The 57,671-nt window shown below is 58.6% G+C and carries 48 protein-coding genes and 12 pseudogenes (2 of these 60 only partly in view); 12 read left to right on the top strand and 48 right to left on the bottom strand.

Annotation, left to right across the window (positions count from 1 at the left end; all coding sequences use genetic code 11):
• A pseudogene (locus LJU32_03875) lies at window positions 1–800 on the top strand (HDOD domain-containing protein); it begins 600 nt to the left of the window's first position.
• Between the two features lie 97 nt (window positions 801–897).
• Here LJU32_03875 and LJU32_03880 read toward each other — a convergent pair.
• Complete coding sequence (locus LJU32_03880) at window positions 898–1,281, bottom strand: helicase (GenBank protein WKV89541.1); 384 nt, start codon at window positions 1,279–1,281, stop codon at window positions 898–900.
• A gap of 440 nt (window positions 1,282–1,721) precedes the next feature.
• Between LJU32_03880 and LJU32_03885 the strand changes: the two genes are divergently transcribed.
• Window positions 1,722–2,075 carry a DUF6124 family protein gene (locus LJU32_03885; protein WKV91036.1) on the top strand — a complete coding sequence of 118 codons (354 nt, stop codon included), beginning with the start codon at window positions 1,722–1,724 and terminating at the stop codon, window positions 2,073–2,075.
• Window positions 2,076–2,133: 58 nt separating this feature from the next.
• Here the strand turns inward: LJU32_03885 and LJU32_03890 are convergent, their stop codons facing one another.
• The 41 genes and pseudogenes from LJU32_03890 to tssA all read right to left on the bottom strand — a co-directional run bounded on the left by LJU32_03890 (window position 2,134) and on the right by tssA (window position 40,827).
• Entirely contained in the window at window positions 2,134–2,562 is a 429-nt protein-coding gene (locus LJU32_03890) for a hypothetical protein (GenBank protein ID WKV89542.1), read from the bottom strand.
• Window positions 2,563–2,635: 73 nt separating this feature from the next.
• Window positions 2,636–3,286, bottom strand: coding sequence for a tetratricopeptide repeat protein (locus LJU32_03895; protein WKV89543.1), 651 nt, complete (start codon window positions 3,284–3,286; stop codon window positions 2,636–2,638).
• A 38-nt stretch (window positions 3,287–3,324) separates the two neighbouring features.
• Window positions 3,325–3,714 (bottom strand): hypothetical protein, encoded by a 390-nt coding sequence (locus tag LJU32_03900; protein WKV89544.1) that lies wholly within the window; start codon window positions 3,712–3,714, stop codon window positions 3,325–3,327.
• A complete protein-coding gene (locus tag LJU32_03905) occupies window positions 3,711–3,947 on the bottom strand; it encodes a hypothetical protein (GenBank protein WKV89545.1) in 237 nt (78 codons plus the stop codon). Before LJU32_03905 ends, LJU32_03900 begins: the two co-directional genes overlap by 4 nt.
• 70 nt (window positions 3,948–4,017) lie before the next feature.
• A complete protein-coding gene (locus LJU32_03910; protein WKV89546.1) occupies window positions 4,018–4,557 on the bottom strand; it encodes a hypothetical protein in 540 nt (179 codons plus the stop codon).
• Complete coding sequence (locus tag LJU32_03915) at window positions 4,544–5,089, bottom strand: hypothetical protein (protein WKV89547.1); 546 nt, start codon at window positions 5,087–5,089, stop codon at window positions 4,544–4,546. The genes LJU32_03910 and LJU32_03915 overlap by 14 nt, the downstream gene beginning before the upstream one ends.
• Before the next feature lie 4 nt (window positions 5,090–5,093).
• On the bottom strand, window positions 5,094–5,345 hold the full coding sequence (locus tag LJU32_03920) for a hypothetical protein (GenBank protein ID WKV89548.1): 252 nt from the start codon (window positions 5,343–5,345) through the stop codon (window positions 5,094–5,096).
• Between the two features lie 360 nt (window positions 5,346–5,705).
• On the bottom strand, window positions 5,706–6,140 hold the full coding sequence (locus LJU32_03925; GenBank protein ID WKV89549.1) for a hypothetical protein: 435 nt from the start codon (window positions 6,138–6,140) through the stop codon (window positions 5,706–5,708).
• A pseudogene (locus LJU32_03930) lies at window positions 6,137–8,586 on the bottom strand (alpha/beta hydrolase). The gene LJU32_03925 and the pseudogene LJU32_03930 overlap by 4 nt, the downstream one beginning before the upstream one ends.
• Before the next feature lie 9 nt (window positions 8,587–8,595).
• Window positions 8,596–9,927 carry a TIGR01777 family oxidoreductase gene (locus LJU32_03935; protein ID WKV89550.1) on the bottom strand — a complete coding sequence of 444 codons (1,332 nt, stop codon included), beginning with the start codon at window positions 9,925–9,927 and terminating at the stop codon, window positions 8,596–8,598.
• Between the two features lie 165 nt (window positions 9,928–10,092).
• Window positions 10,093–10,755 (bottom strand): hypothetical protein, encoded by a 663-nt coding sequence (locus LJU32_03940; protein ID WKV89551.1) that lies wholly within the window; start codon window positions 10,753–10,755, stop codon window positions 10,093–10,095.
• Window positions 10,756–10,778: 23 nt separating this feature from the next.
• Complete coding sequence (locus LJU32_03945; protein ID WKV89552.1) at window positions 10,779–11,264, bottom strand: hypothetical protein; 486 nt, start codon at window positions 11,262–11,264, stop codon at window positions 10,779–10,781.
• A 417-nt stretch (window positions 11,265–11,681) separates the two neighbouring features.
• Window positions 11,682–11,963: a hypothetical protein gene (locus LJU32_03950; GenBank protein ID WKV89553.1), complete on the bottom strand. Its 282-nt coding sequence runs from the start codon at window positions 11,961–11,963 to the stop codon at window positions 11,682–11,684.
• A gap of 395 nt (window positions 11,964–12,358) precedes the next feature.
• A complete protein-coding gene (locus LJU32_03955) occupies window positions 12,359–12,754 on the bottom strand; it encodes a DUF1311 domain-containing protein (protein ID WKV89554.1) in 396 nt (131 codons plus the stop codon).
• Window positions 12,755–12,762: 8 nt separating this feature from the next.
• A complete protein-coding gene (locus LJU32_03960) occupies window positions 12,763–13,377 on the bottom strand; it encodes a hypothetical protein (GenBank protein ID WKV89555.1) in 615 nt (204 codons plus the stop codon).
• Window positions 13,374–13,640, bottom strand: coding sequence for a hypothetical protein (locus LJU32_03965; protein WKV89556.1), 267 nt, complete (start codon window positions 13,638–13,640; stop codon window positions 13,374–13,376). Before LJU32_03965 ends, LJU32_03960 begins: the two co-directional genes overlap by 4 nt.
• On the bottom strand, window positions 13,637–14,089 hold the full coding sequence (locus LJU32_03970) for a hypothetical protein (protein WKV89557.1): 453 nt from the start codon (window positions 14,087–14,089) through the stop codon (window positions 13,637–13,639). Before LJU32_03970 ends, LJU32_03965 begins: the two co-directional genes overlap by 4 nt.
• Entirely contained in the window at window positions 14,073–15,065 is a 993-nt protein-coding gene (locus tag LJU32_03975; protein WKV89558.1) for a hypothetical protein, read from the bottom strand. The genes LJU32_03970 and LJU32_03975 overlap by 17 nt, the downstream gene beginning before the upstream one ends.
• A complete protein-coding gene (locus LJU32_03980; protein WKV89559.1) occupies window positions 15,037–15,441 on the bottom strand; it encodes a M23 family metallopeptidase in 405 nt (134 codons plus the stop codon). The genes LJU32_03975 and LJU32_03980 overlap by 29 nt, the downstream gene beginning before the upstream one ends.
• Window positions 15,442–15,464: 23 nt before the next feature.
• On the bottom strand, window positions 15,465–15,902 hold the full coding sequence (locus LJU32_03985; protein WKV89560.1) for a hypothetical protein: 438 nt from the start codon (window positions 15,900–15,902) through the stop codon (window positions 15,465–15,467).
• Between the two features lie 28 nt (window positions 15,903–15,930).
• Entirely contained in the window at window positions 15,931–17,967 is a 2,037-nt protein-coding gene (locus LJU32_03990) for a type VI secretion system tip protein VgrG (GenBank protein ID WKV89561.1), read from the bottom strand.
• A 28-nt stretch (window positions 17,968–17,995) separates the two neighbouring features.
• Window positions 17,996–18,996, bottom strand: a pseudogene (locus LJU32_03995) (serine/threonine protein kinase).
• Window positions 18,993–19,721, bottom strand: coding sequence for a serine/threonine-protein phosphatase (locus LJU32_04000; protein ID WKV89562.1), 729 nt, complete (start codon window positions 19,719–19,721; stop codon window positions 18,993–18,995). Before LJU32_04000 ends, LJU32_03995 begins: the two are co-directional and overlap by 4 nt.
• On the bottom strand, window positions 19,721–23,260 hold the full coding sequence (gene tssM / locus LJU32_04005) for a type VI secretion system membrane subunit TssM (GenBank protein ID WKV89563.1): 3,540 nt from the start codon (window positions 23,258–23,260) through the stop codon (window positions 19,721–19,723). Before tssM ends, LJU32_04000 begins: the two co-directional genes overlap by 1 nt.
• 14 nt (window positions 23,261–23,274) lie before the next feature.
• Window positions 23,275–24,151 (bottom strand): annotated as a pseudogene (icmH, locus tag LJU32_04010) (type IVB secretion system protein IcmH/DotU).
• A gap of 5 nt (window positions 24,152–24,156) precedes the next feature.
• The gene (gene tssK, locus LJU32_04015) at window positions 24,157–25,488 is read right to left on the bottom strand and encodes a type VI secretion system baseplate subunit TssK (GenBank protein WKV89564.1); all 1,332 of its coding nucleotides are present in this window, start codon (window positions 25,486–25,488) and stop codon (window positions 24,157–24,159) included.
• 2 nt (window positions 25,489–25,490) lie between these two features.
• Window positions 25,491–25,958 (bottom strand): type VI secretion system lipoprotein TssJ, encoded by a 468-nt coding sequence (tssJ, locus tag LJU32_04020; GenBank protein ID WKV91037.1) that lies wholly within the window; start codon window positions 25,956–25,958, stop codon window positions 25,491–25,493.
• 37 nt (window positions 25,959–25,995) lie between these two features.
• On the bottom strand, window positions 25,996–27,192 hold the full coding sequence (gene tagH / locus LJU32_04025) for a type VI secretion system-associated FHA domain protein TagH (GenBank protein ID WKV89565.1): 1,197 nt from the start codon (window positions 27,190–27,192) through the stop codon (window positions 25,996–25,998).
• An 18-nt stretch (window positions 27,193–27,210) separates the two neighbouring features.
• Window positions 27,211–27,351, bottom strand: a complete 141-nt coding sequence (locus LJU32_04030; protein WKV89566.1) for a type VI secretion protein — start codon at window positions 27,349–27,351, stop codon at window positions 27,211–27,213.
• A 297-nt stretch (window positions 27,352–27,648) separates the two neighbouring features.
• Window positions 27,649–29,169: a sigma 54-interacting transcriptional regulator gene (locus LJU32_04035; protein WKV89567.1), complete on the bottom strand. Its 1,521-nt coding sequence runs from the start codon at window positions 29,167–29,169 to the stop codon at window positions 27,649–27,651.
• 10 nt (window positions 29,170–29,179) lie between these two features.
• Window positions 29,180–31,836 (bottom strand): annotated as a pseudogene (tssH, locus tag LJU32_04040) (type VI secretion system ATPase TssH).
• An 11-nt stretch (window positions 31,837–31,847) separates the two neighbouring features.
• Window positions 31,848–32,855, bottom strand: coding sequence for a type VI secretion system baseplate subunit TssG (gene tssG, locus LJU32_04045; GenBank protein WKV89568.1), 1,008 nt, complete (start codon window positions 32,853–32,855; stop codon window positions 31,848–31,850).
• Window positions 32,819–34,605: pseudogene (tssF, locus tag LJU32_04050) on the bottom strand (type VI secretion system baseplate subunit TssF). Before tssF ends, tssG begins: the two are co-directional and overlap by 37 nt.
• A 93-nt stretch (window positions 34,606–34,698) precedes the next feature.
• On the bottom strand, window positions 34,699–35,076 hold the full coding sequence (locus tag LJU32_04055) for a hypothetical protein (protein ID WKV89569.1): 378 nt from the start codon (window positions 35,074–35,076) through the stop codon (window positions 34,699–34,701).
• Between the two features lie 48 nt (window positions 35,077–35,124).
• Window positions 35,125–35,397: a hypothetical protein gene (locus tag LJU32_04060; protein ID WKV89570.1), complete on the bottom strand. Its 273-nt coding sequence runs from the start codon at window positions 35,395–35,397 to the stop codon at window positions 35,125–35,127.
• Window positions 35,398–35,457: 60 nt separating this feature from the next.
• A complete protein-coding gene (locus LJU32_04065; protein ID WKV89571.1) occupies window positions 35,458–36,282 on the bottom strand; it encodes a hypothetical protein in 825 nt (274 codons plus the stop codon).
• A 14-nt stretch (window positions 36,283–36,296) separates the two neighbouring features.
• Window positions 36,297–36,797: a PAAR domain-containing protein gene (locus LJU32_04070; protein WKV89572.1), complete on the bottom strand. Its 501-nt coding sequence runs from the start codon at window positions 36,795–36,797 to the stop codon at window positions 36,297–36,299.
• 11 nt (window positions 36,798–36,808) lie between these two features.
• Complete coding sequence (gene tssE, locus LJU32_04075; GenBank protein ID WKV89573.1) at window positions 36,809–37,216, bottom strand: type VI secretion system baseplate subunit TssE; 408 nt, start codon at window positions 37,214–37,216, stop codon at window positions 36,809–36,811.
• A 9-nt stretch (window positions 37,217–37,225) separates the two neighbouring features.
• Window positions 37,226–38,701 (bottom strand): type VI secretion system contractile sheath large subunit, encoded by a 1,476-nt coding sequence (gene tssC / locus LJU32_04080; protein ID WKV89574.1) that lies wholly within the window; start codon window positions 38,699–38,701, stop codon window positions 37,226–37,228.
• A gap of 28 nt (window positions 38,702–38,729) precedes the next feature.
• Window positions 38,730–39,233: a type VI secretion system contractile sheath small subunit gene (gene tssB, locus LJU32_04085; GenBank protein WKV89575.1), complete on the bottom strand. Its 504-nt coding sequence runs from the start codon at window positions 39,231–39,233 to the stop codon at window positions 38,730–38,732.
• A gap of 32 nt (window positions 39,234–39,265) precedes the next feature.
• Window positions 39,266–40,827 (bottom strand): annotated as a pseudogene (gene tssA, locus LJU32_04090) (type VI secretion system protein TssA).
• A gap of 699 nt (window positions 40,828–41,526) precedes the next feature.
• Between tssA and vgrG the strand changes: the two are divergent.
• The 5 genes and pseudogenes from vgrG to LJU32_04115 all read left to right on the top strand — a co-directional run bounded on the left by vgrG (window position 41,527) and on the right by LJU32_04115 (window position 47,941).
• A pseudogene (gene vgrG / locus LJU32_04095) lies at window positions 41,527–43,550 on the top strand (type VI secretion system tip protein VgrG).
• Entirely contained in the window at window positions 43,547–44,395 is an 849-nt protein-coding gene (locus LJU32_04100; protein WKV89576.1) for a DUF4123 domain-containing protein, read from the top strand. Before vgrG ends, LJU32_04100 begins: the two are co-directional and overlap by 4 nt.
• Window positions 44,392–45,182, top strand: a pseudogene (locus tag LJU32_04105) (hypothetical protein). Before LJU32_04100 ends, LJU32_04105 begins: the two are co-directional and overlap by 4 nt.
• Window positions 45,179–47,501, top strand: a pseudogene (locus LJU32_04110) (lipase family protein). The pseudogenes LJU32_04105 and LJU32_04110 overlap by 4 nt, the downstream one beginning before the upstream one ends.
• Before the next feature lie 83 nt (window positions 47,502–47,584).
• Complete coding sequence (locus tag LJU32_04115) at window positions 47,585–47,941, top strand: hypothetical protein (GenBank protein ID WKV89577.1); 357 nt, start codon at window positions 47,585–47,587, stop codon at window positions 47,939–47,941.
• Window positions 47,942–48,038: 97 nt separating this feature from the next.
• Here the strand turns inward: LJU32_04115 and LJU32_04120 are convergent, their stop codons facing one another.
• The 3 genes from LJU32_04120 to LJU32_04130 all read right to left on the bottom strand — a co-directional run bounded on the left by LJU32_04120 (window position 48,039) and on the right by LJU32_04130 (window position 49,841).
• A complete protein-coding gene (locus tag LJU32_04120) occupies window positions 48,039–48,314 on the bottom strand; it encodes an HU family DNA-binding protein (GenBank protein ID WKV89578.1) in 276 nt (91 codons plus the stop codon).
• A 190-nt stretch (window positions 48,315–48,504) separates the two neighbouring features.
• The gene (locus LJU32_04125) at window positions 48,505–49,653 is read right to left on the bottom strand and encodes an FAD-dependent oxidoreductase (protein WKV89579.1); all 1,149 of its coding nucleotides are present in this window, start codon (window positions 49,651–49,653) and stop codon (window positions 48,505–48,507) included.
• A gap of 20 nt (window positions 49,654–49,673) precedes the next feature.
• Window positions 49,674–49,841: a rubredoxin gene (locus tag LJU32_04130; protein WKV89580.1), complete on the bottom strand. Its 168-nt coding sequence runs from the start codon at window positions 49,839–49,841 to the stop codon at window positions 49,674–49,676.
• A gap of 201 nt (window positions 49,842–50,042) precedes the next feature.
• On the opposite strand from LJU32_04130, the gene LJU32_04135 reads away from it, so the two are divergent.
• A complete protein-coding gene (locus tag LJU32_04135) occupies window positions 50,043–50,603 on the top strand; it encodes a chorismate lyase (GenBank protein WKV89581.1) in 561 nt (186 codons plus the stop codon).
• Window positions 50,603–51,493, top strand: coding sequence for a 4-hydroxybenzoate octaprenyltransferase (gene ubiA / locus LJU32_04140; protein ID WKV89582.1), 891 nt, complete (start codon window positions 50,603–50,605; stop codon window positions 51,491–51,493). Before LJU32_04135 ends, ubiA begins: the two co-directional genes overlap by 1 nt.
• A gap of 101 nt (window positions 51,494–51,594) precedes the next feature.
• On the opposite strand, the gene LJU32_04145 is transcribed toward ubiA, so the two are convergent.
• Window positions 51,595–51,978, bottom strand: coding sequence for a hypothetical protein (locus tag LJU32_04145; protein ID WKV89583.1), 384 nt, complete (start codon window positions 51,976–51,978; stop codon window positions 51,595–51,597).
• A 151-nt stretch (window positions 51,979–52,129) separates the two neighbouring features.
• Here LJU32_04145 and phoB point away from each other — a divergent pair, with 151 nt between their 5' ends.
• The 3 genes and pseudogenes from phoB (at window position 52,130) to LJU32_04160 (ending at window position 55,708) form a co-directional block, all read left to right on the top strand.
• Entirely contained in the window at window positions 52,130–52,819 is a 690-nt protein-coding gene (gene phoB / locus LJU32_04150) for a phosphate regulon transcriptional regulator PhoB (protein WKV89584.1), read from the top strand.
• A gap of 103 nt (window positions 52,820–52,922) precedes the next feature.
• On the top strand, window positions 52,923–54,245 hold the full coding sequence (gene phoR / locus LJU32_04155) for a phosphate regulon sensor histidine kinase PhoR (GenBank protein ID WKV89585.1): 1,323 nt from the start codon (window positions 52,923–52,925) through the stop codon (window positions 54,243–54,245).
• A gap of 123 nt (window positions 54,246–54,368) precedes the next feature.
• Window positions 54,369–55,708 (top strand): annotated as a pseudogene (locus LJU32_04160) (hemolysin family protein).
• 168 nt (window positions 55,709–55,876) lie between these two features.
• Here the strand turns inward: LJU32_04160 and LJU32_04165 are convergent.
• Window positions 55,877–56,773: a M23 family metallopeptidase gene (locus tag LJU32_04165; protein ID WKV89586.1), complete on the bottom strand. Its 897-nt coding sequence runs from the start codon at window positions 56,771–56,773 to the stop codon at window positions 55,877–55,879.
• A 206-nt stretch (window positions 56,774–56,979) separates the two neighbouring features.
• Window positions 56,980–57,671, bottom strand: a pseudogene (locus LJU32_04170) (response regulator) (it continues 249 nt past the right edge of the window).

Here is a 57,671-nt window from a genome sequence, read left to right on the forward strand (position 1 = left end):
GCGCAAAAATCATCAAGCTGCGCGTCGACCCCAACGCCACCATCGACGACATCACCGGCGTGGTCGAAACCGATCCGGCGCTGGCTGCACAAGTGGTGAGCTGGGCCGCATCGCCGTACTACGCCTCGCCGGGCAAGATCCGTTCGGTGGAAGACGCGATCGTTCGCGTGCTCGGCTTCGACCTGGTGATCAACCTTGCGCTGGGCCTGGCCCTCGGCAAGACCCTGAGTCTGCCGAAAGACCACCCGCAACACACCACGCCGTACTGGCAGCAGTCGATCTACACCGCCGCCGTCATCGAAGGCCTGACCCGCGCCATGCCCCGCGCCCAGCGCCCGGAAGCCGGCCTGACGTATCTGGCCGGTCTGCTGCACAACTTCGGTTACCTGCTGCTGGCCCACGTGTTCCCGCCGCACTTCTCGCTGATCTGCCGCCACCTGGAAGTCAACCCGCACCTGTGCCACAGCTACATCGAGCAGCACCTGCTGGGGATCAGCCGCGAACAGATCGGCTCGTGGCTGATGCGCTACTGGGACATGCCGGATGAACTGGCCACCGCCCTGCGCTTTCAGCATGACCCAAGCTACGACGGCGCCTACGCCGAATACCCGAACCTCGTCTGCCTGGCCGTGCGCCTGCTGCGCAGCCGCGGGATCGGCTCCGGGCCGGATGAAGACATTCCGGATGCACTGCTCGAACGCGTCGGCCTTAGCCGTGACAAAGCCAACGATGTGGTCAGCAAAGTGCTTGAGGCTGAAGTGCTGCTGCGGGAACTGGCTTCGCAGTTCAGCCAAGGCTAAACGCAATCGCGAGCAAGCCACACTCCCACAAGATCAACACGACCCCTGTGGGAGCGGGCTTGCCCGCGATGAATCCACCACGGTCCAACTGACCGCATCAAGCTTTCGACTTGGCCTTCCTCGGCTTCAAATACTTCATCAACCCCTGAAACCACATCACCAGCGCCGGATTACCCTTGAGCTGGATCGACTTGTCCTGAATGCCCTGCATAAACGCCAACTGCTTGTTCTTCGCCTGCATCGTCGCAAAGCCATAACCCGCATCTTTAAACGCAATCGCAAACGCCGGCTCCGCCACCACGCCAGACTTGCTGGTGATGCGCTGATCCCTGACCACGAAATGCCGCGCCACTTTCCCGTCCAGCGTCTGCAGCTGAAACACCAGATCCTTGTCACCCAACTGCTGCTGGAACGCAGGATTGGTCCGGCTGGCCTTGGCCATCAACAAACCCATCATCCACAGGAGAAAACGAAATTTCATGCGCACAGCCTCAAAAGGAAAATGAACGGCCGGGGCAGTGTAAGGGATTCGGACGATAACGCCAGTATCTGCCGCTGTTGGAAGAGGATGCAGACTATTTCCTGCACGATGACCACCAAGTCACGATTCAGCGCTCGCCCACTGATCGTTCCCCGCTCCGCGTGGGAATGCATCCCGAGACGCTCCGCGTCTCACCACTCACCTTTCCTACACCTGTTGAAACACATCCCTGTAGGAGTCGGCGAAGCCTGCGATCTTTTGATCTTCCGGCCCGCGAATCTATGGGAAATTTCCTGCGAAGTGCGGGGCTGTCCATGAACTAGGCGAGCTTGAAGATCACCGATAGGCTTCCTGCGTCATCGGCTATTCGGTGACCGGATGTGCAAGTCCGAATTCGGGAGCAATTTCTTCTTACTCCAAGGGATTTACACCGATGACCAATTCAAGACCAACACCGAGGACACCTCCCCTACGAATCCTTCGATTCAAGAAAACTACATGAAGCCGCCGAACGCGCCCTCGATCACCATTTGGGCAACCCCGGCCATCCACCGGTCCCACGCCGCGAAGGCTTGTTCAGCCTGAACCCGGACATCGACGCCGAAGCCCTCCTGGCCAACGCCTCGGAAGACCTGCTATCCATCAGCATCATCGCTGCGGATCTTGCGGACGACATAGATGGCTCCCGCCGCTCAGTTGCACTGGCCCTGAGCAGAATGGCGGACGGGGTGCGATTGATGGTGGAAGGGACGCTTGACCATATTGAAGTGCGGAACCTGGCTGCCAAATCGTAGCGAGATTCGCAGATGAAAAAGTGGGGGCGTTGAGTCCCCTTTCTCGATGATCCCTGTCTTACCACCGACAGCCTGTCTCTGGAGATGCATCCATGGTGATGTCTTGTTCAAATGAATACTTCTTTCCGGATTTGTAGTTCGTGTAAGTCATCCCGTAAATTCGAGCACCTTGGCTGACCATTTCATATTCGCCTGTCAGCGAGTCTTCGGACACCTCCACCCAGGTTGTCGTGAACTGAGAGGGCCGCCCCTCTGCCATGACTTCCTCTTCGACGCTCCGATAGACAAGGGGAATGACCTTTCGGGACTTCGTGTACTTGACCCCTGCTCCGCTCCAACGTGAGACGGTGTCGTAATAGGATCGAAACTCGAAATTGATGTTCTTGCCTTCCAACGAACGGAAGCAGGAAACCTCGGTGGTAACCTCACCTAGGGCAGTCAGCGGTATTAGCAGAAACGCAGAAATAAACGCAAACGACGATTTCAAACCGATCATTCCTTAGCGACTTATGGGCAATTGAAAGTGCATTTCTGCGAACTTTACGGGAATAGGGACCGAATCATTTCTTGGAGACTCCAGCACTGCGCTCACCCACCCTCGCCGGGATCTTCGAAGCCTTCCCCGCTTCAGATATTCGCGATGAGTATTGCTTGTATGCCGCCATCGCCCGCTCTTTATCGTTCACGGCCCAATAACTGTCAGCGAGATTCAGGTAAGCAACCGTCCTGTTTGGGTGGTTGGCAATCACTGCATTGAGCAACTCAATCGACTCAGCGTAGTAACCCGCCTCGCCGAGCAGAAAACCGAGGTCATTGGACCAGCCGGGACGCTGCGGGTAGTAGTACTTTGCGACGATATAGCTATCTGGGGGACAAGTGTCATGCGAGCCACCGCCCATCAACGCGTAGCTCATCGTATCCTTGAAGGAAGAGTCATCACCCTTTCGGTAGGCTGCCAGCGCCATATCCAGCAAATCAGCCGAATCGACGGTCATCAATTTCTTTCTAACGCCCTCAATACTGCCAGTACGAGCAACCTGCAGCTTCTGCAGCGCTTCACGCCCATCGAAAGAAGCGAGAGTGATGGGGCCCAATGTCTGCACCGGCAACTCCACTACGCTGACAAGCGACCGGTCACAGGAGTCGCTGTTCGCCACTTGCAGCAGAGCTTTCAGCTCAAACTGCTTCGAACCTCTGTTGAAGGCGAACAACAGGTTGAAGTTGTAAACCGCGTTATCTTCTTCGCTGGTTACCAGCGCGATGTAATCCCTGCCTCAACGAACGGCTGCTTGACCACAGCTTCCTCAGCCTGCGGATCAATGACAGTCATGACGCCAGGGCGACCTTTGAGTACATGGACGCTGAATTCACCCTGAAGCGCAGACGAGTAATGACTTTTGATCAGAGGCAGCGCCTTCGACGTATCGAGCAAGATGTCCTCGTCACGCGCTTGTTCCGGCGCAATCAACAATCGGTTAGAAACTTCGTCCGCATCGCCCGCCAGCACAAACACCTTTTGCCGTGATGCATCACCCAGCAAGCTAGCCGGAATTTCCTTCAGGACTTGTGGGGCAGCGAGTGCGCATGAAGTGGTTAGCAGCCCAAGGCTCAACACGATAAAGCGGAAGAACATATTCACTGTCTCAGTCCCTGAATTTCAGATCGCTCAACGACTCGTTGCGGAATCTTCTGCGCTTTACCAGCAGCAGTCATCGCTTCGCCGTACTCGCGGTAATAACGCTGCGCTTCTTCTTGCCGATCAAGTCGCCACAGCGAATCAGCCATGTTCAGCATCAGCACCGTGCGTTTGCCGACTGCTTCAACGCCTCGATAAAACTTCAGCGCCAACTCATCGTTGCCGCCCTCGGCCAAGTAGAAACCGAGGTCGTTGTAAGCCTGAACACTTTGCGCCGGGGATGACACGCCATGTAGGATTCCGGGCTTAAAAGCTCAGGCTCCATTCGATGGACTCTGCTCGGGACTGTACCGGCTCGATACTCGAAGCATATTTCAGCAGGTCCTCGGGTGACTTAGTCTCCAAGACAGGATTGAGCACCCCGCCCTCTTCGGAAACCCATTGCTCGCCTACCCATTTTCCCTCACAAAACCGCTCGTAATTCTCAGCAAGCACGCAACCGGTTTCCATCGAGATCACATCGCAATGCCCTTGTGATGTCGCTATTTCCTCACCGTTCTCACCTATGACTACGCCGTACTCCACCGCAGTCGCCAGTAGAAATTTTTTGTCAGGGCTGAGCCATTCAGGATAAGCCCAGCCACCAATGCCGGCATGGAACAAGGGAAACGTTTGTCCATTCGCGGTGAACCAGGCAGTGGTAGATTCCACGACGGGTGATGTCCATTTTTTTGCCTGGAACGTCACTGTGTTTCCGACGGCTCCCACTATTGGTGGATCCACAGCAAAGACATTGGCAGCGAAGAAGAAACTGCCGATCATCGACACCCATTTAAGGCTGGCCATAAATGATCCTCCTCACTGCCGGGCTTTCTGACATTAGCTGTCGCTTCGAAACGCCATAGGCCTTGATCAGGTCTTCCCGAGATCCCTTCGAGCCAAAAGAGCGTTGGTTATTATCGAAGCTGTATTGCTCCAATCGCCCTGCTGTCGAGTAATACCCATGCCACTCCGCACAGGCACCGCAACCGCCATATCCGCCTATCGAAACAAGGCTGCCCTGGGTGCCTTCCACGCAATCCATCGCCACAACAACATTGCTCAACATTTTCGTCTTCGCACCGTCGGAAGTGAGTTGTGAAACTTTGCTGATATCACGCCGAAGCACCTTGCCGCCGATATTGATGGTCTGGTCGGAGCAGACCGGGATGACGTGGGTTTCCGCATCATCCACTGTCACGGATCGACAGGACGAAACCAACACCACTTCAACACCGCCGCACTGCATGACATCGCGCTGGGTAAAGGCGTCCGAAGGCGCGGCGAAGGCTGGCAGAGAGAGCAGCAGCGAAAGGCTGCCCGCGAGAAGACGATGCATCCACTCACTCCTCATCCATCGGCGACGACTCCACGTCGGTCATGCTCAGCAATCGAAATTCATTGTTCACAAACTCGTAGTAACGATCCCGGTTACCACTTTCCAACGCATTCCCCTGCGCATCTTCTTCGCCGTCGAGCGTGATGCCGGAGACGATGACCACACGACTATCGGGCTGGTAAACCATGCCAAACGTGCTGCCGTCGTAAGCATTGGGCAGACCTCCAACCACTTCACCGGTCTGGGCGTCCAGCACTTCGCCGCAAATGGCGCTGCCGCCACAACCGAGCCTGTGCAGGATGTAATGGCCGGCGAAGTTGACCTTGCCTTTCAGGGCTTACCCGTGCTTGGTCCATCATTGGGCTGCTGTTTTCTTGCGGCACCAGTTTATGGTTGGGGCCGGTGAAAACTGGCGTGACGGTGTGATCCTTGAAGGCTGGATCGGCAGCGAATGCCATGGATGCGGCAGCCAATATCAAGCTGCCGAGAAGAACCGAAAATCCTTTCACGCTGTAACTCCGTAGATGCAGCGGGACCGTCGGCTTACTCAGCCTGCCCTTCGTAACGCTGTGTCTGCGGGTCGAATTGCCACAGATGTGGCCGGGTCATGGCCTTTTCACCCTTGTAGCGAATACGCCCGCGCTTGTCCCTGATGTAGGAGTAGATCTCGATGTTCTTGAACTCCCCTCCCCTTGGGTGGGCCGTCCAGAACTTTGACCCCGGCGAAGTAATCGCCGCCCGAATACCTCAAATAACCACGGCACTGGATCAGGAAGGCGAATGTGCTATCCATTGATGAGCCAATGCCGACGCGGGAATTGAAGATGAAGTCTTCGATGCCATCGCCATTTAGATCGCCGCGAAAAACCACGTGGCCCGGATCGATAGAAAATTCTTTTCCATCGAGACTGGAAAGTATGTCTTCCGGATGTCCACTGCCCTGCGACCATTGCGATAAGAAATATTTTGAGTCAGCTTCCTGATTGCAAACATCTGCCGCCATAACCGCTATCGGCAACCAGCTCACACATAACACCAGCAATCGTTTCACTTCGCATCCTTCGAATTGATCAATTCCAACTCACCATCGCGATATAACACCTCACACCCCACCCACGCCGGATCCACCTGCGGCATCACCGCCGACGGCTTGCGCAACTCCCGCAACAACGTCGAGCCATGCGACAACCGCCCACCCATCCGCGCAATCACCGCCCGCGCTGTTTGATAGTGCGCATGTCGCCCCGGATCAAGGGTGTCTTCGAGCAGGATGTCGGCGCCGAGGATGCCCTGCACCTGCCCGGGATAAATCATGAACCCGGTCGCCTGCTCCGCACCTTCGCGACCGTCCTGCCAGAAGCTGCCATCGCGAGTGCGCACATACGGATGCGGTGCGAACCAGTGCTCGCGATCCGCCAGCGGCATGGCGTGGTGCAGGCGGAAGAAGATGCGCATCAGGTTGTCGCGGTACCATTCGCGCACTTGCAGGTAGTAGCCGCGCAGGCCCGGCAGGCCGGTGGAATGGGCGAGGCGAATCAGAGCTGGCCATTGCGGGAATACCTGTAACGGCAACTCAGTCGCCCTAGGCCGAGGCGTAGCGGGATCGGTTTCCCACGGCAATCGATGAGGACTGTTTTCCAGATTGTCGTACGCGGTCGGCGGGCGGCCCAGCCAATCACCACCGCTGCTGGCCAGTGCAGTGGCAATGCACAAATTGCCTTGCACCACGAACACGTAGAACCGGGTGAACCAGTCCGCGAGTTGCTGGCCATCGGCACTCTGGGCGACGAGTTCGGCCAGCTCCCGATCGAAGCGCTGCAAACCATTTTCAAGATTCAGCAAATGCCCGCGAGCCTTGCGTTGCATACGCAAAAACAGCGGTAACGAACGCAGCATCTTCAGCGGTTGCCACGGCAGATGCGGCGTCGCACCACCAACTTCACCGGCGTAGTTATCGGCGCTGATGCCCCAGTCGGCCAACCGGGCAAGAAACAGGTCATTGTTGATGTAGGACGCGCCGCCGAACACAGCAGTGAACGGCTCGTTGTCCTGCAACACCCGCGCATCCCAACGCGCCATGATTGCCGGAATACTCGCAGCGGCGCGGCGCTGGGCGTACTCGACCAGCACGCTCGGTTGCGGCGGCAGAATCTCGGCGATGTTCGCGGCGGTGAGGTGCCGGCGCCAGCCGTAATCGCTGATCGGCCGGTATTGCAGCAGCCAGAGTTGCGAACCGTCCCAGGCCCATTCGACGTCGCCGGGCACGTAGTGGAACACGCGCAACACCTCTTGCAGAAAGCGCCACAGCAGGTCTTCGGTCAAACCGTGGGAAGGCGTGAACGTGCCGCTTCGCCACGCATCGCCCAGTCGCGAAAGCGTTGCTCGTGAGGGGCTGACGTGACCGTCGGCCAGCGATTCGAGATGACCTTCAACCCATTCGAGTTCTACCGAGAGATGTCGCACGAACGCGATCCCGGACAATACCGGGGTGATGAAGCGCTGGACCACCACTTCCTCGACGCCTTCGGCAGTCAGTTCGGCGATGCGTTTCGACACATTGGCGGTCGGCTCGCGCAGATAGGTTGTGCTCAAACCGGCATTTGCCGAATCGGCCTGATCCTCGCCATAACTGGAGGAGCGCACCGCCCAGGTCACGTCGGGTTGGGCAGCGAGAAATGCTGGCAGACGCGGATCATTGCAATCGTTGAGCGTCAGCGCCGCCGGCACCGCTTGCCGCGCCAGTTCAGCCAGGCGCAAACGCCCGCCCTTGGTGTGCGCAACAAACCCGCGCTCGCCCGACTCCAGCCACTGTGTGAACTGCGCGGGCGAGTCGATCCATGGGTAATGACCCCAAACGGGTTTGAGGCTGATAGTCAGATCAGCGCGAGCGAGAATCGCCGACCACGCCGCCGCTTGCTCGATGCCGAGCACCGCGTCCTGATCGCCCCAAACCAGCTCGACCGGATCGGTGATCCACTCCAGCAGTGGCAGCGCGGTGTCGGCGCGAATCAGATCCCAGTGCGGCACGAACGCACGACAGCGCGCATAGCCGGCGCCCATGCGTTGGTACTGCGCGAGGGTCCAGGTCTGATTGGAGAACTTGCGCGCGAACAGCGTGGGTCTGTTCGACAGCAGCCAATGAATGGACTTGCGGATTGGCAGCGGTGACATCAGCGCCGGCAATCGGCGCTGCCACAAAAGGCGCCCACCGGCGCCAGCAACACACTGCGAGAAAAGTGCCCGGGCCGACGTTGCAGCGCATGCAGCACCAGCAACGCATTGACCCCAACCGCCATGATCGCGCTGCCCTGCTGTGTCATCGCCAGCAAGATCTGCGCGTAGTCCGCCAGATCCTCACAGGGCGGCTGCGGATTGGCGCCGAAACCCGGCAACTCCAGCGGCACCACGTCGTAGCGGCGGAAGTGCGGCAGCGCGTCATCCCACCAATCGGCAGCGCTACCGTTGCCGGCCAGCAGGTACATCAACGGCTTGCTCATGAGCGATCCTCAGGTCAGATCGCGCAGAGCGGCGTCGAGGGTTGGAAAGCGGAATGTGTAGCCCGCCTCGGTCAAACGCTGCGGCACCACGCGCTGACCGTCGAAGAACAGCTCCGCCATTTCCCCTGCCAATGCGCGCACTGGCGCGGCGGGAATGTGCAACCACACCGGGCGCTTGAGGACCTTGCCAGCCTGCTCGGCGAACGCCGCCTGACTGACCGTTTCGGGCGCGACCATGTTGTAGGTGCCGCGCAGAGTGTCGTCGTTGAAAGCCCGCGCGATCACCTGAAGCACATCGTCGCGATGCACCCAGCTCATGATCTGCTGACCGTCCCCCATGCGCCCGCCGAAACCCAAGCGGAACGGCAGCAGCAGTGGCGTCAACGCACCGCCCGGACCGAACACCACGCCGAGTCGCAGCACCACCTGACGCACGCCAAATTCCGTGGCCGGTTGCGCGGCGGCTTCCCAACGCGCACAGAGTTCGGCCATGAAACCCTCGCCCTTGCTGGCATGTTCGTCGAGGCTTTCGCTGGCATCGCGCACGCCGTAGAAACCGATGGCCGAGGCTTGAATCCACAGCGTTGGTTTTTGCTTGGCGTTCTTCAACCAGGTCATCAACGCTTCGGTGGTGCCGACTCGGCTGGCGAGCAGTTGCGCCTGACGCTTGGGAGTCCAGCGTGGGCCGGCGACGGGTGCGCCTGCGAGGTTGATCACTACGTCGAAGGCTTCGTCGTGGCTGAGTTCGCCGAGCGAATGCATACAGCGGACGCGGCCGTTGAACAAGGTGGCGGCGCTCAACGGGTCACGCGTTAGAACGCTAATTGAATGACCGGCGTCGAGTAACTGGTGGACTAAAGCTTCACCTATAAACCCTGTTCCGCCGGTGATCAGTACGCGTTTGAAAGCGCTGCCAACAAACGGGCTGGATGTGCTCGGAGTCTTTACTGAAGGGGATTTTCGGCGGTCATGGCGATATAGCCAAACCAGCGGTGGCAACAACACCAGCAACGCAAAACCGTCGAGCCACAGGTGCGACCAGACCTGCCGTTGCGCTGAAAGCCACATGTCCTGCGGCGCCCATAACAGGATGCCCGCGATCAACCAACCCCAGACTGCCGGGGCTTTCAAGCGATTGCCCAAGTGCACCAGAGCGAGCATGTACAGCGAATAGCTTTGCAGCGTCGCGCCGAAAAGCGCGAGCCACCAGACTTGTTGTTCGTGGCCGGCCGCAGGCACCGCATCGGCGCCCCAGAATGCGAGTTCGAGGGTATGCAAATAGCCGTCGAGTAAACCGGAGTGACCGGCCCAAGTCAGGGTGAGGCTGGCGAGAATGTGCACGATTGCAGCGGCGTATAACCAGAGTACTAACGCGGGGCGAAGGGAGATCGAGGGGCTGGCATTCCGTGTCCTGAGCGCATTCCTTGGGGGTGGGGAGTTTAATGGAAAATGGTGGCACCAGAAAAAAATCCTAACAACTTTCTAAGGTATGTTTTTAAGTCGTACTTATTCTTCAAGTGAGATAGCCATTTTCAGAGTAGATCCATTCAGATAAACGATCGCTTCGCGCCCGTTAACATCGATAGGCGTAGGATTCTGAATCATTCCTTCATCACTGGCCTTCGCAATTTTCGTCAGCGTCTTATCCGCAACATTGGCACGCCAAACAGTTTCATCGCCATTCTTGAAATAAAAAATCGGCCTTGATTTGCTCCAGATTGGATTATAAATATTCCAACTAGCATCCGGCCCACCAACCGGCGCTATCGTTTCATACCCTGGGGTATGCGAATAATACGCTTGCAACTTTCCATACTCTCCACCCCAGCCGAATGTCAAACCACTTACAGCATTTTCATCAGTATTTGGCCACTGCTGAAACAATAAACTACTTTCAACCGGCGGCAGCTTGGAGCCGAGTTTATAAACCATCCCCCGCAACTGATTTTTCGATAGCTGCTGTCGATAGTAAAACGACCCGTCCAGAATTCCCGCAAACCTTTTGCCTTCGTCGTTCGACCCCAGACTCAGAGCACCATCAAAGCCGATATCTTTCGCAATGGTGTGCAGTACTTGCCTGTCATTGCGATCAACGTACTCATAAAGATTGCCCCTGTACGCAATCATCGCTGGATCAAAATGCCCTTCAAATACGATGACATACAACATGCCTGAGATTGTTTCGGCGGAGATTACAAATCGTTCGACAACCCCTTTTCATTGGGAAGCCATGCTAAATCAACGACCTTCCATGAGCGCTCAAACTGCGTATATGGCTTATCCCCCAGCATCAACTTAATGTCTTTCTGGATCGGCCTAGGCGCAATAGGGATCGGCGACAGAAACTGTATCTGCTGAGCATAAGCATCCTCTAAACACTCAACTGACTCACAAGAATTACGCTCCGACTCCAGCCAATCGCTTTCGATTATTTGAAAAGCCCGTCGAATCTTTAACGGCTTGAAAAATTCACTCAACTTTTCATCCATTATGGACAAAGATGGAGAATTACAAATTTTCTTTTCTACGTCCGTTGAAGCCTTGCCGCAATCAAAACTCGCGGAATGCGCAACCGTACTAAAAAGCAAAAAGGCTAACGATAAAATTCCAGGAACTGGAAATATGTTTCTCATTGATTCAGCCATTAATGAAGTCTCAACGGGTGATACAAATTTCAAATGTTAAACCTTTCGGAGCGCGACAAGTAAGCCCTTCCCATCGCATTTCGTCGGGCGACGCTAGCATTGACTATAAAGAATCAAGGCGTGGAATATAGCTAGACAAGGGGCCGGATTGAGCCAAACAAAATCCGCTCCCTTTTATTGCCAAGATTATCTTTAATTATTTAGAGCTAATCACTTTAGCAATATAGGTCTTTATCAACCCTGCATTAACGTAAGGAAAATGTTGCTCATCACCTTCTTGATACCCTTCCATCCCACTCAAGTTCTTATCAAACCTGACAAGCTTATTCACAACCAATTTATTACCCGCACTTTTTTCATACCCATGAACTTGATAAAGGGTACCGTACGTGCCAATTCCTCTACTCGTGATTTCCCAAGAAACCAAAACAAGTACATTTTTCTTACCTTTTACTGGATAAAAGAAAATCGACTCGATTTTTGGGTCCGAGCCTGCGACATCATATTTATCGACAAGGCTTCTATTTTTTTATTATCGACACCAACAACATCCAAAACTAAAGAAACCGGAAACTCTGCGTTCCCTGTCTGCAAGAAGGAGAGTTCCCCTCCCTTTACAACATTAGTTTTAAACGGGCCCTGTAGCACTCGCCCCTGAAGGTAATCTACATCTTGCGCACTGCTGAATTTTGCGATAAGAAGAACGAAAGCAAACATAAAAAAACGGAGCATAGCAAATGACCTCTTAGTTGATATTCATTTGCGCAGCAAGGGCTTGGAATCTGTTATTCCTGCAAGCATGCCAAACTAATAAATCCGTACCGTTACCCCCGCTACGCCACTTCCCACGCCTATCAAGCCGAATGCACCAGAAATATTACGCTCTAGGGCTAGCGCTGCGTTCGCAACAACTTCGAGGCATAAACAACTGCGGCTCATTCGTGCAGTCACCTCCCAGATTTCCAGATAGTTCGCATGGAGGCCCAGACAAAGTGCAAAAATTGGGTAACATCTATTAAAAATCTCTCGTCGAGCAAAAAAACAGCCTCCTTTTTTGAACCCCTTTCATTATCCCTCTTACTCAAAAAACAAGGGGGGACAGATAAAATATAGATTCCCCCTCTTTACTACAAATCAGGCAAAGTTTTATCTAAATAAACAGAGCGATCCAGACTCATTCGCGCGACGCAGTTATTCACAGTAGTTACATAAGCTGGCTGCCCAACTTCTACTTCAAATGCCTCAAGAGCACAATTCGTATCACGTAGTTTCAGCCACGCACGCTGAGACTCTTTCAGCTTTTTCATGAATTCGTCGTGAAGATTAGCGTCAGCTTGATATTGAGATCCAACCCTTTTTATTAAATCCTTATAACTGCTATTAAGCTTCGCATCTGCAGATTCTTTCGCATGCTTTGCGCAGACATCTACTTGTTGACTGGTAGAAATATTAGCACAGTCCGGTTGTGCCGCAGCAACTGACAAGGGGATCAAGAGAGCAGAAAAAATTAATAAATTTCTCATATATTTTCCTAACGATTTTTTCTCAGATAAGCAGCACGTTTTCGACCTTCTTCGTACTGTCTAATTGTAGGATTGTTCTCAATATAGCTTATTAACTGATCAACATCATCCTTCATCCCTGCCTTCATTGGATTTGCCCCTTTTGTGAACCCCTGGTATACAAAATCTACCAGAATATCTTTAACGATCTGGCTTAATGCATCCCACTCCAGACGCTCTGAGAAAGGAGTTGTCCAGTGATTATAGTTTGCAATTGCCTTAGCAACATACCCCGGATAAATCAAATCAAATAGAGCTTCTTGCTGCTCAAGCGTTATCGTTCCTATATCGGCGCGATTCTGAGCCACGAAGTTTCTTGCATTAGTCCCCTTATACTGCCGAGCTTTAGATATCTTCGTAGCTTGAGCATCATCTACCCCAGCAGCGATCATATGATTGTATATTTCCGTTTCGGATCTAAACCCCATATCATATCCACGCCCTAAGGTAACCCCTGACAAGTCATTTCCCGGCCAGTGAATATGGCGGCTGAAAAACGGTGAACCCGGGATGTCATTGCCTTCAGCATCATAGGTAATTTGACCAGCCTTTGACGCTTCCTTTGCTAAGAAATTTCCGATCATTGCGATCGGATGAAAATGCCAAATAACTCCATCACCAAGACCCTTTTCTTGAATAACTGGGTCATCCCAAAAACCAGCTTATCAATGCGTTCCTTTTCTAACTTAAGAATCGCCGGAGATCCTTCGAGCAGCTGGTTTAGACGACTCCATTTTGCAGATTCTGATTTTTCCTTCCACTCAGTGGGATGGTATGCGACCAACTTAGACCAGTGCTCTCGAAACTCTGCATTTTTCATTGCTTCAGGAAAATCTTCTGGCGTCACCTTGTCATCGTGATTGCCAAATTTATCCAGATCATCATATAGCTCTTGGAAAAAAGGTGGCATTTCATCAGGATCCAAAAACCGTCAGAATTCGAATTGCTTTCCTTTACAACACGAAAGCCCAGCTTTTCCCAGTCATGTTGAGTTACGAGCTTTGCTTCTGCCTTCTTTATTAACCCTTTAATATCTTGACCGTTTTCCTTAACAGATATTTCGTACCATTCAGTAGGGTCTTTAAATATCGGAGACTTGCTCAACTCAACACAATGATCCACTTCCAGCGTCACACTTCCTACCTCTGGAGTTTTTTTGGTCAAAACAGTACCAGAGGGTAGGTGAATATATCGTTTTCCCTTTTCTATTCCAGCCGTATTTTTCAGAAAATCGTCGACTTTTGGATCAAGTGTAAAAATCTCTAAATGAACTTGATGCTTACGGGCTACCCCCATTAGGCCCAGCCAAGACCTCATTCAAGCCAAGGTATCCAATCGTGTCTCCCGCTTTAATTTTCATATTCATTGGTACAACTGCATCAAAACTCGCCGGCGTTAACTCCTGCCATTCGACAACACGATTTGGACTTACATCCTCTACGCACGCCCAAAAGCTTGACGGCACAACTGTACTTTGATTTTTTAGTCCGGTGGGTGGATTCGAGGAGCTCGGAATAAATACACACTCGGCCATCCTAAGCAGTTTTCCATTAAGCTTAAGATTGAGGATTTTCGAACTATCGAATTCGATAATACTATTAGTGCTCAAAACCATGGAGCTGCCTTTTTTCGCTCCGGCGTTGGCTCCATCAGTCAATGTAGCAGGTGCATTCCGTAAGACTAGACCACTACCAGTGACTTTTGCACGAACTTTACCTTGCCAATACCCAGGTTTCGAACGAGCAATAGTTCCTCCACCCTGTTCTAGCGGGTAATGCTGAAATGGCAGCAAATGCATGTACAAGCTGTAGAACGTCAGCGTGTTATTCGTACTAGGTGTAACCTCAGTATTTGGCGGAGATTTGTAATCATGCCGCACTAAGCAAAAGGAGCTTGAGTACTTAAGCTCACCCTCACCCTCGAATTCTGATTTCTCGTAATCTTTATTCAGCCGGTAGGCGACAACCACTCCATCAGCCATACAGCGAATAGGCTCATCACTAATGCATTGAGGAGCGCTGGAACTACTTATATGAATCCCCCCATGCCAAAATTTGTGACTACCTAGAAGGTAATTGCCTGAAGTTTCACCTTGGATTGCAGAAAAAATCTCTTCCGCATCTTTATACCGTCCGCCACCGGGTTTTCGGAACGGAAACTGAAAATTAAGAAGGCTAAACACAGTTGATTCAGGTGTTGCTGAGCTCGGAGCAACAGTCTGTTGCCCCCACCAGACCTCTGGACTAATAAGGTTGCCGTTCGGATCCTTCATTTGATAGTGAACATGGCGTGGATACTGAGTTACGCCATTCGGCCCTTTCCCCCATAGTGCCAATTTCATCACCCGCCGCAACGGTAGATCCCTGACTTACAACGTGGCTGCTCGTATGCAGAATCTCGTGGCTATTGCCATCCGCATCTTTGATTTTTATCGTCCCGTAATTCCCACCGGTAAATGTTACGGTACCGGCTATTGGCGCATAGACTTTGGGGTTCTCCAGATTTATCCCGTTTTGGCCACCAATATAATTAAAATCGGTCCCTCCGTGAGGGCCACTCGCACGCTGCTCGCCATAAACTCCTGTAATATGAGGTTGGTGACCATCAACTGGCGGCAGAACGCGGAGCATCACTTCATTGAAAGACATACAATTTCCTTATTAAACTTCTATCAAAGTGAATAGTCTTGAATTTCGTCCAAAAACCAACACCCTTCCAACTTAAACACATAAAAAACCTGGTAATCGGTATCCGGCTTCTCTATTTTTATTTTAGCAACACCGTTGAAATTCTCTAAGACTGTCACTCCAACACCGGCGGCAACTCGTTTCTCTTTTCCGAAAATCACTGGAAACACTACCTGATTCTTATCCAGCAGGACTGTTTTTTGCTCAGGTTCAGGCTCAGCATCTACAGTAATTATTTTTTTTAACGGAATATGGGTAAATTTCTGTTGAACGGAAAGATTTTCCAGATAAACAGAGAGAAACTCTGAGAACGTCGTCGATGGACAAGATTTTAAATCAGCTCCACTTGCCATTGCGCAGTTTGAAAGAAATGCAAACATTGACATTATCAATGCAATAAAAAATTTACGTTGGCAGTTCATGTATCAACCCCTTTAGACAAATGAGTGATCACTCAGAAAACACAAAAAAAGCCTTCGGCTTAACCTTCTCAGGCACCGCATTCCCCAACGCCTGATCCATCAAACTCCCAGCCTTATCCTTATCCGCCGCCCCCGGCAGCACCGGCGGTTTAATCCCGATCCCGGTGCCGCTCCCCGGCGAGCCACCCGCATTAATCTTCACCACCGGCCCAACCACCGTAACCCCACCGCCATCAAGCTTGATAAAGCTCCCACCCCCAAGAATGGTCAGCTCCGTCCCCGCCTCAATAACAATCTTGTCCCCAGCCTTGAGATGAATCTCTTTCCCCACGCTGGTCAGCTGTGCAGTCCCCAACTTCACATGCTGGTTCTGCCCAATCGTCAAATGATCATCGAGCTTCGCCTCAACCTTGCGGTCGGAGATGGTGGTGCGGTGTTCTTCAGCCTTCAGCTCGGTGTAGGAGTTCTTAACCACCGTGTCATGACGTTCATTGCCGACCCGAATCTTCTGGTCATGCTCAACGTTCTCATCCCAATCGCGCTGGGCATGAATGTAGATCTGCTCGGCGCCTTTCTTGTCTTCAATGCGCAGTTCGTTGTACCCACCACCACCCGGCGAGCTAAGCGTTTTGAACACGCTGCGAGTCTTGTTCGCCGGCAGTGCGTACGGCACCGGGTTTTCCTTGTGGTACAGGCAACCGGTCACCAGCGGTTGGTCGGGGTCGCCTTCGAGGAAGGTGACGAGGACTTCCATGCCGATGCGCGGAATGCTGATGGCGCCGTAGCGGTCGCCGGCCCAGGAGCTGGAGACGCGCAGCCAGCAGCTGGTTTTGTCGTCGGCGAGGCCTTCGCGGTCCCAGTGGAATTGCACTTTGATGCGGCCGTATTGGTCGCAGTGGATTTCTTCGCCTTTGGGGCCGGTGACCATGGCGGTCTGGCTGCCGAGTACGCGCGGTTTCGGGTGTTCGAGGGCCGGGCGGTAGAACACGTCCCACGGGGTGGCGAGGAAGGTGTTGCGGTAGCCCTGGTGGAAGTCGTCTTTGTTGTCGGTGGTGTCGCTGGTCACGCCTTCTTCGAGGACTTGCGGTTGTTTGCCTTCGTGGAAAATTTCCGTGAGCAGCCAGAGGTCGTTCCACTCGCTGCGCGGGTGGTCGGACATTTCCAGGAAGTGGCCGCTGACCAGTCTGGTCTGGTCGCCGCGACCTTCGGCCTGACGGTAGTCGGCGCGGTGGCGTTCGAGGGCGCGCTGGCTGAGGAACTTGCCGCGCGCGCGGTCGATGAAGCGGCCGGGGTAGTCGTAGTCTTCGAGATCCGGTTCAGTGCTGTCGCCGTCCGGTTTGTACGCCGCTTCCATTCGCAGGCGCGGTTTTTCGAAGTCGTAGTCGCGGCGCGTGGTGCGGGTGGTGCGGGTTTCCAGACGCAGTTTGAAGGCTTTGATCACCGGCTCGTCGGCGACCATGCCGCTGCCCTGCACATAAGCAGTTGGCTGCCCAAGGTTCTGGAACACGGTCTGGTCGTCGCCGAACACCAGCAGGTGCGCTTTTTCGCTGTGCTGAAAGTGGTAGTGAATGCCTTCCTCTTCGCACAGGCGCTGGACGAAATGCAGGTCGGTTTCGTCGTACTGCACGCAATAGTCGCGATCCGGGCACGGCTGGCTGAGCTGGAAGCTGTAGGCGTTGCTCTTGATGCCGTGTTCGTCAAGGATCAGCGCGATGATTTTCGGCGCTGACATCTGCTGATAGATGCGCTGGTTGGTGCGGTGATGCAGGTATTGCAGTTGCGGCACGATGGAGACTTTGTAGCGGGTCAGGCGCTTGCCGGCATCGCCCTGGGCGACGCGGTAGATCTGCCCGTGAATGCCCGAGCCCTGTGGGTCGAATGCAAGAAACGCCTGCTTGTGCAGCAGCTGTTCGAGGTCCAGATCCGGGTTTTCGCTGACCAGTTCGAGGTCGAAGCGATACGGCTGGCTGATGCCTTCGGTGCCGGTGAACGACAGCACTTGCAGGTCGCCGACGTAGTCTTCGACCTTGAGGCTGAAGTGGGTTTCGTTAGCTGAGTTGAACATCGTGTGCTCCCTGTTCGAATGTCATCCGTTACGCCCGAAGTCGCAGACGTTGCAGCCAGGACGAAGTGGCGCCCAAGGCGTCACGCAATTGTTGGGCAGTGATGGTGCGTTCTGCCGGGTTGAAGCTCAGCGCGGTTCGCAGCGCGTGCCAGCCGTGCTGGGGTAGATTCGCTGGGGCGCGCAGCTCGCGCTCCAGATGCTCATCGCGGGCCTGGGTCGAGGGCAAGCGGCGGAACGGGTGTTTGCCGCCCGCCAGTTCATAGATCACGCAGGCCACGCCGTACACGTCCGCGCTGGCCGACAACGGTTGGCCCTCAAGCAGTTCGGGGCGGCGTAGCCCGGGGTCCAGGCGTTGAAGCGCTCGCGGCTCAGGTGCGGCAGGCCGGGCAAGGTGCCCTCTTCTGCCTGCCCCAGACCAAAGTCGAACAGGCGCAGGCCGTCTTCGCTGAGCATGACGTTGCTCGGTTTCAGATCACCGTGCAGCACGCCACGACGGTGGGCGTAGGCCAGCGTGTCGAGCAGCGGCAGGACGATGTCGCGCAGTTCATGCCACGGCAGGCCGAGGGGCCGCTCGCAAAGCAATTTGTCCAGGGTCAGGCCACGCATGTATTCCATGATGATGAAGGCCCGCTGGCAATCGGTGTCGACTTCAAAGGTGTGCGCACGCACGACGTTGTCGTGGCGCAGGCGTCGGGTCAGGGCGAACTCGCTGTAGAGCAAGGCACTGGCGTCCGGCGATTCGGCAAATTCTTCGCTGAGGATTTTCAGCGCAATGTAAGGGTCGGGATCGCCGAACTGCTCGTGCAGCAGATCCCGCGCCCGGTAAACGGCGCCCATGCCACCGGCCCCGAGCAGACGCTCGAGGTGGTAGCGACCGGCGAGTACATCCGGCAGCGCACCGATGCTGGCCTTGGTAGGCGCCAGCAACGGTTCGGCCTTGTTGCCCTTGGCGAAGGCGAAGTAGGTCAGGTTGCTGGCCTGTTCCTCGCTGATCAGCAAGTCCTCGATGGGCGATTCGATATTGGTCATTGGCGGATCACCACGGCAGTCAGGTTGTCGCGCGCGGCGCCCCGTAGAGCGCCGTCGAACAAACGTTCCAGCGCCACGTGCGGCGCGCTGAGGCTGAGGGCGTTGCCGAGGGCATCGCTGCTCAAGCCCTGATACAAACCATCGCTGCAGAGCAAAAACACATCGCCCGGATAAACCTCAAGCTCGAGTACATCCAGGGTCAGTGTGTCGGCGGCGCCGACGGCTCGGGTGAGTGCCTGAGCCGCCGGGTGCGCTGCCGCCTGTTCGACGCTCATTTGCTGCTCGTCGATCAGTTGCTGTTGCAGCGAGTGGTCCTTGGACAGCTGATACAACCGCTGCCCGCGCCACAGGTAGCAACGGCTGTCGCCGGCCCAGATACAGGCCGCGCGATTGCCTTCCACCAGCAGCGCGACGACGGTGCTGCCCATGATGCTGTCGTGGCGTCCGGCGGTGACGGTCAACTCCTGCCCCAAACGCCGGTTCAGCCAGTGCAGGCACTGGCGGATGGCTTTGAGGCGTTCGTCGAAGTCCTCGTGTTGCGGCAACTCAGCCAGGCTGGCGACGATCAACTGGCTGGCGATGTCGCCACCCTGATGACCGCCCATGCCGTCCGCGACCACCCACAGCCCGTGCTGCGGCGAGTCGAGGAAGGCATCTTCGTTGCGCGCCCGCACCTTGCCCGGGTCGGTACGCGCCGCGCTGCGCCAAGCACTGGCCACCAGCATCAGAGCTGCACCGGCATACGGAAAGTACGCAGTACGCCCATGTCAAACGGGTTCGGCGTGCGCTGGCTGGTCAGCAGGTAGTTGGCGCGCAGGCCACCCACGTCGGCTTTCAGTACCAGCACGTCACGACCGTTCAGGTACTCGGTCTGCATCAGGTCGAACAGACGGAACAGCGACCATGGGCCGGAGTTCTTCTCGATCCCGATCGGACGCCCGGCCATCTTGTCCATGACCAGGCTGGTGCGACCGTCTTCAGCATCGGTCGGCCACTTGAAGGTCATTGGCAGGATCGGGCCGTGACGATATTCCATGGTCTTGTCGCCGAACTTGAATTCGGAACGGCTGACCGCCGGATCGAGGGTGTACGGCTCGAGCTTGAACTGCACCGTCGGCTCGGCCGGGTTGATCGAGAAGAAGCTCTGGCGAATGGTCTGCGCCGCCGCCATCTGATCGAGGTATACCTTCGATACCGGCAGGCTGTGGCCGTCGACGCTGCGCATGCGGTAGTTGCCCGGATCGCCGCTGACGAACGGACGCATGTAGCTGTCGAAGAAGCGGTCGACGGTACCTTGAGCGCGGAAGAACTCGCGGAAGTCGCTGATCGCCACATCGCTGGTGCTGCTGGCGCTGAACGGGTAACGCTTGCTGATGGTTTTGCCATACACGCTGTACAGCTCGTTCTGATAACGGCCGTTCAGGTATTGATAGGCATCGTTGAGCACCAGGCGCCACGAGTCTTCGGCCAGCACGTTGAACCACACGCTCAGCGGACGCGGCAGACGACCGGAGGCATTGCGCAGGTTGGTCAGCGCATCACGCTGGCCGCTCATGCGCGTCTTGGCCATCTCGAACGCGGCTTGCTCCGGCGTGCTGGAACGGGCCAGACCGGCCAGTTGCAGTTGCAGGTCGTTGAGCGCGCTGAACGCTGGCGTCAGGTCAGCACCCGGGCCGTTGTTGTCATCAAGCAGACGATGCAGCGGTTCGAAGCGGCGTTGCAGGGATTTCTTCGCGGTGTCCGGCAGGTTCTTCGCCACGTTCAGCGCCGAAGCCTTGTCGGCGGCAGCGGCGGCGAGTTTGCCGACCTTGCCCAGTTTGCCCTTCTGCCCGGCCAGCGCATCGGCAGCTTCGCCGGCTTCATCGACCGGATCAGCCGCAGCTTCGAAGCGGGTGTTTTCACGCACTTCGGTGAGCAATGCGAGAACCGGCGAGTTGGCCGACGTCAGGCCCGCCAGTTGCTCGGCGCCTTCGCCGGCGTCGCTGATTGGTGGCAGTGCGACCTGGCCAACGGCTTCGCTCCAGTAGTTGGCGTAGTCGCGGAAGTACAGCTGCTCGAGCTCGACCATCAGGCGACGCAAGTCCATGTCGCTGATGCCCGCGCCTTCGCCAAGCACCCAGTTGTCACGCAGGATATCGGTGACCAGCGCCGCGCCCTGCACCGAGAAATACTGCTGATAACCCTGTTGGGTGTAGAAACCCGGGATCACGTATTCCGTGCCGATGAACAACGAGCCTTGCGGGCCGAGGTGCTGGCTGAAGCGGTAATCCGGCAGGTTGCGCGCCTGCTCGCGGAGCATGCGGTAAACCACGTTGGCCAACGATTCGCTGCGCAGGACCTGACGCGCCTGCGTCACCAGTTGATCGTTCAGCGGGTAGATGAACGGCTGCTTGAGCAAGCGCTCAAGGTGCGTATTCAAACCGTTCTGCACCGCAGTGTTACCGGTGTAGCGCTGCGACCAGTCAGTGGCGACCCAGTCCTTTAGCCACGCCGCGTCGCGACGATCCTTCATGTTCAGCATCAGGTATGCACGCAGACTGTTGAGCAGGCGATCGCGGTCCTTCATGTTGGCGCGGATCTGCCCTTCGAGCATGGTTGCCACCCGTGGCAGCAACTGCGCTTCCAGCTCACGCTCGTAGGCAGTTTTCACCACCGGGTTGATTTCTTCGCCCTGATACAGGCCGCCACGCTCGTGGTACGAGACGTCGCCCTTGCTCGGGAACACCTGGGTCGCGGCGTAGCTGGTGTCGAGCACTTTCAACACGCCCATGGCGTCATCGCGCGGCGTCACGGCCGAGCGTTGCTGGGTCCAGTTCTGCGCCAGCGTGCGCAGGTTTTCCAGACGCTCGTAGTTGGCCGAGAAACCACCGGCCCAGAGCATGCCGAACAGTGCCAGTGCCGCCAGAGCGCCGACGTACAGCGCACGCTGGCCCCAATGAATGCGGCTGCGCTCGCGCTTGTCCAGACCGGCCAGATCGGCCTCGGGGAAAATCACCTGGCTGAGCAAGTGGTGGATGAACCGCGAACGACCGCTGCGCAGAGTCGGCAGCACGCCGGCGTTCATGCCCAGGCTGGCGCCGATGCCGGCGGTGGTCGAATCCATTTCCTGGGTCAGGTGCGGTGCGCTGGTCAGATAGAAACCGCGCAGTTGCGTGGCGCGCTGATAGCGGTTGCCGGTGAACGCCATGTCGACGAACAGGCACAGACGCTCGCCGATCTGCCCCAACTGATGCGGGAAGTCGAGGATGCGGCCACGGCGCTGAGTGTCGCGCTCGGAGTGCATGCGCATGATCACTTGGCTGTTCAAGCGGCGCAGCAGCTCTTCGAACTCGTTGCGCAGCACAGCGACGTCGGTGCCGACCTGATCCTTGCGGAAACTGGTGCCGAGCACCTGATCGCTTTCTTCGCGGGTCAGTTGATCGAAGAACTCGTCGAAGCCGAGCAGCTTGTCAGCCTTGCTCAGGACCAGATACACCGGCACGTCGACGTGCAGTTTCTGGTGCACGTCCTGCAGACGGCTGCGCACTTGGCGCGCGAGGGTGTCGATGTCCTGCTCGCTGCCGCCGGTGAGGGTTTCCACCGGAATGGTCACCAGCACGCCGTTCAACGGACGGCCGCGACGACGCTTGCGCAGCAGCTCCAGCAGGGTGGTCCAGGCGTTGCCGTCGACTTCGGCGTCCGGTTGAGTGGTGTAGCGCCCGGCGGTGTCGATCAGGACACCGTGATCGGCGAAATACCAGTCGCAATGACGAGTGCCGAGGGTGTCGCGGGTCAGCTTGCGGTCGATCTTGTTGATCGGGAATTCCAGACCGGAGAAGTCCAGCAGGCTGGTTTTGCCCGAGGCCTGCGGACCGATCAGCAGGTACCACGGCAAGTCACTGCGCCAGCGCTCGCTGCGACCGCGATACAGGCTCGAGGTCTTCAGGGTTTTCAGCGCGTCCTTGAAACGCGCCTTTAACTCTTTCTGTTCTTCGTCGATCAGCTCTTCGCGGCGAATGCGGTCCTGACCGTCCTCGCTTTCCTCCTCGGCTTTCTTGCGGATACCCGCGCGCCAGCTGACGAAGACCATGGTCAGGCCCCAGATCAGGAACAGCACGCTGATGGTCAGCAGGCGCGAGGTCGCGCTTTCCCAGAACTTGTAATCATCGACCGCCAACAACGGGCCGACGAACCACACCAGCAGCGCCACGAACAGCACCAGCAGCAGAGTCCAGACCCAGGTCTGGCGCAGGAAGGCGCCGACTTTCTTGAAAAACTTTTTCATCACACGTCCCTGTTTTACGGCTGCGCCTGCGGTTGCACCGCGGCTGGATCAAGCGGCTGATAAGGATGCAGAACGGTGTCGCGTTGTTCGCTCAGGACCCAGGCGAAGCCCGAATACATCACCACCAGGCAGACCAGAGTAAAGAGCACCACCATCCACGCCGGCACGATGCGCACCAGGTTGCGGCGCTGATCGTTGAGGCCTTCCCAGTGCGGCGACAACTCGCGCGGCACGTCGCCGCGCAACTGACGGATCTGCCGGTACAAGGCGTCGCGGATGCCTTCAAGCTCAAGCATGCCGCGCGCCTGCACGCGGTACTTGCCCTCGAAACCGAGGGACAGGCACAGGTACATCAGTTCGAGCATCGGCAGGTGCTTGACCGGGTTTTTCGACAGCCGATCGAGCAGCTGGAAAAACTTCTCGCCGCCGAAGGTTTCGTTGTGGAAGCTGCTCAGCAGGCTCATCTGCGACCACTCGCTTTCGTTGCCCCACGGCGTGGTCACGACGGCTTCGTCGACCACGGTGCAGAGCACGTAACGCGCGGCCATCACCTGGCTGCTTTCCGCACCGTTGTGCAGGGCGCGTACTTCAAACAATTTCAGCCCGGCGGTCAGCCGCTCATTCCAGCGCATACAGGTCTTCGCGGGTTTCGCTGTGCTTGAGGCGCACCACTTCCGAAAGCAGGTCGGACGAGGCCGCGACCAGCGAGTTGAGGCTGATGTTGAACGCCTCCGCCGGACGCAGGCGCGCGGCGTAGATCATGCGTTCTTCCAGTTGCTCGAAACGCGGCGGCGCGGCGAAGTCGGTCAGCGGACTCGATGCCGGTCCGTGGCCCTGACGGTCGAGCAGGACGGTTTTGTCGTCCTGGTTGTAATCCGTTTCCTTGATCATGTCGGTCAGTTCCTGATGGCCCAGAATTTCAGTTCAAGCTCGGCGAATTCGCCGGACACGTGGAACGCGAAACCGCCGGAGCGCTCGAGTTGTGCCAGGTCTTCGGAACTGAGTTCGAGGATGAAATAGGTTTTGTTCGAGTGGAACGCGATCTGCCGTGGGGCCACCGGCAACGGTTTGACCTTGATCCCCGGCAAGTGCAGGTTGACCAGTTGGCGGATGCGTTCCACCGGGCCGACCTTGAGGTGCTGTGGCAAACGCTGACGCAGTTCTTCGGAGTCGCAATTGGCACTGGCTGCCAGCACGAACGAGGCCGAGCCGAGCAGTTTGTGATCGTGCAACGGCGAGACGATGATGCCGTACTGACGCGCCTGCAGGATCAACTCGATGGCGTGCTGTTCGAGCACCATCGACAGCACCTGACGGATCGCTTCCATCAGTTTGCGGAAGCTTGCGCCCTGATCGGCGTGGGAATAGCGGCTGTCCAGACGCGGGCGTTTGCTCTCGCCGGAGAAGGTCGCCAGATCGCCGAGCATGGTCAGCAGCGTGCGGTACAACTCTTCCGGATGCACTTGTTCCAGACCGAGGTAATGGCGCAGCAGCAGTTCGGTACGGTTGATCAGTTGCAGCATCATGAAGTCGCCGACTTCAGCGCCGCCGACCTTGCCGTTGGAGCGAATCCGCTCGGCGATGGTGTCGCCACGGTGGCTGAGCATGCTGATGACTTCTTTCAGGCACGACAGCAGGTAGCTGGAGGCGTGGGCCTGAATGTAGGTCGGGACGAAATCCGGGTCGAGGCTGATCACGCCGTCGGGCGTGGTGTCGAGCACGTCGCAAATTTTCAGCTTCACGTAGGCCTGGTCGCTCTGCTGCTCGCCGAGCAACAGCTTGAAATCCGGACGACCGCAGCTGACCTGGCTGGCGGAATCGTCGCCGGCGTTGGAGTCGGCGACTTCGGCGTCATACGCGGTGTAGCGCGCGAGCACATCGGATTGCTCCGGGCGCCGGGCCTCGATGTGGTTGCCGGTGACCAAAGGCAGCGCCAGATAGATCGGCGTGTTGCCGGTGTTCGGCGGCACGTCCAGCGCCAGCGGTTCGGTGTTGCCACCGAGTTCGAACAGGCTGCCGTCCGGCAGGATCCCCGAGGCTTCACTGATCACCAGTTTGCCCATGTTGAGGAACTGCAAGTCGATCTCCAGATTGAGAAAACCCCAGGTGTAGCCACCGAGCAATTGCGTGCGGGTTTTCATCTGGTGATCGTAATAGCGATCGTTGTGCTGGAAGTGCTGCGGACGCAGCAGCATGCCTTCCTGCCAAATGACTTTATGGGTGTTCATGATCAGTCATCCGCCTTGGCGAGCACTTGTTGGGTGTTGCGGATACCGGCCTGATCGAGGGTCAGATCAGCCTCGGTGAGTTCCAGCGGAGTGATCTGCACGGTGTGCCGCCATTGGGTATCCGGCAGGTCGCGATAGGCAGCGAGGATGCCTACGTAACGGCTGCCCTCCTCCACGCTGAGTTTCAGTTCCACGGTTTCACCCGGGCGCAGTTCGAGTTCTTCACTGGCCACCAGATCCGGGTTGAGGGATTCCTTGGCGCGTTCGTAAAGGCTGAAGAAATCAGCGTTCTCGAAGGTCACCGGGTGCTTGAGTTCGAACAGGCGCACGACGATCGGCGACGGCCGCCCGTTGAGATCCGGGTTGAGCTGATCGCTGCCGGTCAGCTTGAGGTTGATCTTGGTCACTTTCGAGTACGGCGACAGCGACGAGCAACCGGCAAGCAGCACCAGCACGGTGAGCGCAGTCAGCGTCTTGAAAAAGCGGTCGAGCGGCGAGACATGCGCATCATCCTTGGTGGTCGGTGTGGAGGGTGGAGATCAGGCGGATCTGTTCTTCGTAAGCCTGGGCAAAGTCGCGGGCCAGCAGACGCTCGCTCCAGTCATCGTCCTGACGCAGTGCCTGGTGGTAGCGGCCGAATGCTCTCCAGCGCCCGCCCGAAGTGGCGATCAATGGCTTGTTGTCACGCTCGAACCGCAGGGTCAATTGTTCTGGCGAGAAGTGCTCCAGCGTGCCACGCACGGCGGCGCGACTGGCGGTGAGCAAAGCCACTTGGTGCGCCTGCAGATCACGGAATGCGCGGGAGATCGCCTGCTCGGCCGGCAGATGCCCGGGCTTGCTTGGCTGCAACAGAATCTGCAGTGCTTCGCTCGGATCGACGGCAAATTTCAGCGGGTTCTTGTTGGTGCCTTGCACGGTGGTCTGGGCCAGACGCAATTCGTTCTTCAGTTCGGAGCGGGTACGCAGACTCTGCTGCAAACCGCCGATGCTCTGGCGCAGCAGCCGCGCTGCGTTCAGCGCCAGCGCTTCACGTTCGTCGTGGCTGAGGGCTTTGACGTCGACGCCCAGCGCCGCGCCGAAGTGCTCCCAGAAACCTTCGCTCTGACGCTCGACGGCTTTCGGCGCAGGCGCCGGCTCAGGCTCGACCGGGGCGGCAATCAGCTCCGGGACCATCAGGCTTTCCATGTCGATGCGCGCGTAGTCGGCACGCTGACGGGAATCTTCCGGCTTGGCGGTGGGCGACAGCAGCTCGTCGATTTCCGAGTACACGCGCTCTTGCTGTTCGAGGGCATTGAGCGGGTCGAGATCGAGGAACGCGTCGTCCGGAATGATGCTGCCAGCCGCGCGCGGGCGGCCGACTTCGCCGTCGAAGGTCGCCGGGTCACGGACCAGCCGCGCGCGGATCTCGAAGTCACCAAGAATGTAAGTGCTGCCGTGCTCGATGCGTACCGGCTCGCCCTTGTGCAGGCGTGCGCCGCTGCTGCCGTCCTGGACACCGTTGCTGCTGGTGTCGGTGAGGAAGAACGAGCCTTCGCGGTAGCTGACAATCGCGTGGTGATTGGACAGGTGACGCTTGCGGTCAGGGATGATCCAGTCGCAGTCCTCGCCGCGCCCGATCACGCCACCGGCCTGCTTGAAGGTCCGCTGGCACAGCTCGGTGGGCACGAACTGCTTGGTGTTCAGCATTTCGAAAACCAATTCCATGTTTGATGCTCCTTGCGGTCACTTGCCGCGATTGACCGCTTGCGGATCACCCAACGGGCGATAGTCGTTGTCGTTGAATTTGTAATTGCCGCTACAGCCGCCAAGGCCGCATAGAACGACGAGGGTCAGCAGGACAGCGTGCCAGTGACGAACAGACATCAGAGGGTCTCCAGGTGTAGACAAAGCACAAAGCGCCGACCCTTGCGGGCGGCGCTGAAATAAGTTTTTGAGGTGGGCTCGAAGCCTCTAGATCGGGGCCTTGAGCCATAGCCTGGAGGTACGGCGACCTCCCGTGGCGAGGGGACTTGTCCCCGTTGGGGTGCGCAGCGCCCCCAAAACCTGCCAGCGCGATTTCTCAGTGAAACCGTATGTACCGGACTGCGACTGCTGCGCAGCCGGACGGGGATAAATCCCCTCGCCACAGGGTATGTGTTGGGTTCGAAGAAGTGCTGTAGCTCAACCATCAAAGTCACCCAAATTGATATTCAGGCGCCCGAGGCGGTACAGCAGCGTGCGCCGTGGCAGGCCCAGTTCGCGGGCCGCGAGGGTCTGGTTGCCATCGTTCTTGCGCAGGCAATCGAGCAGCAATGTGCGCTCGACCTGCTCCAGCCGTTCGCGCAGATTCAGGCCGCTGTTGTCTTCCGGCATCGCTTCCAGGCGCAGGGAAAAATGCTCGGCGAGCAACTCGCCGCCCTCGCAGAGCAACACCGCGCGCTCGACCAGTGCCTTGAGTTCGCGAACGTTGCCGGGAAAGGTGTAACCGCATAGATGCTCCAGCGCCGAGTCCGACCAGCGCACCGGATCACGCTGCAGAAACGTGCAGGTCTTCTCGGCGAAATGCCGGGCCAGGTCGAGGATGTCGCCTTCGCGCTGACGCAGGGCCGGCAGTTCGATCGGGAATTGCTTGAGGCGGTAATACAAGTCCTCGCGGAACTTGCCTTCGCCAACCAGCGCCGCCAGATCGCGGTGCGTCGCAGCGATGATGCGCACGTCGATCTTGTGCGTGTCGTTGGAACCCAGCGGACGAATCTCGCCTTCCTGCAACACGCGCAGAATCTTTGCCTGCAACGACAGCGGCATGTCGCCGATCTCGTCGAGCAGCAGCGTGCCGCCATTGGCTGCATCGAACAGACCGGCGCGGTCGCGATCGGCGCCGGTGAAAGCGCCCTTGCGATAGCCGAACAACTCGCTTTCAAGCAGGTTTTCCGGCACCGCCGCGCAGTTCTGCACGATGAACGCCTGGGACCGACGCGGGCCACAATCGTGGATCGCCCGCGCCACCACTTCCTTGCCGGTGCCGGTTTCGCCCCGCAGCAAAACGGTGTACGGGCTGTGCAGGACTTTGCTGATCAGCGAATGGGTCTGGCGCATCGCCGCGCTTTTGCCGATCAGGCCGTAGCCGCTGATGCTCGGCACGCTGCGTGTAGCCGTGACCAATTCGGCGGTTGGCTGACGCAGGCGTTGCAGCAGATGCAGTTGGCCGAGCACGAACGAGCCGAGTTGGCCGAGGGAATCGGCGAAACCTTGCAGGTCAGTACGCCGGCGGCTGGCGCAGAGCAGCAAGCCCTCGACCGACTTGTGCTGATTGACCAGCGGCACGCACAACAGCGACTGCCACGGCGTGCTCGCCGCCGGCAGAAAACTGGTTTCGTGCAGGCTGCCGGTCAGGTCGTCGAGGCACACCACGCGGTTCTGGCACAGGGCGAATTGCAGCAGTTGTTCACCGTTGTAATCGGCCGGCAGGCTCGCCGCCTGACGCGGTTGCAGCGCGCCGTCGAGGCACTCGGCGTTCATCCCCAGGCAGGTGTGGGTGGCGTCGAGCAGGTACAGCTGCGTCAGTTCGCAGCCGCTCAGCTCGGCCAACCCACGGACGAATTCACCCAGCAGCGCAGCACTGTCCGCCGCGCGCGACAGACTGGCGAACTGCGCCAGCAACGCTTCGGCGTAGACCAGTGGCTGCGGCACCTGAGTGAACATCACGCCCACCTCAGACGAACTCGCACGTCACGCTGGAGTTGCCGTCGAGCGTGGCATGCACACGCTTGAGGCTTTCGCCGGTCGCCATCGCGTCGAGCAGACGATCGGCCACCAGCGGCAGCACGTGCTGATCCAGCAGATGATCGATCAGGCGCGCACCGCTTTCGCTTTGCGTGCAACGCTCGGACAGGTGATCGACGAGGTTCTGGCACCAGCTGAACTCCAGCTGACGACGGTTCAGGCGCTCGCCGAGACGGCCGAGTTTGATCTCGATCAGCTCGCGCAGCACCGGGCCGCCCACCGGGTAGTACGGCACCACTTTCATCCGCGCCAGCAGCGCCGGTTTGAAGTGTTTGCTGAGCACCGGGCGAATGGTTTCTTCGAGCACTTCGGCGGTCGGCCGCGCGCCGTCTTCGCAGAGTTCGCTGATCTTGTCGCTGCCAAGGTTGGAGGTCATCAGGATCAACGTATTGCGGAAGTCGATCTCGCGACCTTCGCCATCGTTGGCCACGCCTTTGTCGAAGATTTGGTAGAACAGGTTGAGCACGTCCGGATCAGCCTTCTCGACTTCATCGAGCAACACCACCGAATACGGCTTCTGACGCACGGCTTCGGTGAGCATGCCGCCCTCGCCGTAGCCGACGTAGCCCGGCGGTGCACCGATCAGACGCGAGACGGTGTGCTTCTCCTGGAATTCGGACATGTTGATGGTGGTGATGAAGCGGTCGCCGCCGTACAGCAGGTCAGCCAGGGCCAGCGCGGTTTCGGTCTTGCCGACGCCGCTCGGGCCGACCAGCAGGAACACACCGACCGGTGCGTCAGGCTTGTTCAGGCCGGCAGCGGTGGCGCGCATCGAGCGATCCAGCGCGTGCACGGCTTGCTCCTGACCACGGATGCGTGTGCGCAAATCGGTGGCAAAACTGGCGACCTTGGCGTTGTGCTCGCGGGCCAGCTGCGCCAACGGCACGCCGGTCCAGGCGCTGATCACTTCGGCAACCAGACGCGGGCAGACTTCGAAGCTGACCAGACGCTCTTTAACTTGCGCAGCGGTCAGCGCGGCGTGGGTTTCATGCAGCTGGGCTTCCAGCGCTTCGACGCTTTGGCCTTCTTCGACTTCGGCGACCACGGTTTCAATCACGGTGCCTTCGGCGTCTTCTTCAACGCTGACGGTCGGCTCGACGGCTGCGGCTTCGCGGGCCTTGGCCAGTTGCTGACGCAGTTCCAGCAGGCGCTCGGCCAGTGCTTTTGCTCAGTCCACAAGGTCTCGAGCGCAACCATCTCGCTTTCGGCTTCGTCCAGCCGCGCTTCCAGTGCCTCCAGCGCTTCGTGGTCGATCAGCAAGCCAGCTTCGGCATCGCGGCGCAGCGCCTGGCGCTGACGGCCACCTTCAGCCAGTTCGCCACGCAGGCGCTCGAGACTTTCCGGGGCCGCAGCGAGGCTGATGCGCACGCGGGCGCACGCAGTGTCGAGGACGTCGACAGCCTTGTCCGGCAATTGCCGACCGGCCAGGTAACGCGCGGACAATTCAGCAGCGGACACCACCGCGTCATCGCGCAGGTAGATGCCGTGGCTCTTCTCGTAGACCTGAGCCAGACCACGCAGAATGGTCACCGCTTCGCTGACAGTCGGTTCGTGCAGTTGCACGGGCTGGAAGCGACGGGCCAGCGCCGGGTCTTTCTCGAAGTATTTCTTGTACTCGGCCCAGGTGGTCGCGGCGATGGTGCGCAGTTCGCCACGGGCCAGCGCCGGTTTCAGCAGGTTGGCCGCGTCGGAACCGCCGGCATTGCCGCCCGCGCCGATCAGCGTGTGGGCTTCGTCGATAAACAGGATGATCGGTTTCGGCGAGGCTTTGACCTCGTCGATCACGCCTTTCAAACGACGCTCGAACTCACCTTTGACGCTGGCGCCGGCCTGCAACAGGCCCATGTCCAGCGACAGCAGTTCTACGCCTTTGAGCACTTGCGGCACTTCACCGGCAGCGATGCGCGAAGCCAGACCTTCGACGATGGCGGTCTTACCGACACCGGCCTCACCGACGACGATCGGGTTGTTCTTGCGGCGACGGGCGAGGATGTCGACCATCTGCCGAATCGCGCCGTCACGGCACAGCACCGGATCGAGTTTGCCGTCGCGGGCCTGTTGGGTCAGGTTGTGGGTGAAGCGCTGCAACAGCGATTCGCCTTGCGCCGCCGGTTTGCCATTGGCCGCCGGTTGCTCCTGTTGCGACAGGGCAAATTCTTTCAGGCGATCGATGTTCAGCTTGGCGAGCAGCGGCTGATAACGGCTGCCGGCATAACGCATCGGATTGCGCAGCAGCGCGAGGATCAGCGCCGCGTCTTCAACCTGGGTCTGGCCCAGTTCGAGGTTGGCCACCAGCAGTGCGTCTTGCAGCCACTGCACCAGTTCCGGGGCGAACACCGGGTTGCGCGAAGCGCTGTGCTCGACCCGCGATTGCAATGCAGCGGTCAGTTCACCGGCGTCGACGTCAGCATCTTGCAACGCGCGCGACAGCAAGCCGTTCGGGCGTTCGAGCAAGCCCAGCAGCAAGTCTTCGACCAGAATCTTGCTGCCGCCACGGGCGACGCAACGCTCCGCCGAACGCTCCAGATCACGACGGGTTTCGGCGTCCAGCGCCTGGATGAGTTGTTGCAGGTCTACGTTGATCATGGCTCACGTCCTTAATGAATTTTGCTGCCCAGGGTCACCACGCCGTCCGCTTTTTCGCGGCCCAGCCAACTGGTCCAACCGAGGCGACAGGCGTTCTGCTCACCGATGCGCAGCTCGCGGATTTCTTCCTGGCGCAGGACCAGGCGAATGTCGTAATCGAGCGGGTCACGCAAGGTGAACCGCACCAGCGCGCAGAGCGGCTGGTAGCCGAAACCGATCGGCAGGAATTCATGGAATCGCTGCCAGTCGAGTTCGGTGATGTGAATGCGGAATTTGCCGCTGCGATCGCGCACGTGTTCGCCCAGCACCAGGTCTTCGCCGAGTACGCTGTTGGCGCGGCCCAAACGATTGCGCTGCTCGTCGAGAATTTCCACGCGGCGCTCGATGCACTGCTCGATGACCAGGTCTTCGTGTTTGAAGTAGTAACGCAGCACGGCTTCGATCAACGCCGCCGAGTGCGCTCGCAAACTGAGCAGGCCGAGGTACGGCAGCAGGCGTTTCCAGTTGAGTTCCTTGGCCTTGCGGATCTCGTCGCCGCCCAGGCCGATCAGCGCAAAAAGTTGCGCCGAGAACGGGTCGATCGCGCCGCTCTGGAAGCTCGCGCGGTAACGGTACTTGCGCCAGATCGGCAGCATCAGCCGTTGCAGGCGATGGTGGAACAGATCGAGAAAATTGCGCGTCGGGTTGCCGTCTTCGCTGTCGCCCAGAGCCTGTTCGCCGTAGAACGCCGGCAGCGGCGAACCGGAGCCGACCAGACCGATCAGGTTGAAACGCATGCGCGCGCGCATCTTGCCGTGCTCTTCGAAAAACTCCACGCGATCGACGTCGCTGCGCGGAAAGCCCAGGCTCGGGTTGGCCTGAAACTCGACCTGATCGTACAGATCGTCTTCGCTCAGATGCGGGTGTGCCTCGCGCAGCCGGTCGATCACCAGCAGCACGGCCTGAAACAGCGAGTACTCGCGTATTACCTTGGTCAGCCCGCTCAAAGCAGAGGCTGCAGGCCCATACGTGGTGTCCATTGGTACACCTCTCCCTGTGTGCTTTTACTCGCAGCTCATGGAATGAATTGAGACTGGCGTAAAGCGCGAAAAACTCGTTGAGAACCGAAGCGAAGACGAACAGGTCGCCTTCGCCGATATAGCCTTCCGGGTCGATGGTCAGTTCGGTGCGCAGACCGCGCACCGGCAGACCGCGATGCAGGCGGTCGACGTGGTGATGCTTGATGTGCTTTAGGCCGCCGAGCAGGCGTTTGCTGACCTTTTCCGCGTGCTGGTCGTAGTAGCGAGGCAAGTCGTAGGTTTCCAGAATCACCTTCAACGCATTGACGTCGGCAAGCGACAGATAGTTAAGCGACATGTTGCTGATCAGCTTCCACAGGAAGTCACGGTTCAGCGGCGGCGCGAAGCTCGACGTGGCCGGGGTGATGTTGCGGAAACTGAGGAATTCCGGGGTCTGCTCGCTGGCCATGCAGATGTCGCCGAGCTTGAGCTTTTTCGGCAGGTTCTGGTTGGTGCACATCAGCTCGATCGACAGGGTTTCGTGGGCTTCGGTGTGGCGGATGCCGAAGCTCAGGTAAGTGTCGAGGCCGTCATGCAACAGCGACGAACGCTGGCGGATGCTGTAATGCGGACGGCTATTGGGCACGTCGAAACTCGGGTCGTGCTCGAAGGACTCGAACGGCACGTATTCCTGATAACCGAGACCGCCGGGCTTCCAGCCAGTGACGGTTTCCACCGAGAACACACCGCAGTTTTCCAGGTCGTATTCCGCCGGCAGCAGGAGGTACTCGTCCTGCTTGCCATCGAGACGAATCGGCAGCGCATCGTGCTCGAACAGATTGACGATCGGCGTGCAGAACAGCTTCACGTTATCGAGCGTCGGGCGCATGCGCATGATGCCGCTCTTGCGAATGTCAAAACGCAATTCGAGGCCGCGCATCTGCTTGAGGGTGTCTTCCGGCAGCGCCTTGAGAATGTCCAGACCGTTGACGTCGACGAAGAGGAATTTGTCCTGGAAGGCGAAGTATTCCTGCAAATAGCGATAGCCACGGAAGGTGTTCAGCGGATAGGGGATCAGCGCCTCTTCTTCGGCAAAGCCCACCGGTTTCACCCGGTCGCCGGGAATCTTGAACGCCATCGGCTTGCCGCTGACGCCATCGATCGGCTTGCCGGCGCCGTCGAGCGGGATCAGTTCGATGCCGTCGAGGTTGCGCAGCAGGCTCAGGTACAACATCTGGCTGATGTAACGCTCGCCGGCAAAGTGCAGGCGCAATTTGCTCAGCTCCAATTCGCCGAGGTGGCCGTCAGCGCTCATTTCCAGGCGCAGGCTGAGCAGCGAGCCATCGCCCTTCACCGAGTAGTTCAGCGCGGCCAGATCCAGCGGCAACACCTCGGTCGGGTAGCAGGTGCGGAAACGGCAGCGCACGTCTTCGATCGGCTTGCTCTCGATCGGCGTATCGCGCTCAACCAGCAGCGCCGGACCGGAGCGCTTGAGCGGATCGAACTGCAGAATGCTGAACGCCGGCAGCGGGCGCATGTAGTTCGGCCACAACAGTTGCATCAACGAATGGCTGAGCTCCGGCAGCTCGTCGTCGAGCTTCTGGCGCAAACGCCCGGTGAGAAACGCAAAGCCTTCCAGCAACCGCTCCACATCCGGATCCCGCCCGGCCTGCCCCAGATACGGCGCCAGCGCCGGACTACGCTCGGCGAAACGGCGACCGAGCTGGCGCAGTGCGGTGAGTTCGCTTTGGTAGTAGTGGTTAAAGGACACGGGTTATCTGCCTGATAGTGAATCGCATGAAAAACATCCTTTGGAGCACGAATGTCGTTGCGGACATCGTCTGCGCGACGCGCACGTAGATATTCATCGCTGAGCGGCCCCTTGTTTTTGCGGGGTGATCTCGACACCCGTATACACATAGAGCTCTTCGCCTCCGTAGCCACCAATTGCCGCAGCGCTGAGTGGATGGCTATCCCGGGTGCCATATCGAACCCAACCCTCAGTCCACATCCCACCATTCTGGTGACGAATTTCCACGTAGTAGTCCGGCGCTTCGTGCTTCGTAATCTCGACGAATACCCCGCCATCCTCGGCCCCAACCCACAATGCATTCGGATGCGCGAACAGCTTTGGTTCGGTCGAGCTTTCCATTCGCAACAGCACAGCGAAGCCGACCAGAATCGTCAGCAAACCGACCGAAGATAGGAACGCGCCAAGGCATTGCCACGCTCTGATTTTCATTGAGCTGTTCCGCAAAAAAAAATCATGGGTAGATCGTTGTCTCGCCGATCATCTCTTCGCGCCTTGTTTCGCACTGCACCATGTTTTGAAATTCAAGCGATCAAATCCCTGGCAAACATTGGCTTTGGAAATAAAAATATAAGGCGCAGCCGCGTCATAAGAAAAATAATAATAATTCTCACCGTCCTGGCCGTAGATCCAATAAGAGGACGACCCTTGATTTATTTCATAGGGTTCGAAGGCAAGGATTGAAGATTCCGCAGGAATAAAATTAACGCGATCCATCAACAGCATCAGCGAGTTAGAGAAAATATTAGTCAACAAGACGCCCCCAAAACCAAAACTCCGGCAACAAGCGCAATAGTGGTAGACGTCGACAGCTTATTTTTCATAAAAATACAACCACGCAGTGCCTGCTTTCGCTGCGTCTAATAACGCCATCGCATCGCTTGAATACTTTTCGGCAAGCGGGCCAGAACCGTTGTAGGAAGCAATGACTTTTTTCAGTTGATCTGCGGATAATGCCCCGGAATGACAACGAGTCCCGGTAGCCCGGTCAATCAGTTCACGTAGATGGCCGGCGCAATAGTAGAGGTCTGCCTTCCAGTCATCACCCGGGATTCGCGTGTCCTGATTCCAACCAAAAATCCGGTACTGAACGTCTTCGGGCAAAGGTTTCTTGCAGTAATAGTTCTCTGTGTATTTAACAGAGTTCTGCAATGTTGCGCGGCTCATGTTGGCAAAACCGCTGGAGCCCCCAGCCAACTTGTCCGGCACGGCGTCAAAAGCCATATTGTCGACAATCGCTAACAGAGTGGTCAGCGACCGTTCGCCGAACTGCATAGTTTGCAGAAATTTACTACCCTTAGGTCCATTCTCCTGCTGAAGAATAACCGCAAGCAAAATATGCGGGATCCCATAATATTCAGCCGCCTGCTTAATCCAGACTCGAATTTCTGTATCAGAGAAACTCGCCTTGAGCATTTCTTTGGTTTTTGGCACATACCACATTATTTGCAACGGAGAAGGCAGCTCACCGGTATAGCTAGGGACACTGTCGTAGCCAGTCAGCGTTGTGACTTCTTTTCCATTACAGCGGCAAACTTGCAACTCTACTGGCGCAACATCAGAGGTTTTCGTGCTCGCGGCCGCGCCCGCTGGCACATATTCCTGCCCATCCTTACTGATTTTTTCAGCCTCGGCCATGAACGAGTACTCCCTCAGCTCTCAATAAAAACTTCAATTTTTTCGGAGGCTGTGTGTGCCTTCACGCGGTGAGTCAGACCCAACTCATTGGTGATTCCGCTTTCGAGAGATCCATCCGCTCGGCGTAGTAAGTACTTGGTATCCGCTAGCGGGTTCCCAAGGCCGTTTTTGAGTTGGAATTGAGCATCAAAGCCCGGAATGATCAAAGGCAACGGCGGCACAAACGGCGCTGGCGTATGCGTATTGCCAATGATCACCGTCCCGGACCCAGCCGTAACCTTGTTCCCGTGAGATCCAACGGAGCCGACCGTGGCGGCCGGTTTGCCATTGATCAAGACCGTGGTCGCCAGATCGCCGACCAGCGCACCACCACACGCAGAGGCATCGCCTTGGCGGGCGGCCGCGAGGCCGTCGAAGAAAACGTCGCCGGAGCCGGCGGCGATCGGGTTGGTACCGTGGCCTGGAAGTGGGCAAGCGGTGGGGTCGGATACGCGTGCTGCGGGTTTGCCAGACATCGGGGATCTCCTTAGGTGACCTTGACTTGACCGCTGCCATCCAGGCGCGCGGAAAAACTGACCTGACGCTTGAACCCTTCAACTTCCAGCAGGCCTTCGATACTGAAGGCCAGGCGCAGTTGATCGTGGTCACGCGGCAGGGAAATGACACGCACATTGCTCAGGCGTGGCTCGTAGGCTTCGATGAAGTTTTCGATGGCCAGGCGGGCCTGACTCAGGGAGTCGTGCAGGCTCAGGCGCATGTCATTGAGATCGGGCAACCCGTAGTCGGCCAGCGTTTGCACGCTGCCGGCCCGGGTGCTGAGCATTTTGGCCAGATGGGCAGCCACTGACGCCATGGCACAAGCCTCAAGGCTGTTGCCCTTGCGTAGTTGTGCGTCGCCGTTGAGGCGTTCGAACAGGCTGCCGTATCCGTCCATGAGTCGCTCTTACTCTTTGTCCAGCTTGCCAACCAGCGACAGGGTGAAATCGGCACCCATGTACTTGAAGTGCGGACGCACGTTCAAGCTCACGCGGTACCAGCCCGGCTCGCCTTCAACGTCGCTGACGATCACTTGCGCAGCGCGCAGCGGACGACGGCCACGGACTTCGGCGCTCGGGTTTTCCTGGTCGGCAACGTACTGACGGATCCACTTGTTCAGTTCCAGCTCGAGGTCGGTACGCTCTTTCCACGAACCGAGTTGCTCGCGCTGCAGCACTTTCAAGTAGTGAGCCAGACGGTTGACGATCATCATGTACGGCAGTTGGGTGCCGAGCTTGTAGTTCAGCTCTGCGGCCTTGCCTTCTGCGCTGATGCCGAAGAACTTCGGCTTCTGCACCGAACTGGCGGAGAAGAACGCCGCGTTGTCGGAGCCTTTGCGCATGGTCAGGGAAATGAAGCCTTCCTCGGCCAGTTCGTATTCACGACGGTCGGAGACCAATACTTCGGTAGGAATCTTGGTTTCGATTTCGCCCATGCTTTCGAAATGGTGCAAAGGCAGGTCTTCAACCGCGCCACCGCTCTGCGGGCCAATGATGTTCGGGCACCAGCGGAATTTGGCGAAGCTGTCGGTCAGCTTGGTGCCGAACGCGTAAGCCGTATTGCCCCACAGGTAGTGCTCGTGGCTGTTGGCAACGGTTTCCTTGTACACGAACGATTTCACCGGGTTTTCTTCCGGATCGTACGGGTTGCGCAGCAGGAAACGCGGCACGGTCAGGCCAACGTAGCGCGAGTCTTCCGAGGTACGGAAGCTCTGCCATTTGGCGAATTGCGGACCTTCGAAGTGGTCTTTCAGATCTTTCAGATCCGGCAGGCCGGTGAAGCTTTCCAGGCCGAAGAATTTCGGCCCGGCGGCAGCGATGAACGGCGCGTGGGACATGCACGAAACGCTGGCCACGTACTGCATCAGCTTGACGTCTGGCGAGCTTGGCGACATGTAGTAGTTGGCGATGATTGCGCCCACCGGCTGACCACCGAACTGGCCGTATTCAGCGGTGTAGATGTGCTTGTACAGGCCCGACTGCATGACTTCCGGCGAATCTTCGAAATCGTCCAGCAGGTCTTCTTTGGAGACGTTGAGGATTTCGATCTTGATGTTTTCGCGGAAGTTGGTGCGGTCGACCAGCAACTGCAGGCCACGCCACGACGATTCCAGCGCCTGGAAATCCGGGTGGTGCAGGATCTCGTCCATCTGACGGCTGAGCTTGGCATCGATCTCGGCGATCATGCGGTCAACCATGGCTTTCTTGACCGGCTCACCGTTGTTCTGCGGCTTGAGCAGCTCTTCGATGAACGCCGACACGCCACGCTTGGCGATGTCGTAGGCTTCGTCGTCCGGGGTCAGACGGGTTTCGGCGATGATGCTGTCGAGAATGCTGTATTCGCCGCTGGCGGCGCTCTTCTCTTGTGCTGCGCTAGTGCTCATTGTGTTGGCTTCCTTGGCTACTGGAGTCTCAGGCGTCCGGGGCTGCGGCGTTCAGGCCCAGCTCACCGAGTACGCGACCGCGGGATTCGTCGTCGGCGAGCACGCCTTCGATCGCTTTACGGAACGCAGGTGCGTTACCCAGCGGGCCTTTGAGGGCCACCAGCGCATCGCGCAGTTCCATCAGTTTTTTCAGCTCAGGCACTTGCTCGACCAGGCTGGCCGGGTTGAAGTCCTTCATCGAATTGACGCGCAATTGCACGGCCAGCTCTTCAGCCTCGCCATCTTCCTGCAGACGGTTCGGCACGCTCAGCGTCAGACCCAGCTCTTGCTTGGCCAACACTTCGTCGAAGGTCATCTTGTCGATGCTGATCGGCTTGCGATCTTCGATTTTGCGATCGTCCTTGCGGTGGGTGTAGTCACCGATTGCCAGCAGCTTCAGCGGCAGTTCAATCTCTTCCTGAGCACCGCCGGTGGCGGGTTTGAAGGTGACGTTGATGCGTTCCTTGGGGGCTACCGAGCCTTCTTTGGCCATGGCTTTTCTCCTTGCGGTTGTGGCCCTGGGGCCTATTCGAGTACCACTTCGAGGTCGAGGTGGCACAGCCTGCGATAAATCTCTTCCTTGCTTTCACGTACGGCGTGGTTCTGCGGCAACAACTCGCAGCAACTGTGCAGCAGGTGCAGCACTTGCAATGCAAGATCGGGCTCCCAGGCGTGCAGGCCTGAGTCCTGTAATGTCTGATCGAGGGTTTCGAGCTGGTTCTTGGCCAGTTCGTATTTCTTGGCCAGGAAACACAGCCGCGCGAGGGTGAACTGCCAGAAGAAGCGTTCGCGGCCACCGTGGGCAGATTGCAGACCATGCTTGAGAATCTGCACGGCCGGCTTCAAACCTTCCTTGCGCAGGATCGGCTGGACTTCCTCGAGGGCTTTTTCCCACGCCGGCTGGGTTTCGACGTTCTCGCTTTCGACCTTGCGCGGCGCGCTGGCGCTTTGCAGGTGCGGCATGACATTGGCGGCGATCCACGCCCGGGTGGACGGATCGGCAAACGGCGCGCCGTCATGGAAGCGCAACTCGATGATGCCCGGCAGGCGCTGAATCAAAAGCGCGAAGTGGATTTCCACTTCGCGCATTGCCAATTCGGCGTTGAGGTTCTGGAGACATTCCCAGACCATCCTCTGGCCATCGAACCAGAACGGCGCCTTCGCCAGGCTCGCCTCCAGTTCCACCAACAGGTCGGCGTATTTGCCCTGATCGAAACGGTCCTGATAGAGCTTGAGCTTTTCCAGCGGCAGGCCGCGCAGCACGGTGATCTGCTCGGCGTTGCGCTCGGGCACCGCGTCGATGGTCATCCACAGCAGCGTGCGATTGAGGCGCAGAGCGCGCAAGTCGGTGGCCTTCTGTTTGAGCCACCAGGCACACAACGGCCGGGCGCTGTCCTGCTGGGCGCGCAGGGCTTTGTGCGCATCGCGTTCGTTGTCGATCGGCGCGCCAGGAGTGAGCAACTGGGTCGCGGCCTGCTTGACTTGCGCCACCGCCGCGCCCACCACGCCGGGGCCGGCTGGTTGTCGGCGGCACGCTGGATCATGGTTTTCAGGCGGCGGGAGATCGGCAATAACAGCGGCGCGTCATCGCCCAGATGTGCAGTGCACGCTGCCTCAAGACCGGCCAAGTGCTCGGACAGCTGCCGGAACATCGGCAACTGCTCTTTGATCGCAATGTTTTCGGTGATGACCTGCTCGAGACGCGGCACCAGCCAGCCGATCGCGGCGGCACGGGTACGGGGTTTGAGCGGGTGGACGTCGGCCCAGTTGTTTTCCGACAGATGGTGCAGCAGACCGAGGCCGGCCAGCAGCCCGGGGAAGGATTCGCGCTGGTACAGCGACCAGGTCAGCCAGGCGCCGACACGCAGATCCTTGGATTGGGTACGCAGCAGATTTTCGCTGTTTTCGCGGATTTTCAGCCAGTCGATCTGCCCGCTTTCGTGCATCGACGAAGCCTTGGCCAGCTCACTTTCCAGCGCCTCGAATTCGCTCGAGAAACGAACGTCTTCGCCCGCGAAATTCTCTTTGGAAACAGAGACTTTTGCGAGTTCGAGGTAATGGGCGGAAAGTTTGCTTGAGTAGGACATCCATGGCCTTTATTAAGGATTACAGTCATGCGTGCGAATGGAGTTTCAGCAACGCGGGACAGTATCGAAGAGCAGTTCAGCGACTCATCCAATTGAGATGTGCTCTTTCAAGTGGGCGCATCGTAATCACTATGATGGCCACTAGCAAGCATCTGATTAAACAACAAGACGAACTGTTCGTTGAGGTCTGTAGGAGATCGCCCTATATGTCGCAGGGGTTTCCCTGAGGCCGATTAATACACGACGAATTTTCCATGACCCTGTCAAACCCTTGACCCAGAGCCCTGCGCCACGGCCGGGCGAGTTTACCTTACGCTCGTACCCCCAAGCGGCGTGCAGCATGCCAAATTCAAAAAAATAGAAGTAGGACACTTCCGAAAATGACTGGTTTGCTTCACAAAGTTCTCCGCGACAACGATCAACGCAAAAAGTGCCACTATAATGATGGCATTTCATATTTCTGAAACTTCCGAAATTCTTCAAACATTGCAAACTCGATAGTTATCGAAGCACCTGCCTACGGACACTTCGTTCATTCCGGACGACACTTTCACACCCGGAATACTCTGACAAATGTCAGGGATACTTCTTACATCAATAATTTTGCTGCGCCGCTAGCTTGCTCTGGCAACTTTTCATGCGCGGCGATCAGGGAGGAACGGCATCGCGCTCTGACTCACTTTGCTTAAGGACAAGCCCATGTTCGGCAAAGGCCACTGCGCGCCATTCTCACTGCACATCCCGGCCATTCGTCACGACTTCAAGGTGCTCGCGTTCACTGGCACCGAAGCGATCAGTCAGCTGTACGCATTTCGCCTTGAGCTGGTGAGCGAGCACGCGGATATCGATCTGGAAAGCTTGCTCAGCCAACCTGCGTTTCTGCAGTTCGGATCACCGGGCGAAGGCATTCACGGGCGGATCGAAAATGTCATCCTCGGCGAATCCGGAAAGCGTTTGACCCGTTATGAGCTGACACTGGTACCGGCGCTGCATTATCTGCAACTGAGTTACGACCGGCGGATTTTCCAGCAGCTGACAGTGCCGCAGATCATCGCGCAAGTCCTCAAAGGTCATGGCATCCAGGCCGATGACTTCACGTTCAATGTCGCCGCCGGTGAGCCTCGCGAGTACTGCACGCAGTACGGCGAAAGCGACTTTTTGTTCATCCAGCGCCTGTGCGCCGAAGAGGGTATTGCCTGGCACCATCAGCATTCGCTCGACAGGCATTTACTGGTGTTCAGCGACAGCCCGGTGTTCGCACGCAAATTGGGTACGACAGCCTTTCGGGTGGATAGCGGCATGGTCGCCGAACACCCGGTGGTCAACCACCTGACGATGGGCTTCAACACGCGCACCAGCACCGTCACCCGCCGCGACTATGACCTCAAGCGCCCAAGCATACTGCTGGAAAGCCGCTTCACCGCAGAATTCACGCCGGCTCTGGAAGACTATCGCTATCCACTGTTGATGAAGTCCGAGAAGCACGGCAAACAGCTGGCGCGTCAGGCCTTGGAGCGCCATCGCAGCGACTACCAATGGATTGAAGGCAAAAGCAAACAGCCGATTCTGCGCAGCGGTCATCTGTTCGAGCTGAGCGAACATCCCAGGGCCGACTGTAACGAGTTGTGGCTGCTGGTCAGTCTTACTCACGAAGGCAGGGAACCGGCGGTTCTCGAAGAGGCTTTCAGCAGCGAGGCGAAACCGGCCGATGGTTTTTCCCAAGGCTATCGCAATACCTTCAGGGCCATTCCCGCAGAGGTGGTTTACCGTCCGCCTTTGCCCGCGCCAAGACCCTTGCTGGTCTGCCAGACCGCGCGCGTGACGGGGCCAGCAGGAGAAGAGATCTTCTGCGATGAGTACGGCAGGGTTCGTGTCGAGTTTCCCTGGGATCGCGCTGAACGCAACAGCGAAAAAGCAGCTGCTGGTTACGCGTAGCTACCAGTTGGGCAGGTGACGGATTCGGTGCGGTGACCATTCCCCGGGTCGACATGGAAGTGGTTGTGACCTTCCAGGAAGGCGACCCGGACCAACCGCTGATTACCGGCTGCGTCGCCAACAAGGTCAATGCCGTCGCTCCTCCTTTGCCGGCGAGTAAAACCCGCACGGTATTACGCAGCCAGAGCTCACCGCGCAATGGCGGCTACAACGAACTGTCGATCGAGGATCGCGCCGGGCAGGAGAAGATCTACCTGCGCGCGCAGCGCGACCTCGAGCAACTGATCCTCAACGACAGCCGCAGACTGATCGCTCGCGACCGCCATGAGCATGTCGGCAATGACAGCACCAGTCTCATCGAGGGCAGGGATTCGCGCACTCATCGAGGACTGCGCAGCACCGTGATCAACGCCGATGACCTGTTGCAGGTCAGCGGTACCAGCAGCCAGACCTTGGGCGCTCTGGTAATCCAGGCCGGCCAGCAGGCGCATGTCACGGCAAGCAACGTGGTGATCGATGCTGGCATGAGCCTGACGCTGTCAGCGGGCGGTCATCACATCGTGATCAATGCCGGCGGGATTTTCAGCAGCGTGCCCATCGTTCAGGGCGGCGCGCCACTGCCGGGTCTCGCACCGCTACAACCGCTGCAAGTTGAGGCCGGCCTGCCAGCTGCGATCAACGCCACGCCGCTGTCGATCGTCAACAGTGCCCGCCAGCAGGCAGCGGATTTTTGCCCGCTGTGCGAAGCCTGCGCAGCGGGTCAATGCGAGCTGGGAGAAGTCGCATGAGCCCGGTCGAACAATGGTTGCACGCTCAGTCCCGCGCCGGCTGCGATCTGTATTTGATGCTCGACACCGACGGCCACAGCGCAGAGCACGCTGCGTTGACCCGCGACCTCGGCACCGAGCAGTTTCGCCCGCTCTACACCGGCACGGCGGCCGAGTCGCTGGTGTCGACCGGCCCGCTGCTGTTGCAGATCGATATGGCGCAGCATCCCGCGATCCAGACATTGCTCGCCACGCCCGAGCGCAATTGGGGCTGGCTGGCCAGTGCCCGTCACGTCGAACTTGACACGCTGGCGGCGCATTGGCGCGAGCGCCTGATAACCGGCGAACGTCCAAATCAGGCGGTGTACCGCGTGCATGACAACCGGGTTCTGGGACGTGCGCTGGCGCACCTGCAACCCGAGCACCGCGCCGCGTTTCTCGGGCCATTCAACAGCGTCTGCTATTGGCACGTAGAACGATGGAACGCCATCGACAACCCGGACCCCGGCTACCACCCGCTGCCGATGGACCCGCCTTGGCTGCACACGCCGACCCCGGAGCTGATCTACGCCAACGTGCTGTTCGACAACACCCGCCGTTACCTGGTCGGCGAACACACCGAAGCAATGGCCGAGCTGGCCGAACAGCTTGACGTCGATGAGTGGCTGTGGGGCCTGATTCAACTGACGCACTTGTGGGGCTGGCAACAACCGGAGCAAGTGCATTTCTTGCTGACCCGCAGTTTGCAGATACCGGGATATCGGCCAGGCAAATCATGGCTGCCCAAACCCGGTGAAGATCCGGCGATGCATTTTGAGCGGGTATATCAGGAAGCGTTGTATTGGCAGGGAGAGGTAGGTCGATGAGGAACTTGAAACGAGGGTTGCTGCTGAGTGGTTGCCTGGGATTGCTGGTGGGTTGTACGACGGTGAAGACCCCGAACACCTTTACGTTTGTTCCGGACTTTCCACCTGGATTCAAATATGAGCTGAAGGCTATCTACCTGCCCGCAGCGGGTGAAACCTGCCGCGTGCCAGGAAAGCCGGATTTCTGGGTGAGCTTCAATAAACCCACCATGGAATATGTAAACACTGCGGAAATCGAGTTGTACAAAACCATCAGCGATTGTCCGTTGGCGCTCAACAAAGTGGAAATCAAGGTCATCGGCTTTTATGGAAAAGGCCGAAGCAACTTCAGCATGGACTACGCCTCGATTTTCGTGCGTCCAGAGTTGCTGAAACGAATAAAGGGCACATTCAACGAGGACGGCCTGGGTGAGTTTACAGGCGAATGCATGTGGTTTTTTCGGACAGTCAGCCCCAAGCGTAACCTAATAAAAATGTTGAGATGTAAAGGAATGGATCAAGAAGGAAATGTAGCCCGGAGCCGCCCTCATGGCGCGTACACACTGGATCAACTCCCAGGAAAAACCGTGAGGTTGAAAATAAACCTAGCGAATGAAGAGCAACCTGGTTGGGGGGACACTTGGGTCCAGGTTCCTGGTGGCTGGAAGCGCTGTATGGGGAAGGCTATGAGGACCAGCGTGGTTATTGCAATGGAAATTATGAAGACTTCAGCACCTTCAGAATGGTGGATGGACGGATTTGCACCATCTATCCAAGTTGCAACGAAAACACGGACGAGACTCCATGAACGCTGAATCCTTACCGACAAGCGTTACCACCTTCATGCAAGGTGATATCCACGCCTGCCCGATGCGCGGGCATTCGACCAGTTTTCAATTGGTGAATGAGTTCGGAGATGGCACACCCTACGCCGGCTTGGCATATGAGATCACCGACTACGAAGATACCGTTCATACTGGAAAACTGGATGCGAAAGGCTGGGCAAAGGTAAACAACCACCATTGTGGCCCGGTAGTGCTCAAGCTGAATAAGCCTTTTCAAGGAGCAGAAGCGCTGTATCGAGACTTGAGAAAAAGACTGGACTACCCCTTCCCATCACCGAACTCCAAGTCCGCGCCGAAAAAACCCGCTTCTTCCACAAAACAGGCACTCGCACCCAGGCAAACCCCGCCAGGGACCTGCCCGAAACCGACGCGTACTGTCAGGTCGAAGTCAGTGAACTGGTAAAGCACATCGCCCACCTGCCACCACTGGTTGCTCGTCGCGACCCTCCGAAGAGGGCGGCGCACAAGCTCATGCGATCGGCGGCGAAGTCCAGAGACTTCACGCTCGTCGATAAAACTTCTGCGGATGGCGGACTGCACACAATCTTGAGTGCGGCGGAGATGGCCACCGTCGAACTGGGGTTTTCCCCGCCGCCGCCCAAGGGCGTCGCACTGCTGCCGAACAAACACCATGTGCTGGAAGTACGGCCGATGAGAGCGCTACGGCCAATGCTGTCGACAGGCGAAGCGTTCTGCGCGCTTAACCTTTATCAGCTGTCGGTGATGGCGACGCTGAGCTACACCGATTTCGGACAGGAACCCAACACTCAACCGGTGCAGACCGACACGGTAAGCTTTCCGCTACAGCCCAGCAGCGGCAACTGGTTCGGCCACGCGCTACCGCAGTTCGACGAGTTGTGGAAGGTCGATGACTCGCAAACGCAGAAATACTACCCACTGTACGAAGACGTGCCGTATTCGAAACGCTTGGAAGTGGTGCCGTTCGACCCGAACCTTTACCCCGAAGTGAATGACCCCGCGTTGGGCGACGAACAAGAACACCCGGCCAAGTTGCACTGTCTCGATGACCGTAACAAAGACAACAGTACTGATACCCAAGCTTTCATCTGCCACCACGACGAGTTGATCCTGATCAGCGTGCGAGGTACCAGTGAGATCTGGCCCGACGGCCGGCGTGACGGGGATGCCTATCAGGTTCCCTTTGCCGAAGGCGAAGGCAAAGTGCACCGCGGTTTCTACGGTGGCGCTTTGGCGGCTTATCCATTCATCGTGACTTATCTGGAAAAATTCTACAGCGGGCAAAAGCTGCTGATCACGGGTCACAGTCTGGGCGGTGCAGTTGCACTGATCCTGTCCGAGATGCTGAGACGCAACCTGGAGTTCTCCCCGCAAATCGTGCTCTACACCTACGGCGCCCCCGCGCCGGCGACACTACCTTCATCGAAAGCGCCAGATCGCTGGTGCATCACCGCATCGTCAATCAGAACGATCCGAGCGTGCCGGCGACCTGGATGAACACCTTTGCCAAGCCTGGGCCGATGTACGCAACCAACGCCGTGGTGCTGGGCTTCAACCCGGTCGCCGGCCTCGGCCTGCTGATCTGGGGAATCATCAATTTCTTTGGCGACGACTATGGGCATCACGGTGCTTTGCGCCATTTCATGCCCGTTGAGTTCGACAAGGACCACCGATCCTCCCTTCTCTGGGAGCCGGGTTGCAGCACGATCGTCGATCACGGCTGCGCCAAGGCCCTGCGCGCTACCAACGGCTTGCCCGAACGCGGATCGTTTCTACGGCAGTTGTTCGACCGGGGTCACCACTCAATGGTCGGCAGCTACATCCCCGGCTGCTGGGCCAGCTTGCGCCGTTGGCAGGAAGCACTGCAGCGCAAGCGTTCGCTGGTGACCAATCGCGAATACGAGTGGATCAGCAGCGCCCTGGAGAATATTCAGCAACAGCTGCGGGCCGTTAAGCGCGATCTGCAAAACAACCACCGTTCTTACGTGCGAGAGCAGGAGCGCGCGCACAAGACGCTGATGCTCAATCAGGAAATAGACAAGATCAGCATGACCAAGGCCCGCCTGACAGCGCTGCGCAGTCAACGGGTCACCGAGGTCGACGTTTACGGCAGCTATGCCGACCAGCCCGAATGGGTCGAGGAAAGTCTGCTGCGCTGGAACGCCCACCCTGAAAAGCTGGTTCAGGAGCAACTGGCGATGATTCCGCCAGCCGCTGAAGACCACGACGCCGCTATCGCCGCGATGACCGGTGGGCATGCGGTTGGCGCGCCGTTTCAGCTGGATATTGATTCGATTGTGTAGCGCCTGAACAACGGGCGGGCAAAATATGGCTGTGCCAGAATCCAACGCTCGAAAATGCGATCACTCTACAGGAGCTTCATTTCATGGAACTGAAACCACTGTTTTTCGCCGCGCTCATGTGGCTGCCCATCACCCATGCGTCAGCGGAAACCCCACCATTGGACGGCCATTACTACCTGACCGGCGCAATGGAAATGGGCGCCGAGTTGCTGTTGCGAAAGGACGGCACCTTTGATGCCGGTGTGGCCTATGGCAGCGCCGACGGCTTTGCCAAAGGCACCTGGAAGGTGGAAAACCAGACAGTGGTGCTGAAGAGCAAAACCAAGCCTGCCTCCAACAGCGATCTGGGCGGGCTGTTCCAGGACCTGCAATTGGCGATCGAGCCAAACTGCCTGGCCGTGGATTTCGGCAACGGCAAGGCTTGCTTCCGACGCCAGTAAGCCAAGAGGCAGCCACAAAAAATGGGCACCCGACCGCAATCGGTGTGCCCATTTTTCATTTGCAGTTCTCCCCGTTATTCAGGGGAGCACGCCGCCATCAAGGATTGACGCTGTCTTTCAACGACTTGCCTGGCTTGAACGCCACGGTGTTGCTGGCCTTGATTTTGACCGGTTCGCCGGTCTGCGGGTTTTTGCCGGTGCGGGCGCCGCGGTGGCGTTGCAGGAAGGTGCCGAAGCCGACCAGCGTCACGCTGTCCTTGCGGTGCAGGGCGCCGGTGATTTCTTCGAGGACGGCGTTCAGGACGCGGTTGGCCTGTTCTTTGGTCAAGTCTGCCTTTTCGGCGATTGCAGCGGCGAGTTCTGGTTTACGCATTAGTGAAGCCCCTTTGACGGTTTTTTGTTGTTATGTCCGTGCTGTTCTCGTTGGAACAGCGCCCGACGCGCCGCAGGCTCTACTCTGCGGCAGACGGGAGTGAGAATGGCACGCCGCCAGCGGCGGCGCCAGTCTCCCCACGACCTTTGTCGGGGCAAAAGAGCGGTGTTTACGACAGAACGACCGGCATTTACGCCAGCAGCGGCGGCAGCTGTTTGTTCAGGGCCAGTTTTTCCATGACCGCCCCGCCGGTCAGGGCGTAACCGAGCAAATGACCGTCGGCACTGTGGCACAGCGCTTTGATATCGGCGCCCTGTCCTTCCACGCTCCAGACACCTTCGCTGCCGCGCGGCGGCGGCGACACCACCAGCGGGCACACCGGGGTTTTCACGGTGATCGGCATCGGCCCGTAGCTGACCGCGGTCGGGTTTCCGGCGAGGGTTTGCGCCAACGCGCGCGCGCAACTCATCAGCGGCATAACGTAGAGCAGATTGAGCCCGTCGACTTCAGCGCAATCGCCCAGGGCGTAGATATTGGCGTGGGAGGTTTTCAGGTAACGATCGACCATCACGCCGCGATTGACCTGCACGCCGGCAGCCGCCGCCAGATCGATGCGTGGGCGCAGGCCGATCGCCGAGACCACGACATCGCAAGGGATGACCTCACCGTCGGACAGGTGCGCTTCGAGGCCATCGGCGACTTTCTCCAGCCGGGTCAACACCGGGCCGAGGTGAAACTTCGCCCCGATACTTTCCAGCCCGGCCTGCACGGCCGCCGCAGCGGCAGGATGCAAGAGCATCGGCATGACCTGTTCGCACGGCGCGACCAGTTGCACTTCGTAGCCGCCGAGAATCAGGTCATTGGCGAATTCGCAGCCGATCAACCCGGCGCCGAGCAACAACACCCGACGCTTGCCCGCCGCCGCGGCACGGAAGCGCGCGTAGTCTTCGAGATCGTTGATCGGGAATACCAGTTCCGCGCCGTCGCCTTCGATCGGCACGCGCACGGTTTCCGCGCCCCAGGCCAGAATCAGGTCGCGATAGGGCACGGCTTCTTCACCGATCCACAAGCGTTTGTGGCCGGCGTCGATACCGCTGATGCGCGTGTGGGTGCGCACCTCGGCTTTCAACTGCTCGGCCATGGCGCCGGGTTCGGCCATGCTCAGGCCATCGGCGTCCTTGTGCTTGCCGAAACCGGTGGAGAGCATCGGCTTGGAGTAAGAGCGGCCGTCGTCGGCGGTGATCAGCAGTAGCGGGGTTTCGCTGTCGAGCTTGCGAAACTCGCGGGCCAGGTTGTAGCCCGCAAGCCCGGTGCCGATGATGACGACTGGTGCGCTCATGCCTTACTCCTCTGATTTGCTTAGTTGATTTCGATCATTTCGAAGTCCATCTTGCCGACGCCGCAGTCGGGGCACAGCCAGTCTGCCGGAACGTCTTCCCAGCGGGTGCCCGGCGCGATGCCGTCATCCGGCCAGCCGTCGGCTTCGTTATAGATCAGGCCACAGACGATACATTGCCACTTCTTCATTCAGGTACTTCCTCAGGGTTCAGGCGTAGTGCCGGCGCGGACGGTCGATGGGTGCTGCGCTGCCATCCGGCTCAGGGCGTTTTGTACTGAGGGTGCCGGGCAGATGCAAGCCTGTTCGGCGCAACGGCGGCCGGCGCCGCTCGATCTTGTCGCCCGCCATGGTAAGCTCGCCGCCTCATTTGCGGCCAATAATGACTCATTGTGCAACATTCAAATGCCTGCCCCGCCCCGCTCTGGCTGACCCAAGACCGCCTGACGCCCCGCCCCGATCCGTTGACCCTCGACTGGTTGTTCGACGAAGGTTCGCTGACCCGCCGGTTGACCCGTTTGTCCGAGGATGGCTTCAGCGTGTCGCCGCTGTTCGAGGGCTGGGACACCCTGCGCGCTGATGAATGCGCGGCACTGGAGCTGGCCGAGGGCAGCGAAGGCTGGGTCCGTGAGGTTTATTTGCGCGGCCACGGCGAAGCCTGGGTGTTTGCCCGCAGCGTTGCCTCGCGGGCGGCCCTGCAAGGTGATGGCTTGCACATGGATGAACTGGGCAGCCGCTCGTTGGGTGAACTGCTGTTTTGTGATCGGGCATTTCAGCGCCGCGCCATTGAAGTCTGCCACTACCCCGAACAATGGTTGCCGCCAGCGGTGCAAGCCCCTGAGCTATGGGGCCGGCGTTCGCGTTTCGACCGTGGCGCGCTGAGTGTGCTGGTCGCGGAAATCTTCCTGCCGAGCCTGTGGGACGCCGCCCGCGCCCATCCGGAGAATTGCTGATGTATCAGAGCCTGCTCAAGTCCCTCAACCGTCTGAACCCGCGCGCCTGGGATTTCGTTCAGTTGACGCGCATGGACAAGCCGATCGGCATTTACCTGCTGCTGTGGCCGACGCTGTGGGCATTGTGGATTGCCGGCAAGGGCTCGCCGTCGCTGGCCAACGTGGTGATTTTTGTTCTTGGCGTAGTGCTGACCCGTGCCGGCGGCTGTGTGATCAACGACTGGGCCGACCGCAAGGTCGACGGCCACGTCAAACGCACCGCGCTACGGCCGCTCGCTGCTGGCCGGATCAGCTCGAAGGAAGCGCTGGTGTTCTTTGCCGTGCTGATGGGCATCAGTTTTCTGCTGGTGCTGTGCACCAATGCGCCGACCATCTGGCTGTCGCTGGGCGGTCTGGCGCTGGCGTTCACGTATCCGTTCATGAAGCGCTACACCTACTACCCGCAAGTGGTGCTGGGGGCGGCGTTTTCCTGGGGCATGCCAATGGCCTTCACCGCCGAGACCGGCGAGTTGCCGGCGGCGGCGTGGCTGCTGTGGATTGCCAATTTGCTGTGGACGGTGGGTTATGACACTTATTACGCAATGACCGATCGCGATGACGACCTGAAGATCGGCGTGAAATCCACGGCGATTCTGTTTGGCGAGGCGGATCGAATGATCATCCTTAGCTTGCAGGCATTGTCGCTGGGCTGCCTGATGCTGGCCGGGTCGAAGTTCGAGCTGGGGATCTGGTTCCACCTCGGCTTGCTGGTGGCGGCCGGGTGTTATGCGTGGGAGTTCTGGTACACCCGTGATCGTGATCGCATGCGCTGCTTCAAAGCGTTCCTGCACAACCACTGGGCTGGGTTGGCGATATTTGTCGGGATCGTGCTGGATTACGCATTGCGCTAATGCATGACACCTGCTCGCGAAGGCGTCATGTCAGTCACCTCTGCGATAACTGACACAACGCTTCGCGAGCAGGCTCGCTCCCACAGGGTTTTGGACCGTGGTTATTTGGCCTTGGCGACTTTCCAGGCGCCGTCCATTTTGCCGTCGCCGGTCATGTCGCCGGCCTTCTTGTCCATCACGAAGGTGTACAGCGGCATGCCCTGGTAGGCCCACTGCATCGAGCCGTCGTCACGCTTGATCACCGTCCAGTCGCCCATGGATTTGTCACCCGCCTGCGCCATCAACGGCGGCCAGTTCGCCGCGCATTTGTCGTTGCAGGCAGACTTGCCAGCGGAGTCCTTGGCGAAGGTGTAGAGGGTCATGCCCTTGTGGTCGGTGTACATGCCGTCCTTTTCCATCGCCGGATCGGCCGCCATGGCCAGCCCCGGTAATGTCAGGGCTGCGGCCATCAGCAGGGCTTTGAAAGAAACAGTCATCTGAGTCATGGAAACCTTCTTTTGTGGTTGTCAGGATTCGGACTTAGAGCTTAGTTCAGGATCGGCACAAACGCCGTCGCGCTGAAATACTGTCACACGACTGCAATAATTCCGTTATCTAATGCGGCGCAAGACAGTTAAATGACAAGAGGATTAAGGCATGGTTGGCAGGAGCATTCTGATCGTCGACGACGAAGCGCCCATTCGCGAAATGATCGCCGTGGCGTTGGAAATGGCCGGCTATGACTGCCTCGAGGCGGAGAACTCGCAGCAGGCCCACGCCATCATCGTCGACCGCAAGCCGGACCTGATCCTGCTCGACTGGATGCTGCCCGGCACCTCGGGCATCGAACTGGCCCGACGCCTCAAGCGTGACGAGCTGACCGGGGACATCCCGATCATCATGCTCACCGCCAAGGGCGAAGAGGACAACAAGATCCAGGGCCTGGAAGTCGGCGCCGACGATTACATCACCAAACCGTTTTCCCCACGTGAACTGGTCGCCCGCCTCAAGGCTGTACTGCGCCGTGCCGGGCCGACCGATGGCGAAGCGCCGATCGAAGTCGGCGGCCTGCTGCTCGACCCGATCAGCCACCGCGTGACCATCGACGGCAAACCTGCCGAGATGGGCCCGACCGAATACCGCCTGCTGCAATTCTTCATGACCCATCAGGAACGCGCCTACACCCGTGGCCAGTTGCTCGACCAGGTCTGGGGCGGCAACGTCTATGTCGAAGAGCGCACCGTCGATGTGCATATCCGTCGCCTGCGCAAGGCCCTCGGCGACGCTTACGAAAATCTGGTACAAACCGTGCGCGGCACCGGTTATCGGTTCTCCACAAAAGCGTAAAAAGCAGCTGCAAGCTTTCAGCTACGAGCGGCAAGTAACAGCCGATCCGCGTTAGCTTGGAGCTTGCCGCTTGAAACTTGAAGCTGCGGCTAAGGACGCCTCTGTGAATCAAAACTGGCATGGCACCCTGATTCGCCACATGCTGTTGCTGGTCACCGCCTGCCTGGTGATCGGTCTGATCACCGGCTATTACGGCTGGAGCCTGGCGGCGGGTCTGGGGCTTTATCTGGCCTGGACGCTCAAGCAATTGCTGCGTCTGCACGAATGGCTGCGCCAGCATCAACCCGACGAAGCACCGCCCGATGGTTATGGCCTGTGGGGCGAGGTGTTCGACAGCATTTATCACCTGCAACGCCGCGACCAACGGGTGCGCGGGCGTCTGCAGGCGGTGATCGACCGGGTGCAGGAATCCACCGCTGCGCTGAAAGACGCGGTGATCATGCTCGACAGCGACGGCAACCTCGAATGGTGGAACCGCGCCGCTGAAACCCTGCTCGGCCTGAAGACTCCGCAGGACAGCGGCCAACCGGTGACCAACCTGGTGCGCCATCCGCGCTTCAAGGAATACTTCGAGCAGGACAGCTTTGCCGAGCCATTGGAAATCCCTTCGCCGACCAACGATCGCGTGCGCATTCAGCTGTACCTGACCCGCTACGGCAACAATGAACACCTGATGCTGGTGCGTGATGTCACACGCATTCATCAGCTGGAACAGATGCGCAAGGACTTCATCGCCAACGTCTCCCACGAGCTGCGCACACCGCTGACGGTGATCTGCGGCTATCTGGAAACCCTGCTGGACAATGTCGAAGAAGTGAACCCGCGCTGGAGCCGGGCGCTACAGCAGATGCAGCAACAGGGCGGACGCATGCAGACGTTGCTCAACGATCTGTTGCTGCTGGCGAAACTGGAAGCCACCGACTACCCGTCGGACAACCAGCCAGTGCAGATCGACACGCTGCTGCAATCGATCACCAGCGATGCGCAGCAGTTGTCCGGGGCGAAAAACCAGCGCATCAGCCTCGAAGCCGACGCGCGCCTGCTGCTCAAGGGCAGCGAAGCCGAGCTGCGCAGTGCGTTTTCCAATCTGGTGTTCAACGCGGTCAAGTACACCCCGGCCGAGGGCAACATCCGCATTCGCTGGTGGGGCGACGAGCAAGGCGCGCACCTGAGCGTGCAGGATTCCGGCATCGGTATCGACAGCAAACATCTGCCGCGCCTGACCGAACGTTTCTACCGCGTCGATTCCAGCCGCAACTCCAACACCGGCGGCACCGGCCTCGGCCTGGCCATCGTCAAGCACGTGCTGCTGCGCCACCGCGCGCGCATGGAGATCAGCAGCGTGCCCGGTCACGGCAGCACCTTCACCTGCCATTTCGCCCCGGCCCAGGTGGCCAGCGCACGGGCGATCAGCGCCGCCGAGTGATGCCGCCCGGCACACGCCACTAGGCAATCGCACGGTCAGCCGCTACATTGGCTGACTTGTGCCTGCTTTTCAGGCGCTGTTTCTCCCTACTTTCGAATCACACGGAACCCGCAAAACTCCATCATGGACCCTTCCCCTGGCTTGTCCCTCGCGACCATTTTTGCCGACTTCGGCATGATCCTTTTGCTCTGATCCTGGTGTTGCTCAACGGCTTTTTCGTTGCGGCGGAATTCGCCATGGTCAAATTGCGCTCGACCCGGGTCGAGGCCATCGCTGAACAACACGGCTGGCGCGGGCACATCCTGCGCACCGTGCACAGTCAGCTCGATGCCTACCTGTCGGCGTGTCAGCTCGGCATCACCCTCGCCTCCCTCGGCCTGGGCTGGGTCGGCGAGCCGGCATTCGCGCACATCCTCGAGCCGCTGTTGAGCGCAGTCGGCGTCGATTCGCCGGAAATCATCAAAGGCGTCTCATTTTTCACCGCTTTTTTCATCATTTCCTATCTGCATATCGTGGTCGGTGAACTCGCGCCGAAGTCGTGGGCAATCCGTAAACCGGAACTGTTGTCGCTGTGGACGGCAGTGCCGCTGTACCTGTTCTACTGGGCGATGTACCCGGCGATCTACCTGCTCAACGCCAGCGCCAACGCGATTCTGCGTATCGCAGGGCAAGGCGAACCCGGCCCGCACCATGAACACCATTACAGCCGCGAAGAGCTGAAACTGATCCTGCACTCCAGCCGTGGCCAGGATCCGAGCGACCAGGGCATGCGCGTGCTGGCCTCGGCGGTGGAAATGGGCGAGCTGGAAGTGGTCGACTGGGCCAACTCCCGCGAAGACTTGATCACCCTGGAGTTCAACGCGCCGCTGAAGGAAATCCTGGCGATGTTCCGTCGCCACAAGTTCAGCCGTTATCCGGTGTACGACAGCGAGCGCCAGGAGTTCGTCGGCCTGCTGCACATCAAGGATCTGCTGCTGGAACTGGCGGCGCTGGACCACATTCCCGAGTCGTTCAACCTGGCCGAGCTGACCCGCCCGCTGGAGCGCGTATCGCGGCACATGCCGCTGTCGCAGCTGCTGGAGCAGTTCCGCAAGGGTGGCTCGCACTTCGCCGTGGTCGAGGAGGCTGACGGCAACATCATCGGCTACCTGACCATGGAAGACGTGCTGGAAGTGCTGGTCGGCGATATTCAGGACGAACACCGCAAGGCTGAACGCGGCATCCTCGCCTATCAGCCGGGCAAGCTGCTGGTGCGCGGCGATACGCCTTTGTTCAAGGTCGAGCGCCTGTTGGGCATCGATCTTGATCACATCGAAGCGGAAACCCTCGCCGGGCTGGTTTACGAAACCCTCAAACGGGTGCCGGAAGAGGAAGAAGTGCTGGAAGTCGAAGGCCTGCGGATCATCATCAAAAAGATGAAAGGGCCGAAGATTGTCCTGGCCAAGGTGTTGATGCTCGATTGACGGGAGTTTGGGGGCTCTTGTGGCGAGGGATTTATCCCCGTTGGACGGCGCAGCCGTCCCAAAACCATTGAATGCAGTCAGTTAGTACAGAGTTGCAATATTTGGGGCCGCTTCGCGGCCCAACGGGGATAATCCCTCGCCACAAAAACCCTCAACACCCTATCGCGCCTACTGCTTGCCCAACGCAAAGTTGGGTAACGCCCCCAGCGGCTGGTTGAACTGATACGGTATCGACACCAGTCCCTCTCCGGTATTGCGCTGCACCACGAAGTGCAGGTGCGGGCCGCTGCTGTTGCCGGTGTTGCCGGACAGCGCCAGCGGGCTGCCGACCTTGACCCGCTGGCCTTCGCGCACGCTCACCGAACCCTGTTTCAGATGCAGGTACACGCCCATGGTGCCGTCGTCGTGCAGCACCCGGACGAAATTGCCGGAGGCATCGGTACCGCGCCCGCTCTGGGAGTTCTCGGTCTTGACCACCACTCCCGCTCGCGCGGCGATGATCGGCGTGCCCACCGGCATGGCGATGTCCATGGCGTAGCGATTCTTCGGCCCGTAGTGGCTGTACTGGCCGTTGGCGCCTTGACTCAGGCGAAACGGCCCGCCACGCCAGGGCAGCGGATAGCGATAGCTCTGCGCGGTGCCTGCGGGGTCGCCCAACGAATACTGGAACTGCGGCGAATACACCAGCGGCTGGTCACGGCTGATCGCCGTCAGCAGCGCCAGCCGCGTGTTGCTGCGCGGTGGCAGCACGCGACGGATCGCCTGCGCGGGCGCGCCACGCACATTGCTCGTGCCGATGAAGGCCAGGGCAACCTCGACCGGCGCATACAGATCGTTGCGCGCAAACACCACGTCGACGCCCTTCTGCTTTTTGATGTCCAGGTACACCTGGCGATCAAGGTGCTCGACCATCCGGTCCTGGAACACGAAGACTTTCGCGCCCTTGCTCGGGCGGTCGCTGTACGAGACCACACCATTGGCGTCGGTGGATTTGTAGATGGTCATGGCCATCGCCAGCCCGGAGGCCAGGCAGAGACCGCAGAAAAACAGCAGGCGCGCGAGCATGGGCAAAAGTCTGTCGAAGGAAGGCCTGGGAATCAGCCTAGCAGCTGAGACAGACCAGGCTAGTCGACAGATGTTTCAAATTCGCCTGCACGTGAGATGGTTGGTGTTTTGGCTGGCCTTCGCGAGCAGGCTCGCTCCCACATTTGGAATGCGTTCCAAGGTGGGAGCGAGCCTGCTCGCGAAGGCGGCCTATCAGGCGATGAAGATCACGCGCCGGGTACGAAGTGCTTCTGCGCCGTGCCACGAGCGATCAGGCGCGAGATGTAGTCGAGCTTCTGCGCGTCCTGGTCGACGAAGCGGAAGGTCAGTTGCAGCCAGTCGCTGTCGGCTTTCTGCTCGTGGGCGACGATGGCGTGCAGGTAACCGTTGAGGCGCGCAATCTCGGCGTTGTCGCCCTGCTCAAGATCAAGCACAGCGCTGTCGAGGATCTGCGGCAGGGTCTCGGTGCGTTTCACTACCAGCAGCGCCTCCTTGATGCTCAAGGCCTTGATCACGCATTGCTGAGTACCGCTTGGAAGGCGCAGCTGGCCCTGCCCGCGACCACCGACTGGCGCCTTCGACGCACCGGGCGCCTGAACCGGCGGGCTGTTGAGCAAACCACGCGATGGCGCAGCTGCAGCGGCGGGCTTGGCAAACGGGTTGGCCGCCGCAGCAGCCGGAGCACCACCGACCACGGCAGGCTTGCCGCCGGTCAGTGCGCTCAGCGAGTCGTTGCCGAACGCCGAATTCATCTTGGTCGGCGCGCTGTTCATCAGGGTGTCGAGCTTGCCGACCTTGTTCAGTGCCTGCTTGACCTTGGTCAGCAGTTGCTCGTTGGTGAACGGCTTGCTGACGTAGCCGGAAACGCCGGCCTGAATCGCCTGAACGACGTTTTCCTTGTCGCCCCGGCTGGTCACCA

The organism is Pseudomonas sp. B21_DOA (genome assembly GCA_030544685.1).
GTDB lineage: Bacteria > Pseudomonadota > Gammaproteobacteria > Pseudomonadales > Pseudomonadaceae > Aquipseudomonas > Aquipseudomonas fluorescens_AO.

Excerpts from the sequence above, each read along its gene's own strand:
- LJU32_03880 (WKV89541.1), bottom strand. The coding sequence starts at position 1,281 with ATGAAATTTCGTTTTCTCCTGTGGATGATGGGTTTGTTGATGGCCAAG.
- LJU32_03910 (WKV89546.1), bottom strand. The coding sequence starts at position 4,557 with ATGGCCAGCCTTAAATGGGTGTCGATGATCGGCAGTTTCTTCTTCGCT.
- LJU32_03915 (WKV89547.1), bottom strand. The coding sequence starts at position 5,089 with ATGCATCGTCTTCTCGCGGGCAGCCTTTCGCTGCTGCTCTCTCTGCCA.
- LJU32_03940 (WKV89551.1), bottom strand. The coding sequence starts at position 10,755 with ATGTTGTATGTCATCGTATTTGAAGGGCATTTTGATCCAGCGATGATT.
- LJU32_03950 (WKV89553.1), bottom strand. The coding sequence starts at position 11,963 with ATGCTCCGTTTTTTTATGTTTGCTTTCGTTCTTCTTATCGCAAAATTC.
- LJU32_03955 (WKV89554.1), bottom strand. The coding sequence starts at position 12,754 with ATGAGAAATTTATTAATTTTTTCTGCTCTCTTGATCCCCTTGTCAGTT.
- LJU32_03960 (WKV89555.1), bottom strand. The coding sequence starts at position 13,377 with ATGATCGGAAATTTCTTAGCAAAGGAAGCGTCAAAGGCTGGTCAAATT.
- LJU32_03970 (WKV89557.1), bottom strand. The coding sequence starts at position 14,089 with ATGGGGGTAGCCCGTAAGCATCAAGTTCATTTAGAGATTTTTACACTT.
- LJU32_03975 (WKV89558.1), bottom strand. The coding sequence starts at position 15,065 with ATGAAGGATCCGAACGGCAACCTTATTAGTCCAGAGGTCTGGTGGGGG.
- LJU32_03980 (WKV89559.1), bottom strand. The coding sequence starts at position 15,441 with ATGTCTTTCAATGAAGTGATGCTCCGCGTTCTGCCGCCAGTTGATGGT.
- LJU32_03985 (WKV89560.1), bottom strand. The coding sequence starts at position 15,902 with ATGAACTGCCAACGTAAATTTTTTATTGCATTGATAATGTCAATGTTT.
- LJU32_03990 (WKV89561.1), bottom strand. The coding sequence starts at position 17,967 with ATGTTCAACTCAGCTAACGAAACCCACTTCAGCCTCAAGGTCGAAGAC.
- LJU32_04000 (WKV89562.1), bottom strand. The coding sequence starts at position 19,721 with ATGCTGGTGGCCAGTGCTTGGCGCAGCGCGGCGCGTACCGACCCGGGC.
- tssM (WKV89563.1), bottom strand. The coding sequence starts at position 23,260 with ATGAAAAAGTTTTTCAAGAAAGTCGGCGCCTTCCTGCGCCAGACCTGG.
- tssK (WKV89564.1), bottom strand. The coding sequence starts at position 25,488 with ATGAACACCCATAAAGTCATTTGGCAGGAAGGCATGCTGCTGCGTCCG.
- tagH (WKV89565.1), bottom strand. The coding sequence starts at position 27,192 with ATGGAATTGGTTTTCGAAATGCTGAACACCAAGCAGTTCGTGCCCACC.
- LJU32_04030 (WKV89566.1), bottom strand. The coding sequence starts at position 27,351 with ATGTCTGTTCGTCACTGGCACGCTGTCCTGCTGACCCTCGTCGTTCTA.
- LJU32_04035 (WKV89567.1), bottom strand. The coding sequence starts at position 29,169 with ATGTTCACTCAGGTGCCGCAGCCACTGGTCTACGCCGAAGCGTTGCTG.
- tssG (WKV89568.1), bottom strand. The coding sequence starts at position 32,855 with ATGGACACCACGTATGGGCCTGCAGCCTCTGCTTTGAGCGGGCTGACC.
- LJU32_04055 (WKV89569.1), bottom strand. The coding sequence starts at position 35,076 with ATGAAAATCAGAGCGTGGCAATGCCTTGGCGCGTTCCTATCTTCGGTC.
- LJU32_04065 (WKV89571.1), bottom strand. The coding sequence starts at position 36,282 with ATGGCCGAGGCTGAAAAAATCAGTAAGGATGGGCAGGAATATGTGCCA.
- LJU32_04070 (WKV89572.1), bottom strand. The coding sequence starts at position 36,797 with ATGTCTGGCAAACCCGCAGCACGCGTATCCGACCCCACCGCTTGCCCA.
- tssE (WKV89573.1), bottom strand. The coding sequence starts at position 37,216 with ATGGACGGATACGGCAGCCTGTTCGAACGCCTCAACGGCGACGCACAA.
- tssC (WKV89574.1), bottom strand. The coding sequence starts at position 38,701 with ATGAGCACTAGCGCAGCACAAGAGAAGAGCGCCGCCAGCGGCGAATAC.
- tssB (WKV89575.1), bottom strand. The coding sequence starts at position 39,233 with ATGGCCAAAGAAGGCTCGGTAGCCCCCAAGGAACGCATCAACGTCACC.
- LJU32_04100 (WKV89576.1), top strand. The coding sequence starts at position 43,547 with ATGAGCCCGGTCGAACAATGGTTGCACGCTCAGTCCCGCGCCGGCTGC.
- LJU32_04115 (WKV89577.1), top strand. The coding sequence starts at position 47,585 with ATGGAACTGAAACCACTGTTTTTCGCCGCGCTCATGTGGCTGCCCATC.
- LJU32_04120 (WKV89578.1), bottom strand. The coding sequence starts at position 48,314 with ATGCGTAAACCAGAACTCGCCGCTGCAATCGCCGAAAAGGCAGACTTG.
- LJU32_04125 (WKV89579.1), bottom strand. The coding sequence starts at position 49,653 with ATGAGCGCACCAGTCGTCATCATCGGCACCGGGCTTGCGGGCTACAAC.
- LJU32_04130 (WKV89580.1), bottom strand. The coding sequence starts at position 49,841 with ATGAAGAAGTGGCAATGTATCGTCTGTGGCCTGATCTATAACGAAGCC.
- ubiA (WKV89582.1), top strand. The coding sequence starts at position 50,603 with ATGTATCAGAGCCTGCTCAAGTCCCTCAACCGTCTGAACCCGCGCGCC.
- LJU32_04145 (WKV89583.1), bottom strand. The coding sequence starts at position 51,978 with ATGACTCAGATGACTGTTTCTTTCAAAGCCCTGCTGATGGCCGCAGCC.
- phoB (WKV89584.1), top strand. The coding sequence starts at position 52,130 with ATGGTTGGCAGGAGCATTCTGATCGTCGACGACGAAGCGCCCATTCGC.
- LJU32_04165 (WKV89586.1), bottom strand. The coding sequence starts at position 56,773 with ATGCTCGCGCGCCTGCTGTTTTTCTGCGGTCTCTGCCTGGCCTCCGGG.